Below are 57671 nucleotides of genomic sequence, written 5' to 3' on the forward strand. Positions count from 1 at the left end.
ATTTACTGAGGTTAGGTGACGATATTATTCGTTTGAATAATAGACCTGCGATTTTCATACTTCCAGCCTCGATTTCACCCAGGCAAGACAGAGGCTGCACGCAAGATGAAAAAAACACACATGCACAGGCAGGTCGGCATTCTGGCAAGTGCACAGGCCTTGTTCCAGACGGTTTCGGTTCTGGTGATGACCATCGGCGCACTGGCAGGCGCCCAGTTGACCCACCGCGCCGACATGGCCACATTGCCTATCGCCAGCATGTTCCTGGGCACCGCACTGGCGATGTTTCCGGCCTCGTCATTCATGGCAAACGCCGGGCGCAGGGCCGGCTTTGTACTTGGCGCGGCGCTGGGCGTGACCGGCGGCATGGTCGCTGCCGCCGGTATCTGGTTCGGCTCCCTGGCCCTGCTCGCACTGGGCACCTTCCTGGTCGGCACCTATCAGGCCTTTGCCCAGTTCTACCGTTTTGCCGCAAGCGAGGTCGCGGACGAGAGCTTGCGCCCCAAGGCCATCTCGCTGGTGCTGGCAGGTGGCATAGTCGCTGCACTGCTGGGGCCGGCGTTGGCGCGGTTCGGAGGCCAGTGGATAGGCCCGCAGTACTTCGGGTCATTTGTTCTGCTGACCGTCGTCGCCGTGTTGGGGCTGGGCGTGCTGCTGTTTCTGGACATGCCTGCCACCGAACCACCGGCGGCGGCCCTGGACAAGGGCCGGCCATGGGCCCGGATCGTCCTGCAGCCGACCTACCTGGTAGCCCTGTTCGGCGCGGTGACCGGCTATGGCGTGATGATACTGGCGATGACGGCGACTCCGCTGGCGATGCTCCACCATCACCATCCGCTGGCCACGGCCGCCACCGTCATCCAGTTGCACGTGATGGGCATGTTCCTGCCCTCGTTCTTCACCGGCGCCCTGATTTCCCGGCTGGGTGCGGCGTGGGTGATGCTGCTGGGCGTGATGCTGCTGGCCTTGCACGTTCTGACCACCTGGTCCGGCACGGGCTTCAATGCCTTTGCCAGTGCTCTGGTTCTGCTGGGTGTGGGCTGGAATTTCCTGTTCATCGGCGGCACGGCCTTGCTGACCACAACCTACAGCCCGGCGGAAAAGAGCCGGGCCCAGGCGACCAACGACATGGCGATCTTTGCGGTGGGATTGACGTGCTCGTTTGGCGCCGGCGGCCTGCTCGACGTGTTTGGCTGGCAGGTGCTGAATGCGCTGCTGCTGCCTTGGCTGGGGCTTGCCGGCCTGATGATCGTATGGCGGCTCGTGGCTGAAAACCGCACCCGAACGCTACCGCAGGGCTAGGGCCGCACGGGGTGTGGCACCCGGGATGATCCGGCAAGCACTCCAGCTCTTGTATAGACTGGGTCTGGACGCGCCTCATCACTGACGGGATTGCACGATGAATCACCGCTACACCCGCCTGGACAGGCTGGCCAGCAGTTCACTGCGCTTGAACATGGGGCTTGCCGTGCTCCTGGGCCTGGCGCTGCTGTTGACTGGCTTATGCTACTGGGGCGTGAATCGCGTGCTGCAGAAGCAGGAAGACACGGTGAAGTTTCACTTCGCCCGCCTGATGGAAAACATCCGCGAGCAGGAAGCCTTTCTCAGCGCCGTGTCGCGCAAAAGCGCCGAAGGCCAACTGCTGGGCGCCTCCAGTGTGCCGGTGGTGGTGCAACGGTCTTCGTCCGATGCCACCGGTGCGGTCTATGAAGAACTCGAATACGCCTTCTCCCTGCCGTTCAGCGTGAAGATCAACCCGGCCAGGATCGCAGCCTCGCAACACGCCAGCGTCTCTACCCTGGGGGCGAACCTGGCCAACTACTACAGTGCATTCTGGTCGGCTTCGCACTATCAATCGCCCCAGGTGCTGCTGTTCAACCTGCCGGACAACTTCGATATCAGCGTACCGGCCATGGGGCGCCTGCGCGGCACGGGTCGGCCCCGACAAGAGGACTTCGATCGTGTGGTGCGCCAGGTGGGCAAGAGCCTGCACGACCACGCGCCGCAGGACCACCAGGTGCAGTGGGTGCCCTATGACGCAGGCCCCGATGCCCCTGCCACTGTGCTGGGGTATGTCGACATCGACCTGTCGGCAACCCGGCTGCACATTTCAGGGGCCAGCCCCTCGGTGGTGGTGGCGTCCATGTTCACGCTGGATCAGGTCAACAACATCGAACGCATCATGCAGTGGTCGATCTACGATCACTTCAGCCTGATCGCCCCCACCCGCGAGGCATTGGTGGGCGAGTTCAAGCCCGATCGGGTGCTGCATGAAGGCCTGAACCTGAACGCTGACGGGCTGGTGTTCCGTGTGACAAGCCCGGGCGAGCAGCCCTGGACCGGCATCTATGTGATCGGTTTCAAAAGCTTTGTGGACTATGCCTTCTGGCCGCTGCTGGGGCTGGTTGCACTGATGCTGGCCGGATTGGGCGGCGGCTGGGCGTTCAATCACTGGTATCGCAAGCATGTGGTGTTGCCTGCCCACCGTGCACTTGAAGACATCGCCGAGAGCGAGGCTTTCAGTCGAGCCGTCATCGACACGGCGCCAGCCGGTCTGTGCGTGCTGCGTTGCAGCGACTACGCGGTGCTGCTGGAAAACCAGCACGCCCAGCAGTCCCACGGCAGCGCCACGCTGATCGGCGCCCTGCGTCGACAGCACGACCTGCCCGAGCGGGGCTCAACCGATCTGCAGGTTGAAGGCCGCCATTGGCACGTGAGCCTTGTGCCTACCCGCTACCACGGCGAAAACGCCTGGCTGTGTGCCTTTCATGACGTTACCCGGCTTGTCGAAGATGCCGCCAGCCTTGAACAGGCGCGCTTGGCCGCCGATTCCGCCAATGAAGCCAAGACACGTTTCCTGGCCACCATGAGCCATGAGATCCGCACACCGCTGTACGGCGTACTAGGCACCCTGGAGCTGATGGGGCTGACCGCGCTCGACCCGCGCCAGCAGCACTACCTGCAGACCATCCAGCGATCATCGGCCACCCTGTTCCAACTGATCAGCGACGTGCTGGATGTGTCGAAGATCGAATCCGGACAGATGACCATCGACGATCTGGACTTCTGCCCTCTGGAGATGATCGAGGCCACACTCGGCACCTACAGTGCATACGCCCAGGCCAAAGGCTTGCAACTGTATGCCTGCATCGATGCCGACCTGCCCGACCGGCTGCGCGGCGATCCGTTGCGCATTCGCCAGATCCTCAACAACCTGCTGAGCAATGCCATCAAGTTCACCGACAGCGGCCGGGTGGTGCTGCGGGCTCGGGTCGTGGAACAGGACAGCGAATACAGCCAGTTGCAGTGGCAGGTCAGCGATTCGGGACTGGGCATTTCCCAGGCCCAGCAGGTGCATCTGTTCGACCCGTTCTATCAGGTGCGCGACGCCAGCAGCGAGGCCGGTGCAGGCCTGGGCCTGTCCATCTGCCGCCGGCTCTGCGAACTGATGGACGGCCAGCTCGACGTGGTCAGTGCAATCGGGCTGGGCAGCAGTTTCACCCTGCAGTTGAAGCTGCCCCGCGCGCCCGGCGCACTCACCGACTGTCCTGAACTCGAGCCATCCACCGCCCCTGTGTACGTGCGCGCGCCCGTCCCGGAACTGGCCCGGCACCTTTGCGCCTGGCTCGTTCGGCTGGGGGTAGACGCCCGTCCGCTGGCCAGCGACATGGGTTCGGGCAACGACGCGACACTGTTGGTGGACATGCTCGCGTCCGGTCAAGCGTGGGCTGGCCCCCGGATCAACGCCGTACCGGGCGGGCCCAACCCACCCGACCACGGCGCTGATGGCTGGGAGGTCGATGCCTACGACGTTCGCGCGATCGCCAGGGCGGCGGGCCTGGCGCACGGCGGTCACGACACGCCGCACAGCGCCTGGCCAGCGGGCACCCGCCAGCCACTGGACCTGCGGATTCTGGTAGCCGAAGACAACCCCATCAATCAGGCGATCATCAAGGAGCAACTCGAAGCCCTGGGCTGCGTGGTCACGGTGGCGTTCAACGGTGAGCAGGCACTGGCACTCTGGGCGCCCGGGGCGTACGACCTGGTGCTCACCGACGTCAACATGCCGGTTATCAATGGCTATGAGCTGACCCAGGCATTGCGCCAGCAGGATGCCGACCTGCCCGTGATCGGCATCACAGCCAACGCCATGCGCGATGAAGGCGAGCGCTGCGCGGCCGTGGGCATGAACGCCTGGATGGTCAAGCCCCTGAACCTGCACACCTTGCGCACTCAGCTGTTGCAGCACTGCGAGCTGGTTCTGCCGCAGCCCTTCACCGAGGTCGACGACGCCGCCACCACACCATCGAGCGACGTCGACACCGTCCACGTTCCGCCTGCGATGCGAAAACTGTTCATCACCTCGATGCGCGACGACCTGCGCAAGATCCACGTCGCACTGGACAACGCCGATGCCGGCGTCCTGGCGCAGGTACTGCACAGCCTGGGCGGCGCCCTGTGCTCGGTTCAGGCGTTCGCCCTGGCCACCTTGTGCGCCGAACTGGAATGCCAGCTTGCGGGGTCGCACATCACGCCGCAGCTGGCCCGGAAGGTACGCCAGGTGCAAACGCGCCTGGAGACCGTGCTGAACACACAGCAGGCCCTGGACGGTTGAAGCCGTCCTGTCTTGCGTATTCGAAGAGGATTGTTGCGCAACGAAAAAAGGGCCACTTTTCAGTGGCCCTTCTTTCTGACGAATTACAGACCTTTCGATCTGTAGCTCCAAATACTGGAGCGGGAAACGAGACTCGAACTCGCGACCCCGACCTTGGCAAGGTCGTGCTCTACCAACTGAGCTATTCCCGCGTCGTGTTGATGGGGGCCATTCTAGCGATTTTAAAAACGCCGTCAACCCCTTGATTCAAAAAAGTTTATTTTATTTCAGAGCCTTCACGCAGGTGCGGCCAGGCTGCACGCAGGTAGTGCACCATCGACCACAGGGTCAGCCCCGCCGCCACCAGCAGCAGCGCATAACCCAGGCCTACCCAGAACCCCCACACCGGCGGATTGCCCAGCAGGATCACCAGCGCCAGCATCTGCGCCGCGGTCTTCCACTTGCCCAGGTTGGACACCGCCACATGGGCACGTGCGCCCATCTCGGCCATCCATTCACGCAGCGCCGACACCACGATCTCGCGACCGATGATGACCGCCGCCGGCAGCGTGAGCCACAGGTTGGCATGCACCTGCACCAGCAGCACCAGGGCCACGGCCACCATCAGCTTGTCCGCGACCGGGTCGAGGAAGGCGCCAAACGGAGTGCTCTGCTGCCACCGACGAGCCAGGTAACCGTCCAGCCAGTCGGTGGCGGCGGCAACGGCAAACACGCTGCTGGCGGCTATGTAGCTCCAGTGATACGGCACATAGAACAGCAGTATGAAGATCGGTATGAGCAGAACGCGTAGTACGGTAAGCAGATTCGGGATATTCATCGGCACAACTGGCTGCGAGGTGAGCGGGCATTCTACTCGCTATGCAGGCTGTCATAAATCGACTCGGCAAGCTTTTTACTGATTCCGGGTGCTTTGGCGATTTCTTCGACGCTGGCACGGCTCAGTTCCTGCAGCCCGCCAAAGTGTTTTAGCAGGTCGCGCCGGCGCTTGGGCCCTACCCCGGCGACGCCTTCCAGGGTCGAGGTGCGCCGCGTCTTGCCGCGCCGCGCGCGGTGACCGGTGATGGCGAAACGGTGCGCCTCGTCGCGGATCTGCTGGATCAGGTGCAGCGCCGGCGAGTCGCCCTTGAGGGTGAACTCGTGGGCCACGTCGTTGAGGTACAAGGTTTCGAAACCGGCCTTGCGCGTGGTGCCCTTGGCCACGCCCAGCAGAATCAGGTCGGGCACGGCCAGTTCCTGCAGCACGTCGCGGGCCATGTTCAACTGGCCCTTGCCGCCATCCACCAGCAGCACGTCCGGCAGTTTGCCCTCGCCGTCCTTGATCCGCGAGAAGCGCCGGGTCAGGGCCTGGTGCATGGCCGCGTAGTCATCGCCGGCGGTCACGCCCTCGATGTTGTAGCGCCGGTAGTCGGACTTGATCGGGCCCTCGGGGCCGAACACCACGCAGGAGGCCACGGTGGCCTCGCCGCTGGAGTGACTGATGTCGTAGCACTCCAGGCGCTGCGGGGTTTCATCCAGGTCCAGCACCTGGGCCAGCGCATCGAAGCGCGCGGCCATGTGCTGGCGGTTGGCAAGGCGCGCCATCAGCGCCTGCTCGGCGTTGGTCACGGCCAGTTGCTGCCAGCGCGCGCGGGTGCCGCGCACCCGATGGCTGATGGTCAGCTCGCGACCCCGCAGGGCCTCGACGGCGGCGCACAGGGCCTCGAAGTCTTCGTGCACCACGTTGACGATCAGCTCGGCAGGCAGTTCGCGCTCGGCGTTGCCCACGTAGTACTGGGCCAGGAACGCCGACAGCACCTCGGCCACGTCTTCCTCGATGCCCACCTGCGGAAAGAAGTTCTTGCTGCCCAGCACCCGCCCGCCGCGCACGCTGATAAGGTGCACGCACGCCCCGCCCGGGTTGACGAAGGCGGCCACCACATCCACGTCGCCGCTGCCGCCCTCCATGCTCTGCTGATCCTGCACGCGACGCAGCAAGGCGATCTGGTCGCGCAGCTCGGCGGCACGCTCGAACTCCAGGGCCATCGCGGCGCGCTCCATCTCTTCGTTGAGCTCGTTGGTCAACTGGTGGCTGCGCCCCTCCAGGAACATCACCGAGTGGCGCACGTCGGCGGCGTACTCCTGTGGCTCGACCAGGCCGACGCACGGCGCCTTGCAGCGCTTGATCTGGTACTGCAGGCACGGCCGGGTGCGGTTGGCGTAATAGCTGTCTTCGCACTGGCGCACGAAGAAGGTCTTCTGCAGCAGGCTCAGGCTTTCGCGAATGGCACCGGCACTGGGGTAAGGGCCGAAGTACCTGCCCTTGGCCTTCTTGGCCCCGCGATGGATGCCCAGGCGCGGGTAGTCGCCATCACTGAGGAACACATAGGGGTAGGACTTGTCGTCGCGCAACAGGATGTTGTACGGCGGGCGACATTCCTTGATCAGGGTCTGCTCGAGCAGCAGCGCCTCGGTCTCGTTGGCGGTAATGGTGGTCTCGACCTGGGCGATGCGCGCCACCAGCGCGGCTGTCTTGGGCGCCAGGCCCGCCTTGCGAAAATAGCTCGCCAGGCGCTTCTTGAGGTTTTTGGCCTTGCCTACATACAGCAGGCGCGCGCCTTCATCGAACATCCGGTAGACACCCGGACGTCCGCTGCAGGTCGCCAGAAAGGCACTTGAATCAAACGCTGGGGTCATATCAGAGGTTGGCGTCAACCATACCGTGGCGCACGGCCAGCAACGTCAGTTCCACGTCGCTGGTAACGGAAAGTTTCTCGAAGATCCGGTAACGGTACGTATTCACCGTCTTCGGCGACAAGCACAGCTTGTCGGAAATGATCTGCACCTTCTGGCAACCGACGATCATCAGGGCGATCTGGATCTCCCGCTCCGACAGGCTGTCGAACGGCGAGGCATTCTGCGGTTCGAACGACTTGAGTGCCAGCTGCTGGGCTATCTGCGGGCTGATGTAGCGCTGCCCGGCAAACACCAGGCGAATGGCCTGGACCATTTCACCCAGCCCGGCGCCCTTGGTCAGGTAGCCGGCCGCACCGGCCTGCAGCAGGCGGGTGGGAAACGGGTCTTCCTCGCACACGGTCACGGCCACCACCTTGATGTCGGGGTGGCTGCGCAGCAGCTTGCGGGTCGCCTCCAGGCCACCGATGCCGGGCATCTTGACGTCCATCAGGACCACGTCGGGCTTGTGTTCGCGGGTGAGTTTCAGTGCTGCCTCGCCGGAATCGGCTTCCCCTACCACCTGCAGGCCGTCGATGTCGGCCAGCATGCGGGTAATGCCCGTACGCACCAAATCGTGGTCATCGACCACCAGGACCCTGATCAAGCAGACACCTCGCGTTACGGTGTGAATTGTATCCGGCCACCTTAGCAAAAAATCGACCGGGTGAGCTAACTGTAAACGCCATCCGGCTGACGTCAATTTCCCAGCCTTCCTACGTGGCTTCCTACGCGGCTCATCGTCACTGCAGCTGGGCTTCTGCCTGGATGAGCAGACCTGCCTGTACAGGCACAGGCCATGCATGAAACTGAAACTATGCCCGGCTCGCCACGCGGAGCACAAGCGGTGGCGAATGCAAAAAAAAGCAACGCCAATAAAACAGGCTGTTCACGCTCGCGATGCACTCATCAACACAACTAACCCGTCGCCCGATTGCAACTTTCAAAACATTAAGCTGAAACGGTTTACCTAATTAAATGAAGGCGATTTGCCACTATTAGAAGTTATGTAAAACCCTCGTGGAAGCATTTTTTTGGCGCCATTAAAACGCACACAATACACATATCAATTTTTTGACGTCGAACTTTACACAAACTATAAGTCATTGTTTTTTAACGGTTTTTTAACTTTCACAAAACAAACTATATTTTTTTCTAGTTAATTTGATATGAAGTGTTGCCGTTCCAAAATTAAACGCTATAGGATGAAAAAAAGAGAGATAAGCCGCCGACGAACATCAACGTTCGCCGCGTTTCAGTTTGCGCCTGCCGCCTGAACATTTATCAACTACACAAGGGTTCGCTCAGGCGAACAGTGCTAAAGGGATCTCTATGAACATCAGTATTTTCGGGCTCGGATATGTAGGTGCCGTGTGCGCCGGGTGCCTCTCGGCACGTGGCCACAATGTGGTGGGGGTGGATATCTCCCCGGCCAAGATCGACATGATCAACCAGGGCAAGTCGCCCATCGTCGAGCCGGGGCTCGAGCAGCTGTTGCAACAGGCCGTGCAGCAAGGGCGCCTGTACGGCACCACCGACGTACAACGCGCCGTGCTCGACACCGAACTGTCGCTGCTGTGCGTGGGCACGCCCAGCAAGAAGAACGGCGACCTCGACCTGGTGTACATGGAGGCCGTATGCCGCCAGATCGGCGAAGCCCTGCGCGACAAGGCTGGCCGTCACACCGTGGTGGTGCGCAGCACCGTGCTGCCAGGCACGGTCAACAACGTGGTCATCCCGCTGCTCGAGCAAGCCTCGGGCAAGAAGGCCGGCGTCGATTTCGGCGTGGCGGTCAACCCCGAGTTCCTGCGTGAAAGCACGGCCATCAAGGACTACGACTTCCCGGCCATGACCGTGATCGGCGAACTCGACACCCAGTCGGGCGACATCCTGCAATCGCTGTACGAGGGCCTGGACGCCCCGGTGATCCGCAAGTCGATCGAAGTGGCCGAGATGATCAAGTACACCTGCAACGTGTGGCACGCCACCAAGGTGAGCTTCGCCAACGAGATCGGCAACATCGCCAAGGCCTCCGGGGTGGACGGACGCGAGGTGATGGACGTGGTATGCCAGGACCACAAGCTCAATCTGTCGCGCTACTACCTGCGCCCCGGCTTCGCCTTCGGCGGCTCGTGCCTGCCCAAGGACGTGCGCGCCCTCACCTACCGCGCCGGCCAGCTGGACGTCGAGCACCCGCTGCTGGCCTCGATCATGTCCAGCAACCGCAGCCAGGTGCAGAACGCCTTCGACCTGGTCAGCGGTTTCAACAAGCGCCGTATCGGCCTGCTGGGGCTGAGCTTCAAGGCCGGCAGCGACGACCTGCGCGAAAGCCCGCTGGTGGAGCTGGCCGAAATGCTGATCGGCAAGGGTTACGAGCTGCGCATCTTCGACGCCAACGTCGAGTATGCCCGGGTGTTCGGCGCCAACCGCGACTACATCGAGTCGAAGATCCCGCACGTGTCGTCGCTGCTGTGCAACGACCTCGACCAGGTGATCGACGGCGCCGAGATCATCGTGCTGGGCAACAACGACCCGCGTTTCGCCCAGGCCCTGGAAGGCAATGGCGACAAGCAGATCGTCGACCTGGTCGGTTTCATGCCCAACGCCAGCAACGCCACCCAGGAAGGGATCTGCTGGTAAGGCCACAGGCTCCGTCAAGAGAGCCCAAGGCGTTCGACTCCACGCGTCACCCGACTGTTTACCTGCCTGAGTGCCGCCTCCTTCGGAGCGCCGGCGAACCTCATGTGCGTGAACGGCCGGGTGCGCGCTGCCCGTACCAAGGAGAAACGGCACCATGAAACCACAGCAACAGCGGCCCGAGGGCCGACCCGGCTACCTGCAGGCAGGCGCCAGCTTCTGTGCCTGGGCCTGCCTGTTCGGCCTGGTCGCGCTGGCGTCGCAGATGATCGCGCCGCAGTACCTGGACCCCAGCCACCACACGTTCATCTTCATCATCGGTACCCTGGGCATGTGGCGCTACGGCAATGCCATCGTCCACTACATCCGCGGCATGTACTTCCTGCACTGGAAGTTCCCGCGCATCCGCAAGGCGGTCGAGCGGATGGGCGACGATGCCCTGCCCTCGCACATGTTCATGGTGGTGACCAGCTTTCGCATCCCCACCCACACCACCTTCAAGGTGTACCAGTCGGTATTCCAGGAAGTGCAGCGGCTGAACGTGCCGTGCACGGTGATCGCCTCGATCGTGGAAAAAGGCGACGAGCAGTTCATCAAGACCATCATGCGCAACGAGGTGGTCGATCGCGACGACATCAAGCTGGTGATCGTGCGCGCCCGTGGCACCGGCAAGCGTGACGGCCTGGCCCATGCCTTCCGTGCCCTGTCGCGGCAGATGCCGCTGCAGGACGCGGTGGTCGGCGTGGTCGACGGCGACACCATGATGCTGCCCGGCTGCGTCGAGCGCGCGGTCAAGCTGTTCGCCTACCTGCCCAATGTCGGTGGCCTGACCACCAACGAGTTCTGCGAGGCCGAAGGCAGCCCGCTGATGCGCCAGTGGCACTCGATGCGCTTCGTGCAGCGGCACATCAACATGTGCTCGATGGCCCTGTCGCACCGGGTGCTGACCCTGACCGGCCGGCTGTCGTTCTTTCGCGCCAGCGTGATGACCGACCCCGAATTCATCCGCGACGTGGAAGCCGACTTTCTCGAACACTGGCGCCTGGGCCGCTTCCAGTTTCTCACCGGCGACGACAAGTCTTCGTGGCTGAGCCTGATGCGCGCCGGCTGGGACACCTTCTACGTGCCCGACAGCAACACCCTGACCGTGGAGCATCCACCAGACAACAGCTTCTGGCGCGCCACCCGCCAGCTGATGTTCCGCTGGTACGGCAACTCGCTGCGCCAGAACTTTCGCGCCACCCACCTGCTGGGCCGCGCCCGCCTGGGCCTGTTCACCCTGTACGTGCTGCTCGACCAGCGCGTGTCGATGTGGACCTGCCTGATGGGCCTGACCGCCTCGGTAGTGGCCGGTGTGGTGTTCGGCATCGAGTACCTGCTGGTGTACCTGTTCTGGGTACTGCTCTCGCGCAGCCTGGTGACGGTGCTGTTCCTGTTCGCCGGTCACCCGGTCAGCCCGGTGTACCCGTTCGTTCTCTATTACAACCAGATCGTGGGCTCGCTGATGAAGGTGTACGCACTGTTCCACATGGACCAGCAGAGCTGGACCCGGCAAAAAACCACGCTAAGCAACGGCACTGTCGATTTCGACACGGCCCTGAACCGCTGGTCATCGAAGGCGATGCTGTTTTCATCCATCGCGATTTTCTTCGGTGCCATCTCGGTACTTCTCGAACTCACGCAACGTTAAGGAAAGGCGCCTGCCATGAGTAGCTCGAACATCCCAGCAGCCCCCGGCACCACTGCAGCCAACGTGGTCCACGAGGCCATCGACGAACGCCAGTACGTGCGCACCAAGCTCAATGCCCGGGTCAGGCTCAGCGCCCCCGGCCAGGCGCCCATCGACAGCACCCTGCAGGACATCTCCCTGGGCGGCCTGGGCCTGGTGCACAGCGCCCCGCTGAAGATCGGCAGCCTGTACACCGCCTCGATCCAGCTGCGCCTGAACCAGGTCGACCTGAACATCGACAGCCAGATCAAGATCGTCTCGCAGCGCGGCGCCGAAGTCGGCGCGCAGTTCGTCGACCTCGACGCCCAGAAGCGCGACATCCTGCGCTACATCATCAGCGCCTACCTGTCGGGCGAAATTGCCGACGTCAACGGCCTGTTCAACGTGATGCAGCGCGAGAACTACATCAAGGAGCGCAAGCACAAGTACGCCAGCGCACGCAATGCAGGCGATCGCCTGCGCGCCATCGGCGGCACCCTGCTGTTCACCGCCGCCGGCATCGCCGCGCTGAGCTTCGTGGCCTACAAGAGCTACCTGCTGTTCTTCCGCATTCCGGCCGTGCAGGCCCAGGTCAGTGCCGATGCGCAGATCATCAGCATGCCCGACAACGGCTACGTGAAGTTCCTGCTGCAGCCTGGGCAGAGCGAGGTCAAGGCCGGCGAGCCGCTGGCCAACATCTCCACCCAGCTGGCCACCAGCTTCACCAGCCCGGCCGACATGAAGGCGCTGGCCGACCTCGCGCCCGGCGACCTGCAGACCCTGCTGGGGCGCGCCACCATCGAGACCGTGATCAACAGCCCGTGCGACTGCCAGGTGTACTTCCCCAGCACGCCCATGAACGGCTACGGCTACAAGCAGGCGCCGCTGCTGCACCTGCTGCCCAAGGACCAGCCGCTGTACGTCAGCGCCAACGTGCCGTTCGACAAGCTGAGCGACATCAGCCGGGTCAGATCCGTGGACCTGCAGGTGTTCGGCCTGGACGAACGCTTCGGCGGCACCGTGGTGGACTCGCGGGTCGACGCACTGAACAAGAACCTCGCCCTGACCATCCGGCCGGACCGTCCGCTGCCACTGGCGGCCTACCAGAAACCGGTGGCGGTGGACCTGTACCTGGGCCTGCCGGCCTTGCCGTCGCTGTCGCGCTGAAGGGCCCCCAGATGAAACCGATGACGCCCGCCTGGCTGCTGTTCACTGCCCTCGCCTGCACCGGCCCTGCCCTTGCCGGGCAAAGCCTGGAGCAGATCCGCTACGCGCTGTACAAGGACCCGCAAGCCGATGTGAGCGCCGATTTGCGCGTGCTCGCCGAGCGCGGTGACCTGGCGTCCAAGCAGTTGCTGGGCGATGTGCTGGCCAGCAGCGACAGCGCCAACCGCCAGGAGGCGATCCGCCTGTACCAGGAAGCGTTTGCCGAGGGTCGCGGCCTGGTGCCGGCGCTGGCCTCGCTGGCCCGCCTGCTTGACCGCAGCCCCGGCCTGCGCCAGCAGCAGCGCGCCTGGGTGGCCCAGGCGCTGACCCGCTACCCGGCCACCCTGGACCCGCGCAACACCAATGCCACGCTGGAAGTGTTCCTGACCTACCCGGACCTGGTGCCCACCGCCGAGGCCGCGCAGCTGCTGGCGCTGTACGAGCAGTCCTGCCTGCTCGACTGCCACCCCGAGCTGTACCGCGCGGTGGTCGCCGAGCGCCAGGGCGACCGCGCCGCTGCCGAGCACTGGTACCAGCAGGCGGTACGCGTCGACCCGCGTGGCGTCGACCGCTACTACGCCTTCCTCGGCGAGCGCCAGGACACCGCGTTCCCCGCCTTCGCCCGCACCCTGGAGCCCCGGATGGCGCAGTTGCCGGTGGAGATCGTGCACCGTATCGGCTCGTTGCTCGACACCATCAGCACCGTGCAGCGTGCCGACCAGCAGGCCGAACAGGATGAGCAGCTGGGCAACGCCATGGGTGCCCCAAGGCCCGCGCCCACCCCCGAACAGCAGGCCCGTGCAAAGGCCCTGGCCGATGAATGGGCGGCCGCCATGGCCGAGGTCCAGCGCTGGTTCGACAACGCCGCGCAGCGCGGTTTCGTGCCGGCGCTGGTGTCCAAGGCCAACTTCATGATCTCCAACCCCACCGAGCACAACGCCGACCAGGTACAGGCGCTGATTGCCCAGGTGCAGGCCAAGGACCCGACCCGGGCCAAGGCGCTCAATGCCTCGCTGTACATGGTCACCAACTGGCTGACCCTGGACCCGCAAAAGGCCCAGGTGCTGATCGACGAACTGATCGCCAGCAACTTTCGCGACGCGCACCTGCTGCTGGCCGACCTGTACAGCAAGGGCGGCCTCGACCAGCCCGACCAGGAGCGTGCCCTGGCGATCTACCAGGAACAGGCCGAGCGCGGCGCCACTGCCGCCTGGTACCGCATGGCCACCATCTACGCGAGCGGCCGCGCCATCTGCCACGACCCGGTCAAGGCCTACACCTACGCGCGCCTTGCCCTGGACCTGGGCGAGCGCCGCGCCCGCGGGCTGCTCAAGCGCCTGGACAAAACCCTGAAAACGGCTGACATCGAGCGCGCCATGGCGGCACGCAATGACCTGCTCAAGGAGACCACCCTGTGAAAGCGCATCCGTCCCTGTTTGGCGCCCTGCTCATGCTCGCGCCGCTGTACACCGCGTTCGCCGCCGAAGAAATCACCGGCCCCGAGGCCGACAGCAGCGAGCCGGTGCGGGTAGACGCCGACGCCAGCACGCCGGTGATCACCTCCGAATTCTTCAACAAGCTCACCGTGCAGACCGGCTACGGCCCCGAAGATTCCCAGGTGGGGCGCAGCCGCGAGAGCTTCTACAGCCTGCGCTACGAACCCTCGTTCGCCTGGTACTCACCGGAAAAACGCTGGGCCAAGTGGATGGTCTACGGTCGCCTGTGGCTCAACTACGACTCCAGCCAGACGGCCAACAGCCAGAACGAAAGCACCAACGCCTTCGACCGCGAGCAGCCCGAAGGCTGGTACGCCGAGCTGCGCGAGCTGTACGTCAAGCGCAACCTGCTGGGCGACGACCCACGCTTCTCGCTGTCGGCCGGACGCCAGCGCTTTGCCGACGACTACGGCATCTGGTGGGACGACAGCATCGAATCGCTGCGTTTCGATTACAAGGACACCTTCGCCAAGGGCTTCTTCGCCGTGGCGCAGAAGTTCTACAACTACAACAGCGACGTCAACCGCCTGGCCGACAGCGAAGAACGCACCACCTACCTGATGGGCGAGTACGCCTACCGCTGGAGCGAGAACAACTGGGCCGGCACGCGCGTGATGTACGAAGACGACCACAGCGGGCACGACCCGCGTGACCGCTACGACTTCACCGGCATGCGCTACGGGCTGTTCTTCAAGGCCGACAACCTGCAGGTCAGCCCGTTGTTCAGCGACTACCACCTGGAGCTGGCCGCACTCGACGGCAAGGTCGACAACACCGACGGCAACGGCCTGACCACCACCGGCCACAACGCCAGCGGCTGGGCGGCGCTGGGCGAGATCGGCAAACGCTTCGACGAACTGCCCTGGACCCCGCGCCTGGCCTTGCGCGGCGGGCTGACCGACAAGCCAAGCAACGAGAACGACGGCTTTCGTCTCAACACCATCCAGTCCGACCGCATCACCCGCCAGGGCTCCTACAGCACCCGCCTGGCCAGCTCGTTCGTCAGCCTCGACCTGCGCAACCTGAGCTACTACGGCTTTGCCGTGGAAACCCGGCCCACGCCGCGCAGCGCCCTGGATTTTCGCCTCACCGAACTCAAGCTGCGCGATGCCAGTGGCACCCTGCCGATCCGCGTCGACGGCGACCAGCGCAGCGCGCGCAACCAGGCCATCGCCCAGGGCAGCAACGGCAACGGCAAGCACGTGGGGCAGATGCTCGACCTCAACTACTACTGGAAGATGTTTCCGGTCGCCCTCGACGGCAAGCACCTGGACGTCAACACCCTGGTCAGCGCCAGCTACCTCAATGCCGGCAACGCGCTGGATACCGGTGACGACTACCAGCTGACGGTCGGCGTCGTGATCAGTTACTAAGGGCGGGCCCCGCGATGATTTTCGCCTCAAACGTGTTCCTGTTCCTCTACCTGCCGCTGTTCCTGGCGGTGTACTTCCTGGCGCGTGCGCCGTGGCGCTCCACGGTGATCGTCGCCGCCAGCTACATCTTCTATGCCTGGTGGCGCCCGGACTTCCTGCTGCTGTTCGTCGGCATCACCTACTGGAACTACTGGTTCGGCCTGCGCATCAAGGCGCGCCTGGACGCCGGCGACAAGCGCTGGGCGTTCCGCCTGCTGTGGATCGGCATCATCGGCAACCTGTCGACCCTGGGCTATTTCAAGTACGCCAACTTCGGCGCCGAGGTGCTGGGCACACTGCTGGCGCCGCTGGGCATCAACACCTTCACCCTGGAGACGATCTTCCTGCCGCTGGGCATCTCGTTCTACGTGTTCCATGCCCTGAGCTATATCGTCGACATCTACCGCAAGGACGCCACGCCCACCAACAACTTCATCGACTTCGCCGCATTCGTCGCGCTGTTCCCGCACCTGGTGGCCGGCCCGATCCTGCGCTACAGCCAACTGGCCCCGCAGCTGCGCCAGCGTACCCACTCGCTGGAGATGTTCTCGCTGGGGGTATGCCGGTTCATGCTCGGTTTCATCATGAAGGTGCTGATCGCCGACCAGCTGGCGCCGATCAACGTGCTGTTCATCAGCGAGGGCAGCCTGCAGCTGAGCGATGCCTGGTTCGGCCTGGTGGTGTCGACCCTGCAGCTGTACTTCGACTTCGCCGGCTACAGCCACATGGCCCTGGGCCTGGCGCTGATGATGGGTTTTCGCTTCCCGGAGAACTTCAACCAGCCCTACGTCTCGCAGAGCATCACCGAGTTCTGGAGCCGCTGGCACATGACCCTGGCGCACTTTCTGCGCGACTACGTGTACATGCCGCTGGTGCGCAAGCGCATCGCCGGGGCCATGCCGGCGCTGGTGTACACCATGCTGCTGTCGGGGCTGTGGCACGGCGCAAGCTTCGCCTTCATCTGCTGGGGGCTGTTCTTCGGCCTGGGCATGGTGATCGAGCGCAAGTTCAACCTGGCCACCAAGGTCACCACGCCCTACCGCCTGGGGCGCAACCTGCGCACCGGGTTGCTGATCATCCTGAGCATGCCGCTGTTCTTCACCAACGACCTGCGCCACAGCCTGGACATCTACCAGGCGCTGTTCGGCTTCAACGGCCTGGGCTCGCTGGAGCTCTACGTGCTGGGCGCCTCGAAGATGGCCATGTCGTTCGTGGCGGTGGCGCTGTGCTGGCTGATCCTGGCCGGCAGCAACAACGTGCGCTACTACGCCGGCAACAAGCAGCACTTCTTCATGGCCCATGTCGGCGGGCTCAAGGCCGTGCTGCTGTGGGCCGGCTTCGCGCTGGCGCTGAGCAGCCTGGCTGCGCACTCGTTCTCCCCCTTCCTCTACTTCCAGTTCTAGGAGACTGTCATGTACCCGGTGATGAACTCGGCAAGCAAGGTCAACGGCATTCTGTTCTGCCTGGTGCTGGCGGGGATGTTCGTCTACTCCCTGCCGCCGGTTTTCAGTTTCGCGAAAAACCAGAGTGACGCCTGGAACCTGTTCGTCGACGGCAAGCTGCTGCGCAAGTTCGAGCAGGCCTACGACAAGCGCTTCTTCCTGCGTGAGCCCTCGGTGCAGCTGTGGGCCGACGCGCAGTACCTGCTGTTCAGGGAGGGCACCAAGGGCGTGGTACTGGGCAAGGACGGCTGGCTCTATACCTCCCAGGAATACCGTGTGCCCAATGACCTGGAGGCCAACCTGCAAGGCCAGCTGGCACAGATCGACGCCGTGCAGGCGCAACTGGCGCAGCACGGCAAGCGCCTGGTGCTGCTGCCGTTGCCGATGAAGCTGGACATCTATGCCGCGCATGCCGAGCACCCGTTCGATCCGCGCGCCATCAGCCTGTACGACCGCTTCGTGGCGCAGCTGCAGGCACGCAACGTCACGGTGACGCCGCTGCGCTCGGCGTTTCTGGACAACCTCGGCGGCCCACCGCTGTTTCTCAAGTCCGACACCCACTGGAGCCCCGATGGCGCACGCCTGGCCGCCTTCGAACTGGCGCGCCAGCACCCGGAGCTGCTGGGCCAGGAGCGCTATGTGTCGCACCAGGTCGCGCAAAAGACCGTCAAGGGCGACCTGATGAACTACATCCAGTTCGACCAGAGCCGGCTGATGCCGGACTTTGGCGCCAACCAGATCGCCGTGTACGAAACCCTGAAGGCCGAACAGAGCAGCGATGAGCTGTTCGCCGACCAGGCCCAAAGCCTGCTGCTGGTAGGTACCAGCTACAGCAAGATCGACGACTGGAACTTCGTCGGTTTTCTCAAGGAAGCCCTCAACCGTGACCTGCTGAGCATTGCCGTGGAGGCCCGCGGGCCGTTCGAGGCAATGAACCAGTTTCTGGCCAGCGATGAGCTGGGCAACCCTGACATCGACACCGTGGTCTGGGAATTCCCGCTGCGCACCCTGCTGGCCCATCGGGTCAGCGGCCAGCGTCAGATGAACCAGACCCAACACTTCTAAGGAGATACACCATGACCCGTTCGCCACGCCAACTGCTCGCCGCCACCGCCCTGCTGCTGGTCAGCACCGCCAGCCTCGCCAACGACGGCAATGCCGACCTCTACGATGCCGTGGCCCCGGCCGACTCGGCCTTCGTGCGCGTGCTCAACCTGAGCGATCGCAGCATCGACGTGACCCTGAGCGGCAAGGTCAACCCACAGAAGGTCGCCCCCGGCCAGCTCAGCGGCTACCGCTTCACCCCTGCCGGCAGCCACAAGATCGCGGTCGACAAGCAGGCCATCGAGCCGCAGCTCAAGGCCAACGCCGCCAGCACCGTGGTGTATGACGGCAAGGGCCTGACCCTGATCGCCGACAAATACGTCAACGAACCGAAAAAGGCCCAGATCGCCTTCTACAACCTGACCCCCGCGCAGGCCGCCCTCAAGACCTCCGACGGCAAGACCTCGGTCATCGACCCGCTGGGCAAGGACCAGACCGGCAGCCGCCTGGTCAACGAAATCAAGATCGGCTTCGCCGCCTATGTCGATCAGCGCAACGTCGCCCAGTTCGACGACCTGTTCCTCAAGAAAGGCCGCTCGTACAGCTACGTGCTGCTGCCCGCCGCCAATGGCTACAAGAGCATCAGCGTGGCCAACAGCATCGACCCCACGCTGTAACCGCAGGCTGGCCTTGAACACAGGATGATGAACCGCGCATGAAGATCCTTACCTCCCTCGGCCTGATGGCCGTACTCGCTGCCGCCAGCCAGGCCGGCCAGGCCGCCGAGGCGCCCAGCACCGGCTGCACCAGCCTTGAGTGCATGGTCTGCCCGGCCCTGAGCGATCCGCAGAAATACGCCGAAGGGCGGATGAAACTGATGCGCGAGATCGTCCCGGGCAAGGACCGCTGGCTGTTCCGTTCGGCCGTCGACCTGACCAACGACTTCGGCATCCCCGCGCCCATGCGCCCGGAGTTCGCGCGCCTGATGGCCGCGTTCCGCCAGCAGGGTATCCACGTGGCCATGGCCGTGCAGCCCACCCGTGGGCTGATGCACCGCGACAAGCTCTACCCCGGGCAGTTGCACGGGTTCGACTTCGAGCGCGCCAGCAACAACCTGGCCAGCTACCTGCAGCAGCTGCGCAGCGGCGGCGCGGTGGTGCCCGACCTGATGCAACTGGTGCGCACCCCGCCGGCGGGCGAGTACTTCTTTCGCCGCGACCACCACTGGACCCCCAGCGGTGCCGAGGCCACCGCACGCCTGGTGGCCGATGAGGTGCGCCGCCAGCCGTTCTATGCCGACCTGACCAAGAAGCATTACCGCACCGAGCCCGGCGTGATGGTACCCAAGGACGGCACCATGAACCTGGCGATGAGCAGCATCTGCGGCAACAACTACGGCTTCCAGTACGTGCGCGGCTACCAGACCATCCCGGTGGCCGACGATGCCGACGCACTGTTCGACGAAGCCCCCGACCCGCAGGTGATCCTGGTGGGCGACAGTAACGCCGCAGCCCGTGAGGACGAGAGCAAGCAGTTCAACTTCGACGGCTACCTCAAGCAGTACCTGGATGTCGACATCCTCAACTACGCCCTGCCCGGCGTTGGCCAGGACGGCTCGCTGCTCGAATACCTGCTGTCCGAGAACTACAAGCCCGACGCACCGCCCAGACTGATCATCTGGGAGCTGCCGGCCAACTACCAGCTGGAGTCCGACCAGATGTACCGCCAGCTGATTCCGGCGGTCAAGGGCGGTTGCAGCACCTCCACACCGGTGCTGGGCAACCGCCTGCAGCGCCCGGCGCTGCGCGTCAACGACCGCATCGAACTGCTGAGCAACGCCGGCGAAAGTCGCAAGGCACTGGGCAGCGGCCAGGGCTTTCTGGACATCCGCATCAGCGACAAGAACGTCAAGGACTTCTACGTGATCGTGTATTACGACAACGGTGCCCGCGACAAGGTGTGGTTTCGCCGCGAGGCGGCCGTCAGCGGTGGCCAGTACTACCTGGAGCTGAGCAAGGCCAAGGAGTTCGCCGGGGCCAACCTGCTCTCGGTGTTCCTCGAGCCGACCAAGCCGAGCCAGGCCGCCACCCAGGTGGAAACCCGTCTATGCCTCTGAAGCCCTGGCTGGTCGCCACCCTGGGCCTGTGCGCCGGGTTGCAGCTGGGCAGCAGCCTGGCCGCGCAATCGATCTGGCCGGCGCGGGCCACCGCCCAGTCGGCGATGATCGCCGACTACCGCACCCTGCAGTGCAGCAAACAGCCGCCGCCACCGTACACCGCCAGCCTGCGCATGCAGAGCAAGTACGACCAGCGCGATGCCAGCAAGTCGACCCTGCGCAGCCGCCCCGATGCCGACACCGAGGCGGCGAGCAAGCAGGTCAAGCAGTTCATCGCCGGGCTGATCTTCGCCAGCAAGCGCTTCCAGCGCGCCAAGACCCCGCAGCAGGCCAACATGGCCCTGGCCTGCCAGGACCAGTGGCTGGAGCACTGGGCGCAGGCCGGTGCCCTGCTCAACCCGGATGCCAGCAGCACCGGCATGGCGGCGCGCAAGTGGGCGGTGGCGGCCATGGCCTCGACGCTGCTGCTGACTCAGGCCGCCAGCAACGGCCAGGTGCAGCTGTCGCCGGCCCAGACGCGCTGGTTCGAACAGCTCGGCGAACTGATCATCCGCGAGTACCAGCCACGCCAGGCCGCCAGCTTCACCTGGTTCAACAACCACGACTACTGGGCCGCCTGGGCCGTGGCCGCCGGCGGCATGCTGGTGCAGCGCGACGACTTCATCCGCTGGGCCGACGGCAATCTGCGTCGCGGCCTGCAGCAGGCGGTGCGCAGCGGGGACGGCAGCTATGCCTACCTGCCGCTGGAAGTGGCGCGGGCCCGGCTTGCCGCCACCTACAGCCAGTACGCGCTGGTGCCGCTGGTGCTGCTGGCCGAGTCGGCGCGGGCCAATGGCCTGCCCTGGAGCGAACACGACCAGCAGACCCTGGAGCTGCTGGGCAACTTCGCCGCACGCACGGTGCTCGACCCCGGCCCGCTGCCCGAACTGATGGGCCAGGCCCAGACCGAGGTAGCCCCCTACAAGCTGGCCTGGCTGATCCCGTTCCTGTACCGCGCGCCCAACAACCGCCTGGCCCGCCAGCTGTACGAAAGCGAGGACGGCAACGTCGACAACTACAGTCAGATCGGCGGCCCGCTCAAGCCCTTCTACCCCCCTTTGCCGTAAACCAAGGACGAATCGCCATGGCCCAGCCTGCCCGCATTTTCCGCTTTACCCGACTGGCCGGCCTGCTGCTGGCCGGCCTCGCCGGCGTGGCCCACGCCGCCCCCCAGGGCCTGCCGATGCAGCAGGCACTGCGCGTGGTCAGCCCCAACGACTACCAGGCGCAGGTGCAACAGGTGCAGGCCAGCACCCGCGAAGCGGTGAGCTTCACCCTGCAGGAACGCCCGCGCCCCGGCGGGCGTGCCACTGTCAGCCTGCAACCGATGTTCTCGGCCCAGGGCGGCAGCTGGCCGTTCGAGCCGTTCGTCAACAACGGCCTGTTCCGCGCCGTGGCCGGCTACCAGGCGCACCACCCGCAGGCGGTGCTGATCCAGGGTGGCAGCATCACCCTGGCGCAGTTGGCCGACACCCTGAACAACCCGCAGGTACTCAAGCGCTACAAGGACGGCTACCTGCTCAGCTACCCGCTGATGATCGCCGCCGATGGCGGGCTGGTGCTGGAGGGCACCAGCCTGTACCTCTACAGCTATTCGGGCACGGCCCTGATCAACCAGGGCTGGCTGAGCCTGAACCAGTCACGCCTGGAAAGCGTGGCCGGCGACAAGGCCAGCAACACCGAGCGCGCCTGGCGACCGTTCGTGGTGGCCTGGGCCGGCAGCCATACCCAGCTGATCGGCGCCACCCTCAACCGCCTGGGCTACAACGCCAACCTGTCGCGGGGCCTGACCACTGCCCTGAGCAGCCAGCAATCGCCGGCCACCCGGCCGGCCAGCGTGCTGATACGCGACAGCCAGTTCAGCGAGCTGTCGGCGGTGGAGCTGCAGCACAGCCGTGGGGTGATCGAGGGCAGCCGCTTCGAAAGTGCCCAGCAGTATGGCGTGGACGTGCGCGACAGCCAGATGCGCATGGCGCACAACCAGATTCGCGGGGTCGACAACAACAGCGGCATCCGCCTGCGCGGGCAGACCCGCGCCTGGCTCGACGACAACCTGATCCTGGGCACGCACAAGGCCGCCATCGAGGTCAGCGACCAGCAAGGCGCCCTGCTGCTGAGCGGCAACCGCATCGGCGCCAGCCGCGGCAACGGCGTGCTGCTGCGCAACCTCAAGGGCGAGATGCCGGTGCTGATCGAAGGCAACTTCATCGGCAACAGCCAGGGCAGCGCGGTGGACGCCAGCGACGTGGCTGGCGCGGTCATGCTGGAAAACCACATCGGCAACACCCCCGAGTACGCCATCAGCCTGCGCAACACCCAGCCGCTGGCCGGGCCGCTGATTCTGGGCGGCAACACCCTGGGCCGGGTGGGCAAGGCGGTGGTTCGGGTGGAAGGCATGGACCAGGTGCTGCTGGGCAGCAACCGTTTCGAGGGCAAGCCATTGCTGCAGAACCTGCTGATCGGCGACCTGCTGCCGGTGCAGGGCCCCTTGCTCGACGCCACCGTGCGCCAGGGCTGCGTGGTGCAGGTACGCCGGGTGGCCGCCGGTACCCCGCAGCCGGGGCTGACCTGCGTGCAGAGTGCTAGCCGATAACCCGCTGCATGCGCACGAAGCATTCGTCCTCACCCTGCGCGACGAAGCCGTGGCGCAGGTACAGGGCCTGGGCCGGATTGCTCTTGAACACGGTCAGGCGCAGCAGCGGCAGATGGCGCCTGCCGGCCCATTCGGCCAGTTGCTCCAGCACCCAGCCACCGATACCCTTGCCGCGGGCGGCCTCGACCAGGTGCAGTTCGCGGATGTACAGCGCACGGCTGTCCTGGCTGAGGCTGCAGAAGCCCAGGGGCTGTCCGGCGTCGACAATCAGCCATTGCTCGCGCCAGCCCCAGGCCTGGTCGAAGGCTTCCTCCAGCCAGAGCAGATCGAATTCGCGGTAGTACGCCAGCATGGCGCGGCGCGTGAGGTCGCGGGCGAAGGTTCGGTGCAGGTCGGTGGCGGGGGTCAGGGTTGGGGTCATTTGGGTGCCCGTCAGGGGATTTTCGGCGCGGCCATCGCAGGTCAAGCCCGCTGCCACAGGTAAGGCGGGGGCCTTGTGGGAGCGGGCTTGACCCGCGATGGCCGTAACGCAGATTCAGAGAGTCACACTTTAGGCCCCAGCTCATCGGCATAGCAAACCGGCGAACTCCCGGGCCCCTGGCGATCCAGCTCATCCTCCAGCCACTGGGCCAGCACCCGCGCATTGTTGTGCTGTTCATCCTTGAACGCGTACACCAGGGTCAGGGTGCCGCCACGGGCCTTGTCCAGCAGCCCCCACCAATGCTGCGGCCGGTCGGCCAGCTCCTGGCGATACCGCTGGCAGAACCCGTCGTAGTCCACCTCACCGCGGTGAAAGGCCTGGCGCAACGCCGACGACGGCGCCACCTCCGGTAGCCAGGCACTCAGGTGCAACTGATCCTTGCGCCGGTTGCGCGGCCACATCCGATCCACCAGCACCCGCTCGCCATCCTGCGGCGCAGGCGCCTCATAGGCCCGTTTGCACTGAATCATCGGCACGTTCCTCCCACTGCCTGGGTACAAGCGTAGCTGGGCAACCCGCGTTTTTGTTGATCGAAGTCACTATGCCATCACTCAGGGTTTTTATCCTTGATGCGCCAGGCACGACTTCCACCCTACCGGACCCGTCTAATGACAACCCCGATCAGCACCACCCTTGACTCCGCGGGTGGCCGCCCCTCCCTTGCACAACTGGCCACCCGCCCCGGCCGCGCCTCCGTCACCCTGTTCGTCTGCCTGTTGCTGGGGGGCCTGGTGTACACCGCCTGGAGCCTGTTCCGCGACATCGATGCCGCCGGTACCGTGGTCACCACCTGGACGCCCTTCCTGCTACTGGGCCTGGCACTGCTGATTGCCCTGGGTTTCGAATTCGTCAACGGTTTCCACGACACCGCCAACGCCGTGGCCACCGTGATCTACACCAACTCGCTGCCGGCGCAGTTCGCCGTGGTGTGGTCGGGGTGCTGGAATTTCATCGGGGTGCTGCTGTCCAGCGGCGCGGTGGCCTTCGGCATCATTGCCCTGCTGCCGGTGGAGCTGATCCTGCAGGTGGGTTCGGCCACCGGCTTTGCCATGGTCTTCGCCCTGCTGCTGGCCGCGATCATCTGGAACCTGGGCACCTGGTGGCTGGGGCTGCCGGCCTCCTCCTCGCACACCCTGATCGGCTCGATCATCGGCGTGGGCGTGGCCAATGCGCTGATGAACGGGCGCGACGGCACCAGCGGCGTGGACTGGACCCAGGCCAGCAAGGTGGGCTACGCGCTGCTGTTCTCGCCCCTGGTGGGCTTTGCCTGTGCGGCGCTGCTGCTGGTGGGCCTGCGCATGCTGGTCAAGCGCCGCGAGCTGTACCAGGCGCCGGTCGGCGACGCCCCGCCGCCCTGGTGGATTCGCGGCCTGCTGATCGCCACCTGCACCGGGGTGTCGTTCGCCCACGGCTCCAACGACGGGCAGAAGGGCATGGGCCTGATCATGCTGATTCTGGTGGGTACCCTGCCGATGGCCTACGCGCTTAACCGCACCATGCCGGCCGACCAGTCGCTGCAGTTTGCCGCCGTGGCCCAGGCCACCCAGCAGCAGTTGCTCGGCCAGTCGGCGCAGCCTCATGTCGGCGACCCGCGCGCCACCCTCACCCTGTACCTGCGCGAGCGGCAACCGAGCGCCGAGCTGGTACCGGCCCTGGCGGCACTGGCCGGCCTGATCGGCGCGGAAGTCGCAGGCTACGGCTCGCTGACCCACGTACCGGCCGAGGCCATGGCCAACGTGCGCAACGACATGTACCTGACCAGCGAAGCCATCCGCCTGATGCAAAAGCACCAGCACGGCGGGCTCGACGCGGCCGCCACCGCGCAGGTGCAGTTGTTCAAGAGCCGCATCGACGACGCCACCCGGTTCATTCCGTTGTGGGTCAAGGTGGCGGTGGCGATTGCCCTGGGGCTGGGCACGATGGTCGGCTGGCGGCGCATCGTGGTCACGGTGGGCGAAAAGATCGGCAAGACCCACCTCACCTACGCCCAGGGGGCTTCGGCGGAGCTGGTGGCGATGTGCACCATCGGTGCGGCGGACATGTACGGGCTGCCGGTGTCGACCACCCACGTGCTGTCGTCCGGGGTGGCCGGCACCATGGTGGCCAACGGTTCGGGCCTGCAATTGCGCACCATCGCCAACCTGGCGATGGCCTGGGTACTGACCCTGCCCGCAGCGATCATGCTGTCGGGCGGGCTGTACTGGCTGCTGACCCGGCTGCTGTAGGCCTCAGCGCTGGCCGACGGCAGCATTGCCGTGGGAGATGATCACTTCGACGCGGCGGTTGAGCTGACGCGACTGCGCGTCGGCGTTGGAGGCCACCGGGTACTCCTTGCCATAGCCGGCACTGATGATGCGCCCGGCGTCCACCCCGTTGCGGCGCAGGGCGTTGGTCACAGCCGCTGCGCGACGCTCTGACAGCTGCTGGTTGAGGCTGTCGCTGCCGGTCGAGTCGGTGAAGCCCTCGACCCGCACCTTGCGCTCCGGGTTGGCACGCAGGTACTCGGCCAACTGGTCGATGTTGCGCTGGCTGCCAGCCTTGAGTTCGGCACGCCCGGTGTCGAACAGTACATCGCCGAAGGTCACCACGGTGCCACGCTCGGTCTGCTTGGCCTTGAGCTGCTGCAGGGCCTTGAGCTGCGCGGTACGCACGTCCAGGCGGGCCTGGGTGCGCTGCGCCTCGATGCCCTGCAGGCCGGCTTCGGCCTGGCGCAGGGCAATGGTCTGCTCGGCGACGGCGATCTTCTGGTTGGCCAGGTAGGCCAGCTGCTCGATCTGCGGGGCCTTGCGGTCCTTGATCGAAGCCAGCTCGGCCTTGCCCAGGGCATTGAACGCATCCTTGGTTTCCAGTGCCGCCAGGCGGCTGGACTCCGGCTTGCTCTGCAGCACGCTGAAGTGCTCGCGGGCTTGCAGCAGGCCAGGGTTTTCGGCGGTAGTGCTGCAACCGGCGAGCAACAGGCCCATCACGGAAACGGCAGGCAACAGGTATTTGACGGACATGACGGGCATCCTTACGGCGTGATCGTGGGGGTGATGGCGTCGGGCGACTGGAGCATTTCCTGCTTCAGCACTTCAATGCCCTGCTGCGCGCTGCGCAGTTGCTGCTGGGCCTTGGCGGCACGCGCCTTGCGCTCGGCCAGGTTGGCATCGGCCTCGGCCTGCTCGGCCAGGGTGCGGGCCGCGACAAGGTTCCGTTCGCCCAGGGCGCGTTCGACGGCGTACAGCTTGTCCTGGGCGGCCTTCATTTCGGCTGGCGCGTACTGGGTGGCGTCGGCGGTCACGGCGCGGCTGACCGCGTTGCGGGTCAGTTCGACCTGCTCGGTGGGCACGGGCACGCCGGCACAACCGGCCAGCACCATCAGCAGGCTGCTGGCGGCCAGGTAATTCGTGGTGCGTTTAGCAACCATTGAAAGACTCCATAACATGAGAAAGACAGACCGTTGTTGAAGCCGCGTAAGACTATTCCCGGTCATGCCCCGCCCCTATCAGGGGGCATCCTGCTGTCAGGTAGGAAACTTCTCCGGCATTGCCACGATTCGTGCCTGCCCTTCGTCAGTGCGCAGTGAACCTGACGGGCAAAAAATGGTCTGTGGGTTTCATTTTTTCCGTTTTCAAGAAGATCACCATGCCCCCATCTTTTCAGCTTCGCGCACGGCGCTCTCTTATCCCCGGCCTGCTCGGCAGCCTGGTCATCCTGTGTGGCCCGGCCCACGCCGAAGAAGGCAGCGGCAATGAACGCTGGGTCAGCGACAGCCTCAGCACCTACGTGCGCAGCGGCCCTACCGACGGGCACCGGATCGTCGGCAACCTCAAATCCGGCCAGAAGGTCACCCTGCTGACCAGCCAGGGCAACTACAGCCAGGTACGTGGCGAGTCGGGCGATACCGTGTGGATCAACAGCAGCGACCTGCAGACGGTGCCCGGCCAGGCAGAGCGCGTGCCGCAACTGAGCGAACAGGTGAGCCAGTTGAGCGAGCAGCTCAAGACCATCGACGACAGCTGGAAGACCCGGGTGCAGGGCATGCAGGAGACACTGGATTCACGCAAGGCCCTGATCGACGAACTGGAGGCGCGCAGCACCGCGCTCAATGCCGAGCTGGGCGATGCGCAATCGCAACTGCGCGCCACCCAGGCGCAGCTGGGCGACGAGAACAAGCAGGTGCTGATGCGCTACATGGTGTACGGCGGCGGCATTGCCGGGGCCGGCTTGCTGGCGGGGCTGATCCTGCCGATGCTCAGCCGCGGGCGCAAGCGCAGCGACCGCTGGTTCTGAGGCCCCGGCCTTCGCCCGCAGGGTGCAGGCGCCAGCCTTGCTGGCGAAGGCCGCCCCACTATTGCCCCGCCCTTCCCCCAGCCAGCGCATAGGGCCCCTGCGCCAGTTGCTCACGCAGAAACGCCACGCAACTGCGCACCTTGGCCGAGCTTGACGAGCGCACCGCCGTCACCGCCCAGATGTCCGCCGGCTGGTGATACCCCGGCAGCACCTGTACCAGCGCCCCGCTGGTCAGGCTGGCCGCCACGTCCCAGCGCGAAGCCATGATGATGCCGTGCCCGTCATGGGCCCACTGGCGCACGATGTCGCTGTGGTTGGAGGCCATCGGCCCGGTCACCTTCACCGTCTCGGCGCCATTGGGCCCCACCAGGCGCCATACCCCGAAACGGTCGTCGCGGCTGCGAAACAGCAGGCAGTCATGCTGCGCCAGGTCGGCCGGCACCCGCGGCTGGCCGCGCCGCGCCAGGTAGTCCGGGGCGGCCGCCAGCACCCGCGAGCTGCTGGCGATGCGGTGCGCGATCAGGTGTTTTTCCTGCACCTCGCCCACCCGCACATCGATATCGAAGTTGTCGGCAATCAGGTCCACGCGCCGGTCCAGCAGCTCCACCCACACCTCCAGCGCCGGGTACTGGCGCCGCAGCAGCGACAGGATCGGCGCCACGTGCTCGCGCCCCAGGCGCAGGCTGGTGCACACGCGCAAGGTGCCTTGCGGCTCGCGCTGCCCGCCGGACAACGCATCGAACATCGCGCCCACGTCCTCGAGGATCTTCTGCGCCCACACGAACGTCGCCTCGCCATCGCTGGTGATGTTGACCCGCCGCGTGGTGCGGTTGAACAGCTTGACCCCGAGTATCGTCTCCAGGGTGGCGATGCGCTTGCTCACATGCGCCGGCGACAGCCCGGTCTCGGTGGCTGCCGCAATGAAGCTGGAGCGCCGCGCCACCTCGCAGAACAACTGAAGGTCACGCAGCAACGGCTCATTATTCGCTATCAGCGCATTCTGATTCTTCATTTGGCCCGATTATCTCCTGGCGCTTTTTTATTAGCCTCTCACAAACGCGCTTCGACCCAGAACAAGAAAGTGAGAACCATGACTGCATTACGCCTTGCCGTGGCCGGGGCCGGCCTGATCGGCCGCCGCCATATCGAACTGATCCAGGCCAGCGCCGAGTGCCAGCTGGCCGCCATCGTCGACCCCTCGCCCGCCGCCGCCGAACTGGCCAACGCCTGCGGCGTACCGTTGTACCCGGGGCTGGCCGAACTGTTCGGCGCGCAGCGCCCGGACGGGGTGATCCTGGCCACGCCCAACCACCTGCATGTCGACGGCGCACTGGCCTGCGTGGAGCACGGCATACCGGCACTGATCGAAAAGCCGGTGGCGCATACCCTGGAAGACGGCAAGCGCCTGCTGGCCATCGCCGAGCAGCGTGATGCACGCCTGCTGGTGGGCCACCACCGCGCCCACAGTGCGATCCTGCACAAGGCCCGCGAAGTGATTGCCGAAGGGGTACTGGGCAACCTGGTGGCGGTGATGGGCAGCGCGCTGTTCTACAAGCCCGACGACTACTTCGACGCCGCCCCCTGGCGCCGCGAGGCCGGCGGCGGCCCGGTGCTGATCAACCTGATCCACGAGATCGGCAACCTGCGTTCGCTGTGCGGCGAGATCGTCGCGGTGCAGGCCCAGGCGTCCAACGCCACCCGCGGCTTTGCCGTGGAAGACAGCATCGCCATCAGCCTGCGCTTTGCCAGCGGCGCGCTGGGCACCTTCATGCTCTCCGACACCGCCGCCTGCGCGCGCAGCTGGGAGCAGACCGCCCGCGAGAACCTCGACTACCCCAGCTACGCCGACGAGGACTGCTACGTACTGGCCGGCACCCAGGGCTCGCTGTCGATACCGACCATGCGCCTCAAGTACTACGCCCACGACGAACAGCGCTCGTGGTGGCGGCCGTTCCAGTGCGCCACCGCCAGCCTCGACGAGGCCGACCCGCTGGCCCGCCAGCTGGCGCACTTCTGCCAGGTGATCCGTGGCCAGGCCCGGCCGCTGGTGAGCGTGCGCGACGGCCTGCGCAACCTGCAGGTCATCGACGCCATTGGCCAAGCCGCCCGCTGCGGCCACACGGTAATGATCGACAGCCTCTGAACATCGGTGCCCCGGCCCTGCGCCGGGACGCCTGCGTGCCCCCAATAAAAACAACAAACGGAGAATTGCGATGGCCACACATGACGCCGCGCACAGTGCGCGCCAAACCCGCAAAGCCACCGCCAGCGGTTGGGTGGGCTCTGCGCTGGAGTACTACGACTTCTTCATCTATGCCCAGGCCGCGGCGCTGATCTTCCCGCAGATCTTCTTCCCCAGCACCGACCCCAAGCTGGCCATCTTCGCCTCCCTGGCCACCTATGGCGTGGGCTACCTGGCGCGCCCGGTCGGGGCCTTCGTGCTCGGCCACTGGGGCGACACCCGCGGGCGCAAGAACGTGTTGCTGCTGTGCATGTTTCTGATGGGCATCGCGACCATGGCCGTGGGCCTGCTGCCGACCTTCGAGCAGATCGGCTACTGGGCGCCGGCACTGCTGGTGGTGCTGCGCCTGGTGCAGGGCTTTGCGGTGGCCGGCGAGATCGCCGGGGCCAGCTCGATGATTCTCGAACACGCACCGCCCGGGCGCCGCGGCTTCTTTGCCAGCTTCACCCTGCAGGGCGTACAGGCCGGCCAGGTGATGGCAGCGGCGGTGTTCCTGCCGCTGGCGTACTTCATGCCCAGCGACGCCTTCAACAGCTGGGGCTGGCGCATCCCGTTCCTGCTCAGCGCCGCGGTGCTGATCGCCGCCTACATCATTCGCCGCGAGGTCAAGGAGCCCGAGGCCTTCAAGGTGGCCGCCAAGCAGACCGCGCGCTCGCCGATCCGCGATGCCTTCACCTACAGCTGGCGCGGCATGCTGGTGGTGTTCGGCGTGTCGCTGATGAACGTGATCCCGGTGGTGACCACCATCTTCGGCGCCGCCTACGCGGTGCAGCCGGCCTATGGCGTGGGCTTCGACAAGAGCGTGTACCTGTGGATTCCGGTGGTGGGCAACATCGTCGCGGTGCTGGTGATCCCGTTCGTGGGCAACCTCTCCGACCGCATCGGGCGGCGCCCGCTGATCATCTGCAGCGCACTGGGCTGCGGGCTGATGTCGTTCGTCTACCTGTATGCCATCAGCCTGCACAACCTGCCGCTGGCGTTCGGCGCCTCGCTGCTGATGTGGGGCATGGTCTACCAGGGCTACAACGCGATCTTCCCCAGCTTCTTCCCCGAACAGTTCCAGACCCACTACCGCGTGTCGGCCATGGCCATCGCGCAGAACGTCGGCTACATGATCACCGCCCTGCTTCCGGCGCTGTTCACCGCCGTGGCCCCGCCCGGCTCGAACAACGTGCCGCTGCTGATCGGCGCCATCACCTGCGCGGTCACCGCCATTTCGGCCGTGGCTGCCTGGAGCGCTCCGGAAACCTACCGCACGCCCCTGGACCAGCTCGGCAAGCCGGACGCCGTGGCCCTCGACAAACCCGTGTATGACGCGCTGCGGGCCAAGGCCCTGCGCACCACCCCTGCTACGGAAACCGCCCAATGAAGACCCTGCTCGTGCTCAATGGCCCCAACCTCAACATGCTCGGCCTGCGCCAGCCCGAGGTGTACGGCCGCGAAACCCTGGCCGATGTGCAGGCGCTGTGCCACAGCGCCGGCCAACGCCTGGACCTGGACATCGAGTTCCACCAGACCAACCACGAGGGCCAGATGATCGACTGGATTCACCAGGCCCGTGGCCGCGTGGCCGGCATCGTGATCAACCCCGGTGCCTGGACCCATACCTCGGTGGCGATCCACGACGCGCTGATCGCCGCCGAGGTGCCGGTGATCGAGGTGCACATTTCCAACGTGCACAAGCGTGAAGCCTTCCGCCACCACTCCTATGTGTCGCTGGTGGCCCAGGCGGTACTGGCCGGGTTCGGCACCCATGGCTACGTGCTGGCCATCAACCACTTCGCCCACCTGCAGCGCACCGCGCAAGGAGCCGCGCAATGAAAACCGTAGCCAACCCCAGCCAGCGCCTGCGCCTGGGTTTTGTCGGCGGCGGCCTGGAGTCGTCGATCGGCGCCACCCACCGCTACGCCGCGCAACTGGACGGGCACTTCGAACTGGTGGCCGGGGTCTTCGCCCGCGACCCGGCACGCAACCGCGCCGCTGCCCAGGCCTACGGCGTAGCGCCGGAGCGGGTGTACCCGGACTTCCAGCGCATGGCCGTGGCCGAAGCCGCGCGCGCCGATGGCGTGCAGGCGGTGGCGATCATGGCGCCCAACGCGGTGCACGTGCCGGCCAGCCTGGCGTTTCTCGACCAGGGCATCGACGTGATCTGCGACAAGCCGCTGGCCTCGAGCCTGCCCGAGGCGCAGCAACTGCTTGAACGCGCACGCAAGGGCCCGGCGCTGCACCTGCTGACCCACAACTACAGTGGCTACCCATTGGTGCGCGAAGCCCGCGAGCTGATCGAGCGCGGCGCCATCGGCGAGGTGCGCCTGGTGCAGGTGGAACACGCCAGCGCCTTCGGCACCCACCCGCTGGAGCAGCAAGGGGTCAAGGCGCTGGCCTGGCGCACCGACCCGGCCCAGGCCGGGGCCTCATCGGTGCTGGCGGATGTGGGCGTGCATGCCCATCAGTTGCTGCGCTTTGTCACCGGGCAGGAGGTCAGCGAAGTGTCGGCCGAGCTGAGCACCCTGGTGCCGGGGCGCCAGTCGGACGACAACGCACACGTGAAGCTGCGCCTGCAGAATGGCGCGCGCGGCATGCTGTGGGCCAGCTTCGTGGCGGCCGGGCACCGGCATGGCCTGCAGTTGCGCGTGTTCGGCTCCACCGGATCGCTGTACTGGCATCAAGAGGAACCCGACCGGCTGGAACTGCGTCATCAGGACCAGCCGCACCAGGTCCTGCGCCGCGGCGAGGCCTGGCTGAGCGAGTCGGCCAGGTTGTCGACGCGAATCAAGGCGGGCCAGCCGGAGGGGCTGCTGGAGGCGTTCGCCAACATCTACAGCGAGGCGGCCGAGCGGATCATGGCGCGCCGCGAGCACCGTGCGCCGAGCGCGCAGTCGCTGCTGTGCCCGACGGCCGAGGATGGGGTACGCGGCATGCGCTTCATTGATGCCTGCGTGCGCTCGGATGCGGCGGATGGGCGCTGGACGCAGGCTTGAACGCCAGAAGCTGCACTTATGCAGGCCCAGCAGAATTGATTTTGCTGATCAACAATCGGCTGCCAGACTGGCGGCCGATTTCTTTTGCAGGGGCACGATCATGTCGGGTGAAACAAGTCTGGCCACGCTGTTGCGCAGCATGCGGCCGCAGTTGAATGAAGGCAGCTACGTGTTCTGCACGCTGGCCGACTGGTCGGGGCTGCAGCCTGGCGAGGTGATCGGCAGTTTTCGCGAGCAGGAGGGGCTGACGGTGATCGTGTCGCGTGCGCGGGCCGAGGCGCTGAAACTGCCTTTCAGCTACGAGGCCGCGTGGATCACCCTGACGGTGCATTCGTCGCTGGAGGCGGTGGGCCTGACCGCGGCGTTCGCCACGGCGCTGGGCCAGGCCGGCATCAGCTGCAACGTGGTGGCCGCGTTCTACCATGACCATATCTTCGTCGCGCAGGCCGATGCGCAGCGGGCGATGGCGGTGCTGGAAGGGTTGGCGGCGGGGGCCTGATGATAGCGGGGGCCTTCGCCGGCAAGGCCGGCTCCTACAGGTTCGGCGTTCTCTGCAGCAGCCAGCCTTGCCGGCGCCAGGGCCATCGGCCACGATGCACCTCCCCCCGCCCTACACGGAACGTCAGCATGGCCCAGATCAAGATCTATGGATTGCGCACCACCCTCGACCAGCACCGCCCTGCCCTTGCCGAAGCCATCCATGGCGCGGTGATGAGCGCCCTGCAGTACCCGCCGGAAAAACGCTTCCAGCGCTACCTGGCCCTGGACCCCGCCGACTTCCTCTACCCCGACGACCGCAGCGAACACTACCTGATCATCGAGATCAGCCTGTTCGAAGGCCGCTCCAGCGCCGCAAGGAAAGACCTCATCCGCCAACTGTTCCAGCGCATCGGCGAGCACACCGGCATCGGCGCCCAGGACATCGAGATCACCCTGTTCGAGACCCCCCGCGAAAACTGGGGCATACGCGGCCTGCCCGGCGACGAGCTGGGCCTGAACTACACCGTGGAGGTCTGAACACACGCGCCGACCGGTAGCAGCAGCCGTGCATTCTTCTGCTTAACTGGAAGAACCCGGGCCACAGGCTGCCCGCCTTTTGCACAGGTGAACGACCATGGCGCGCACCACCCCCATCGAGCTGTACCGCAATATCGGCATTGTCGCCCACGTCGACGCGGGCAAGACCACCACCACCGAACGCATCCTGTTCTACACCGGGGTCAACCACAAGATGGGTGAAGTGCACGACGGCGCCGCGACCATGGACTGGATGGCCCAGGAACAGGAACGCGGCATCACCATCACCTCCGCCGCCACCACCGCTTTCTGGCAGGGCTCGACCAAGCAGTTCCCCGAGAAATTCCGCTTCAACATCATCGATACCCCCGGCCACGTCGACTTCACCATCGAGGTGGAGCGCTCGCTGCGCGTGCTCGATGGCGCGGTGGTGGTGTTCAGCGGCGCCGACGGGGTCGAGCCGCAGTCCGAGACGGTGTGGCGCCAGGCCAACAAGTACCATGTGCCGCGCCTGGCCTACGTCAACAAGATGGACCGCCAGGGCGCGGACTTCCTGCGCGTGGTCAAACAGATCGACAAGCGCCTGGGCCACCACCCGGTGCCGATCCAGCTGGCCATCGGCGCCGAGGAACACTTCATCGGCCAGATCGACCTGGTGAAGATGAAGGCTATCTACTGGAACGAGGCCGACAACGGCACCAGCTACCGCGAAGAGGCGATACCGGCCGACATGCTGGAGCTGGCCACCGAGTGGCGTGCGCACATGATCGAGGCCGCCGCCGAGGCCAACGACGAGTTCATGGAGCTGTACCTCAACGGCACCGAACTCGACAACGAGCAGATCAAGGCCGGGCTGCGCCAGCGCACCCTCAACAACGAGATCGTGCCGGCCATCTGCGGGTCGTCGTTCAAGAACAAGGGCGTGCCGCTGATGCTCGACGCGGTGATCGACTACCTGCCCGCCCCGTCCGAGATCCCCTCCATCAACGGCACCGACCCGGATCATGAAGACCGGCACCTGGAGCGCCATGCCGACGACAGCGAGCCGTTCTCGGCGCTGGCCTTCAAGATTGCCACCGACCCCTTTGTCGGCACCCTGACCTTCGCCCGGGTGTACTCCGGGGTACTGAACTCGGGCGATGCGGTACTCAACTCGGTCAAGGGCAAGAAGGAGCGCGTGGGCCGCATGGTGCAGATGCACGCCAACCAGCGCGCCGAGATCAAGGCGGTGTGCGCCGGCGACATTGCCGCACTGATCGGCATGAAGGACGTGACCACCGGCGACACCCTGTGCGACATCAACCAGCCGATCATCCTCGAACGCATGGACTTCCCCGACCCGGTGATCTCGGTGGCCGTGGAACCCAGGACCAAGGCCGACCAGGAGAAGATGGGCATCGCCCTGAGCAAGCTGGCCCAGGAAGACCCGTCATTTCGCGTGCGCACCGATGAAGAAACCGCGCAGACGATCATCTCCGGCATGGGCGAGTTGCACCTGGACATCATCGTCGACCGCATGCGCCGCGAATTCGGCGTCGAGGCCAATGTGGGCAAGCCGCAGGTGGCCTACCGCGAGAAGATCCGCAACACCTGCGAGATCGAAGGCAAGTTCGTGCGCCAGTCTGGCGGGCGCGGCCAGTACGGGCACTGCTGGATCCGCTTCGCCCCGGCCGAGGAAGGCAAGGAAGGCCTGGAGTTCGTCAACGAGGTGGTCGGCGGCGTGATACCGCGCGAGTACATCCCGGCGATCCAGAAAGGCATCGAGGAGCAGATGAAGAACGGCGTGCTGGCCGGCTACCCGCTGATCGGCCTGAAGGCCACGGTGTTCGACGGCTCGTACCACGACGTCGACTCCAACGAGATGGCGTTCAAGGTGGCGGCGTCGATGGCCACCAAGCAACTGGCGCAGAAAGGCGGCGCGGTGCTGCTGGAGCCGGTGATGAAGGTCGAGGTGGTGACCCCCGAGGAGTACCAGGGCGACATCCTCGGCGACCTCAGCCGGCGCCGCGGGCTGATCCAGGAAGGCGAGGACACCCCGGCCGGCAAGGTGATCCGCGCCGACGTGCCGCTGGGCGAGATGTTCGGCTATTCGACGCAGATGCGCTCGATGACCCAGGGCCGCGCCAGCTACACCATGGAGTTCACCAAGTATGCCGAGGCGCCGGCGAGCGTGGCCGATGCCATCATCAAAAAGCAGGGCTAGGTCGTCGCGCGATTACTGCACGGTCGACGCCCCGCCGACCCGGTCGCTGGGTGCAGGGATGTGCTGATTGCTGACCACCAGCTGCAGCAGGTGTGCACTTGGCCGGTAAAAGGGGCGCCTGCTCAGTGTGTGGTCAAGCCAGGCATTGAGCTCGTACAGGCGCACCGGTGCTTCACCCGGGTAGTCCGCCAGTACGGCGAGGACCATGTTCCGCACCGCAGGGCTGGAACGCAGGCAACGGCTGTCGATGTACTGCCCTATGAACTGGCGAACATCCGCTGTCTCGCTGTGTGAAATGAAGATTGTCCGCACGCTGTCGGGGCATCGCTGCTCAAGATCGGGCGCCATGATTGCCTCCTGTGGAATGCTGCCGTCGCTTGACGCCATTGAACGATACAGCCGGGCCCCGTGCCATCAGGCAAACCTGAAAACGCGGGCACGCCTACTGGAACAGGTTGGCCTCCAGGCAGTACGAGATCAGCTCCTGGTCGCTGCGCACATCCAGCTTGCGCATGGCCGCGATCTTTTGCGTGCTGATGGTCTTGGGGCTGCGATTCTGATTGATCGCGATGTCGCGCAGGCTCATGCCCGCCACGAACAGACGCAGGATCTCCACTTCGCGGGTGGACAGCGAGGCCATGCGCTCGTCGATCTGATAGCCGTTGTCGATCACCGAGTTCCGGTTCGCCGGCGCCAGCTTGTAGATGCGGTTCTGGCTCAAGGCTTCCAGTGCGCGCAGCAACTCTTCGTTCACCGTGCGCTTGTCGATCACGCCCGCCACGCCCAGATTGTAAAGCCGCGTGAGGATGAGGCTGTTGGACACCATCGTCAGCACCAGCACGCGCAGCGCGGGGAAGTTGCGCGTCAGGTAGGTGATCAGCCGCAGGCCGTCGCCATACTGGGAACTCTCCGGCATGTTGTAGTCGGTGATCAGGATCTGGGGCTGCTTGTCGTGCAGCACGTTGATCAGTTCGGTGGAGCTGCCCGCTTCGCCAACCACCTCGAAGCGCGGGTCGGACTTGATGAGTTCGCGTACGCCAAACAGCACGATCGGGTGGTCATCGGCGATGACTACGGTGATTTTATGCATGATCGCTCCGGTGTGCACAAAGTGTGGCAAGTCTCGGCCCGGGTCATACCGACCTCATCAAGTCGCAGAGCCGGTCGAGCGCCTGGTGAATATCGTCAATCAAGGTGAGCTGCAGGCTGGGCGCGCGCAGGCGGTGCTCAAGCTCACCGAACAGCCTGGCCAGAGCGTGCGCCTGCACCACCGACAGTGCGCCACTGACACCATGCACTTTGTGCAGGACGTCGATTTGCTCGCCGGCCGCCAGGGCCAGGCGAATGGCGCGGATGTCCTTCTCCATGGTACTCAAAAACAGGTCGCGCATGGCCGGCGACAACACGATGCCCGCTGCCGATGACTCCGCCTCGGCCAACTGCACCGACAGCTCTAGCGACGGCTGGCGCCCGGCCTCCTCGTGCGCCAGCGCCGGGGTGACATTGAGCAGCAGGTTGCGCAAGGTGGTCAGGCTCAGCGGCTTGACCACCCAGCAGGTCATGCCCGCTGCCTGGCAACGCTCGCCCTCGTCGCGCATGGCATTGGCGGTAACGCCGATGATCGGCGCCTTGGCGTTCTGCAGGCGTATCGCGCGCGCCAGCTCGTAGCCGTTCATGACCGGCATGTTGACATCGGTCAGCAGCACGTCGAAGCGGTACTTGCGCCACTGCTGCAGCGCCTGCTGGCCATCGCTGGCCAGTTCCACGGTGCAGCCCAGGGCTTCGAGTTGTTCCTTGAGAATGGCCTGGTTGATCAGGTTGTCCTCGGCCACCAGCCCCTGCAGGCCAAGCGCCGGCAAGTCAGGGGCTGCGCCAGGCGGCGCGGGCTCGGTGACGCCGTTCTTTTCCATCAGCCCGGCGCCGGCAATCGCCCGCACATGATTGGCGCTGACGCGCCAGCCCGCCTCCATCGGCTCGGGAACCTGCGGGCCGTCGTAGTCGCACAACAGGCGCCGGCCGTTCCAGTCCGGCAGCCACTTGCCGTTGCCCAGTACCTCGACCAGCAGCGCCCCGCTGTGCACCTCGTGCTGCGCGGCGCTGAGCACCGTAACCGTGGCATGCCAGCGCAGCAGCCAGCTGCCGATGTTCTCGGCCAGCTCCAGCACGGGCGCACGCACGTACACCTGCACGCCGCCGAGGTCGATGCCAAGTTCTGCCGGCAACGGCGTGTCCGGCAGCACGAACGGCAGGCGCACCGTGAAACTGCTGCCCAACCCCTGTTCGCTGACCACCTTCACCTCGCCGCCCATCAACGCACTGAAGCGGCTGCAGATCGACAGGCCAAGCCCGGTGCCGCTGACAAGGTTGTTCGCGCGGGCCTGGTAGAACGGCTCGAACAGGTGCAACTGCTGCTCCGGGGAAATGCCGATGCCGGTGTCGGTGACCTGAAGCTCCAGCGTGATGTCTTGCCCTTCGCCCCTGGCCACGCGACAGCGCAGCACAACCCGCCCGATGTCGGTGAACTTGATCGCATTGCCCAGCAGGTTGTTGAGGATCTGCCAGATGCGCACCTCGTCCCCTACCAGCTGGTCGGGTATTTCCGGTGCCACGCAGGCATAGATCTGCAGGCCCTTGGCGCGCGCGTTGGCGATGTGCGCGGACATCACGTCCTCGATCAGGCCCAATGGCGAAAAGGCCACCGACTCAAGGGTGAGTTGACCCGACTCGATCCTGGACACATCCAGCACATCGCTGATCAGTTGCAACAATGTGGAGGACGAGCGCTGGATGATGCTGAGGTAATCCATCTGGCGCTGGTCGAGGCCGGTCAGGCCGAGCAGCTCCAGGGTGCCCAATACGCCGTACAGCGGGGTGCGGATCTCGTGGCTCATGGTCGCCAGGAAGAGGGTCTTGGCTTCACTGGCCTTGTCGGCCATGGACTTGGCCTGGCTCAAGGCCACCGCGCGTTCCAGGTGTTCGGTGACGTCGGTGAACGCGCACAGCAGAACCCGCTGGTCCTGGTAGCGGGTCGAGGAGAAACTGAGCCGGAAACAGCGACCCTGCAGCACCATGCTCGCCTCGCCGCACAGTTCGATGCCGGGTTGGCGCGCCATCTCGACGATGGACTGCGCCACTTCGCGACTGTCCTTGGCACGCTGATTCTCCACCACCACCTGGAGGTCGTGCAGGCGGATGACAATCAGCCCGGCAGGTGCACTTTCGATCACCGCCAGGCTGAACGCCTGGCTGTCGAGCAGCTCGCTCCGGGCCTGGCGAGCCGGCGCGATGACCTGCCGGCGATAGTGGTAGTACAGCCACCCCAGCAGGGCACTGAGCAACGCGAATGCCAGCACGATGCGCAGCAGCGGTAAATTCGCCCCACGGATGAAGCTGACGCAATCGACGCAGTACTGCGCTGCCCATTGCTCGTGGGTCATCGCCAGCAGGAAGATCAGGGCAATGCCAAGCAGCAAGCCGATACCGAGGCGTAGGGAGCTTCTGGCCAACGACGTCACTCTCGCCTCTCTTCACGCTGGCAGTGCTGCAGGCAGGTGAACAGCGCACCGAGGCCGAAGGGTTTGACCAGCAGCTGCTGCATGCCTACCGCCAGGCACCGATCGCCCTCGTCGCGCATGGCATTGGCCGTGGCACCGATGATGGGCACCACGCAGCCTTGACGACGAAGGGCCTTGGCCAGGTCATAGCCGTTCATGCGTGGCATGTTGATGTCGGTGAGCACCACGTCGAACACCTCGTTCTGCCACAGCGCCAGGGCCTCATGCCCATCGCGGGCCAGGCCCACGCTGCACCCCAGCTCTTCCAGCTGGTCCTTGACGATCAGCTGGTTGATCACATTGTCTTCGGCGACCAGTACCCTCAGGTCCAGTTGCCGGGTGATCTCGTGCTCGATCCGGCCAGGCGCCGGGGGGGCGATGCCCTGGGCCTGGCTGACGGCCGCCAGCAGCCCGTTCAGGTCGTTGAGCTTGACCCGCCAGTAGCGTTGCTGCGACGGCGGCTCGCACTCCTGCGGGCATATCACTACACGCGGCCCGCTCCACTCCAGCAGGACGGGGTGCGCGGTGTGCGGGTGGGCCTCCACCAGCAGCACGTCATGCGCGGCCTGGATCTCGGGTGGCAGCCCGATATGGGTCTGCGCGCCCCAGCGCCGCAGCCAGCCACTGACGTATTCGGCCATTTCCAGCACCGGGGAATGCACGTAGATCATCTCGTCGGCCAGGCGCGGCGTGTCGCTCGCCGGCATCGGGTACGAGCGCCCCAGCGGAATGCTCAAGGTAAAGCTGCTGCCCAGGCCCACGGCGCTGACCACGCGGATGCTGCCGTTCATCAAGGCGGCCAGGCGCTGGCAGATGGACAGGCCCAGGCCGGTGCCGGGCACCACGTTGGTCTTGGTCGAGGACTGGTAGAACGGCTCGAACAGCAAGGCCTGGTCATCCGGGGCAATGCCCGGGCCGCTGTCGCTGACCTGCCAGAGGATGTCGGCCCGTTCCTCGGTCATCGAGCCGACCTTGGCACGCAGTACGATCTGCCCGCTCTCGGTGAACTTCACCGCATTGTTGAGCAGGTTGTTCAGCACCTGGCGAATGCGCGTTATGTCGCCGCGCAACAGCGCCGGCATGTACGGGTCGACGAAGGCATACAGATACAACCCCTTGCTGCGCGCAGCACCGGCGTAGCTCTGGGTCACGTCGTGGATGAGCTCCAGCGGCGAGAACTCACTGGCCTCCAGGGCCAACTGACCGGCTTCGATCTTGGCCACATCGAGAACATCGCACACCAGGTTGAGCAGCGCTGCCGAGGAACTCTCGATGGCGTGCAGGTAGTCTTTCTGCGGCCCCCTCAGCTCGGTACGGGCCAGCAGCTCCAGGGTTCCGAGCACGCCATACAACGGCGTGCGTATCTCGTGACTCATGGTCGCCAGGAACAGTGTCTTGGCTTCGTTGGCGGCATCGGCCATCTGCTTGGCCATGGTCATCGCGGCCTCGGCCTGCTTGCGCGTACTGATATCGCTGAAGGCGCAGAACAGCACGTCCTCGCCGTTGTAGCGGGTGCGCACGAAACTCAGGTGCAGGTGGCGACCGTCGCCGGCCTGGAACTCGTCGGACTGGACAATTTCGCGGTCGCTGAAGGCTTGTTCGATCCAGCCGTGGCACAGGCGCTCGCGCTCCTTGCACTCGCCCAGCCACTGCTGCGACAAGGTGTTCTCCAGTACCACCTGGCCATCCGCGCGGCGCAGCACGCACAGCGCCACCGGGGCGGTCTGGATGATCGCGCGGTTGAACGCTTCACTTTCGATCAGTGCATCGATGCGCTGGGTTGCCGGGGTGATCAGGCGCCGTTCGACGCGCGTCACCAGGCGCCCCACCAGCACGCCGATCAGCAGGATGAGGGCGCTGGCAGCCAGCAACGGCCACCACAACACCTTGAGCAAGGCCTCCAGCCCGATGGCATAGAACAGTTTCCAATCCGAGTAGCCCAGCTTCTTGCGCATCACCAGCTGGTCGGGCCAAAAGCCTTCCCCGGAGAAGCCGAAGTCATGGCCTGTCTCCAGCTTCGGCAAGGGCAGCGACGGGTACACGCTCGACACGCTGCGCATCATCACATCGCCTCTGGGGTTGAGCATCATGAACTGCCCTGCCGCGTCATCGTGCAGCGTGCTGGCCACGTCGCTGGCATCCATCTCCATGCCGAGCCAGCCCGATCGGGGCTGGTGGAAATCCACCCGCACGAACAGATACAGCCGCAGCGTCGACGCCTGCTGATCGCTGAGCCAGACCGCCTGGTCCGCCTCGGGCAGGGTGGGATCAATACGCTGCAGGCGGCTCAGCACCGCGCCAGGGATCGGCGTATCGAAGCTGACCGTGCGGTTCAGGTACACCACGCGGGCCGCCACCTGATCGGCGACGTACAGCAGGTTGATGCGGTTTGTCGTGAGGAAATCCACCATGCGCCCGGACAACTGCAGGTCCCAGCGGAGATCGTCACCGGGCTGTCGGTGGCCGACCTGCTGCGCCACCGCGAACTGTTGCCCAGGTGGCTTCGCCACCGCCGACAGCGCGAGGCTCTTGAGCAGCGCCTCGCGCTGGGTGAAGAACACCCGTGCATTGGCGATGGCATCGCTCATGAGCCCCTGACGACGGGAAACTTCGTTCCTGAGAATCGAGCTCAGGGAAATGATCGCACCCACCACCATGCCCAGCACCAGCAACTGGGCGAACAATCGCAGCAGCCGGCGCACAGCCTTGGGGGTGGAGAAGAACGAGTCGGTGGGTTGCAGGAAATGCTTCAATTTCATGGCGCCAGCTTAAGTGCCCTTTGCTGCGCAGCACTATCAGGCAAGCCTTAAAAATGCGCCCCAGCACAGCCAGGGCGCTTGGCTCAGCTCGATGTACCGCCGCGAATGCGCATGCCGTGGCTGGGGCACGGGCGCGGTTTCACGTGGTGAAGCGCCGGGTCAGGTCGGCCATGGCAATCGCCAGCCTGGACAGCTCGTTGCTTGCAGTGGCCGTCTGGCTGGCGCCGTCGGAGGTCTGCACCGAGTGATCGCGAATGCTCACCAGGTTGTGGTCCACCGAACGTGCCACCTGCGCCTGCTCTTCGGAAGCGGTTGCAATCAGGAAGTTGCGGTCGTTGATCTCGGTGATCGAACGGGCAATCGCATCCAGTGCGGCGCCGGCTTCCTGCGCGATCCCCAGGGTGTCCTGGGCATTGACGCGGCTTTGCGACATCGCCGTTACCGCCTGCTCGGCCCCCGCCTGGATGTCGGCGATCATGGTCTCGATTTCCTTGGTGGACTCCTGGGTGCGGTGGGCCAGTGCCCTCACCTCGTCGGCCACCACGGCGAACCCGCGCCCCTGGTCACCGGCCCTGGCAGCCCGATGGCAGCATTGAGGGCCAACAGGTTGGTCTGCTCGGCAATCGCGCGAATCACGTCCAGCACCTTGCTGATGTTCTGTGCCCTGTTCGCAAGGCCTTCGACTTCCCCGCTGGTGGACTCGACAATCGTTGTCAGGTTCTGGATGGCGACAACCGCCTGGGTCACCCGCTCGGAACCGGTGCGGGTCGAACTGGCGGACTGCTGGGTGACTTCCGACGCGGAGGCTGCGTTGCGCGCCACCTCTTCGACCGCAACCGTCATCTCGTTCACGGCGGTGGCGGCCTGTTCGATTTCATCGCTCTGCTGCTGCAGCCCGCGGCTCGATTCCTCGGCCACCGAATGCATCTGTTCGGCCGCTGCGGCCAACTGGTTCGACGAGTCGCCCATCAGACGAATGGTGTCACGCAGGCTGGCCTGCATGCTCGCGGTCGAGGCCATCAGGTCGGTCAGCTCGTCCTTGCCGGACATCGGCACGACACTGCGCAGGTCGCCTTCGGCAATCCGCTGGTTGATCCCCAGCACCGCCAGCAACGGTACGGTGATGCTGCGCGCAAACAGAACCCCCATCAGGATGCTCAACACCACGACCACGCTGATGATCACGATCACGGTCTTCACCGAGCTCTGATAGATGGCCTCGGACTCGATCCCCGATTGGCGGGCACCTTCGCGGTTGATGTCCATCATCTTGCCGATAACGACCTGCAGGCTGTTCGCCAGCGGCCGAGTCGTCTGGTTTAGGTACTCGGTGGCTTCGGCGGCGTGGTCGGCCTGCACCCGCTCCAGAAAGCTGTCCAGCTGCCCTATGTAGTTGGCGATCCCTGTCTTGACATCGTCGTAGGCCGCTTGTTCGTCCGGGCTGGACACCTGGTGACGATAGTCGGTGACCGCCTTGTCGAGCTCGCTGCGTGCACCGGTGATGGTCTCGATGGACATCTTCCTGATCGCTGGGTCATCGGTACTGAGGAGGCGATAGCTTTCAAGCCGCAGGCGCAGCACCAGCGCGTCGATCGCGCCTCCCTGGCGCACACTTTCCATCCAGTTCTTCTCGATTTCCAGGGCAGCGGCACGCACCCGGCCCATTTGCATGATGGAAACCACACCCAGGACAATGACCAGCACGTTCAATACGAAAAACACCAGTATTGCTCGATGGCCCAGCCTGAAATTTCTAAGCAGCATGTTCAATCCCTCATAGAAACAAGCAGAAAATCGGAGGCACCCGACTCCGCGTCGTTGCTGGTGGGGACTTTAATGAGGGCGTTTGAAATAGCCTATCAGGCAAGCCTGAAAACGGGCCTGCACACCGCCCTCCGATGATCGGCGATCGAGGTACGCCCACACTCCGAGCGGCCAGGCTCCCTTGCGTGGCGGTGGCAGCCGCTAGTTGAACAGGCGTTGCAACTCCGTCGGCGGCAAGGGCCGGCTGAGCAGGTAACCCTGCGCGTAATGGCAGCCCTGGCCCACGATGAAGTCCAGGTGGTCAGCCTCCTCGACGCCTTCGGCAACCACTTCGAAGCCCAGCTCGCACCCCAGCCCGATGATTGCACGACAGATGGCGTGCAGCTTGCCGCTCTGGGGCTGGCCGCTGACGAAGCTCCTGTCGACCTTGAGGATGCTCAATGGAAAACGCAGCAGGCAACTCAGGGCTGAGTAGCCGGTGCCAAAGTCATCCAGCGCCAGCCGCACGCCCATGCTCACCAGTTCATCGAGGCAGGCCTTGACCTGGGCACTGTCGCTGACCCACTGGCTTTCGGTGATTTCCAGGATCAGGCTCGCCGGCGGCAGCCCGCAGGCCTGCAGAACGCGCCGCACCGAGGCGGCGAAGCCGACCTGCTCCAGCTGCAGGCTGGAGACGTTGACCGAACAGTGCAGCTGCCCCTGCCCGGCCAACTGCCAGTCGCGGACCTGTCGACAGGCGCGCTGCAGCACCCACTCGCCAACCGGTACGATCTGCCCGGTGGCTTCAAGGGTGGGGATGAACGACAGCGGCGGCACCAGTTGCCCGGCAGATCGCCAGCGCAGCAGCGCCTCGACACCCGCGATGTAGGGGCGGCCCTGATCGACGCGGTAGAGCGGTTGATAATGCAGTTCGAACTGATCCCGCTCCAGGGCCCTTCCGAGGTTCGACTGCAACGACGTACTCGCGACGGGCGTCGAGACCACGTAAAGCGCCGACTGATTCATCACTCACCCCTCCCACGCAGGCGTGCCATAGCCCATCCACCGCTTCGAAAGACTCCTCCAATCAACAGGCTTGCCGTCAGAGAACGTCACTCCCGTGACAGGCCAATGTTCAGGCACATGCCGCAGCGCGGACCATCAGCAGATCCTTAAAAATGCGCGTGGGCTCAGGCGGTGTGCTGCTCCCCCGCGCGCCTGAGCAGTTGCTTGCAGCGCTCGGTCAGGTGCACCACGCGCAGGTGCTTGCCGGCCTTGGCATAGCGCTCGCGCAGGGTCTTGATGGCAGCGATCGCCGAGTAGTCGACCACCCGCAGGTGGGCGCAGTCCAGGGTCACCTCGGCCGGGTCGTCGGCCGGGGTGAACTGGTTCAGAAAGGTGGTGACCGACGCAAAGAACAGGGTGCCGTGCACGCGGTACAGCTTGCTGCCATCGGCGTGCACGTCGCTGTCGGCGTACAGCTCGCGGGCCTGCTGCCAGGCAAAGTTCAGGGCGGCGATGATGATGCCGAACATCACGGCAGCCGCCAGGTCGGTGAACACCGTGACCACGGTGACCGCCACGATGGTCAGCACGTCGTTCACCGGCACCTTGTGCAGCACCCGCAGCGATGCCCAGGCGAAGGTCTGCTGCGCCACCACGAACATCACCCCCACCAGTGCCGCCAGCGGAATGCGCTCGATCAGCGGCGCGAGAAACAGCACGAACATCAGGATCATCACCCCGGCCACGACGCCCGACAGCCGGCCGCGCCCGCCGGAGCCGAGGTTGATCACGGTCTGCCCGATCATCGCGCAGCCGCCCATGCCGCCGCACAGGCCCGAGACCATGTTGGCCGCGCCCAGCGCCACGCATTCGCGGTCGGGGTGGCCGCGGCTCTCGGTGATTTCGTCGGTGAGGTTGAGGGTGAGCAGGGTTTCGAGCAGGCCGACCATGGCCATCAGTACTGCGTATGGCGCGATGATGCGCAGGGTGTCGAGGGTCCATGGCACCTCGGGCAGGGCCAGGCCCGGCAGGCCGCCGGCAATGTGCGCCATGTCGCCCAGGGTGCGGGTGGGCAGGTCGAACAGGTACACCAGCAGGCCCACGCCGAGAATCGCCACCAGCGCCGGCGGCACGGCGCGGGTCAGGCGTGGCAGCACGTAGACGATGGCCATGGTCAGTGCCACCAGGCCGAGCATCAGGTACAGCGCATTGCCGGCAAGCCAGGCCTGGCCGGACTTGAAGTGTTCGAGCTGGGCCAGGGCAATCACGATGGCCAGGCCGTTGACGAAGCCGAGCATCACCGGGTACGGCACCAGGCGCACCAGCTTGCCCAGGCGCAGCAGGCCGAACAGCAGCATCACCAGCCCGCCCAGCAGCACCGTGGCCAGCAGGTATTGCACGCCGTGCTGCACCACCAGCGCGACGATCACCACCGCCATCGAGCCGGCGGCGCCGGAAACCATGCCCGGGCGCCCACCGAACAGTGCGGTCAGGGTGCAGATGATGAAGGCGCCGTACAGGCCCATCAGCGGGTTGAGGTGCGCAACCAGGGCGAAGGCGATGCACTCGGGCACCAGGGCGAAGGCGGTGGTGAGGCCGGCGAGCACGTCGGCGCGCACGGGGGCGAGTCGGAAGGGTTTGCGTGTGGGCTGCATCGGGGTTCCAATCGGCAGGGCATCGCCTGCGGGGGTGACAGGGCATCGAGGGGGTGCAAAAGGTTGGCTAGCTTACCTCAAACACAAACGGCGTCGCAGCCATCGCGGGGCAAGCCCGCTCCCACAGGACTGTGCAGAGCCTGTGGGAGCGGGCTTGACCCGCGATGAAGGGGACACCCTCATCGCACCCGGTCGCGGCTCTGCACCGCCAGGTCCAGGGCCTTGTGCATGTCCAGCCGCGCCGAGCGGCCGACGTCCTTGTCATTGAGCTGGTAGTTGCGCTCGGACGGCAGGATCGGCGCGGTCAGGTCTTCGGCGTCCATCGGCTCGAAGTCGCCCTCGCCGCCCAGGGTCATGGCGCTGCGGCGCAGCAACAGGCGCAGTTGCTCGGGCTGCAGGCGCGGGTTGATCGAGAGCATGGCCGCCACCACCCCGGCCACCATCGGCGTGGCATAGGAGGTACCGCAGTGCACCTCGCCGCGCTGGTCGGCCTGCACAGTGGACGCCTGCACGCAGGCGGCGGCGGTGATGTCCACGCGCGCATCGATGTTGGAGGCGGCGCGCTTGACCACATAGGCCGGATCATCCACCGCCACCGGGCGCTCGCTGCGCTGGTGCCCGCCCACCACCAGCAACTGCTCGGTGACGAACGAGGACGGCAGGCGGTACTCGTCGGTACCCGAGTACGACGCGCCATTGCCCGCCGAGTTGATCACCACCACGTCCTGGTGCTCCTTGCGCAGCCACAGGAAGAACTCCTCCAGCAGCTCTTCATAGCCGCTCATGGCCAGGCCCGAGCGCACCAGCGAGTCGACCTCGTCGCCCTCGACGTTCTTCGCCCCCACCCGGTGGATGCCCCAGCTCCAGTTCAGCACCCGCACGCCGTCCTCCACCAGGTTGACCGAGGCGGCGATGTTGGCGGTGATGCCGGCGTCGGAATTGCGCTCCACGATCACCTCGAAGCCGGGGCTGGCCGGGTCGAGCCCGCGCAGAAAACCGGTATTGCCGCCCTGCTCCCAGCGCGCGGCGAGCACCCCGGCCACCGTGCTGCCATGCCCGTCGGGCTTGTCGGCGTCACGCGCGTACAGGCAGGTGCGTGGTCGCTCGCCGCGGCACGGGCCCAGGTAATCGGCGAAATCGGGGGCGTCGAAATCCACGTCGCGCTCGATCACGCCGATGCGAACCGGGCTGACCGGTACCGCCGCATCGCGGGCAGGGATGCGCCGCTGGTAGAAGTTGACCGCGTCCATGAAACGGTTGGCGGCCCACTCCTCGCCGCCGGGCCGGGCCTGCGCATCTGCGGATTCGCGCTCCTCGCCCTTTTCCGGCGCGGACTCCTCGATCACCACGGCGTCCACGCTGACCTCGCTGCCCAGGCGCAGCACCATGGCATCGCGCTGCACCAGGTCACTGACCGGCAGGCGCAGCTGGTAGACGTTCAGCGGCGCGATCGCCCCCACCACCTTGGCGCCGTACTTGTCGGCCAGGCGCCGGGCCTCCTGCAGGCCGTCGTGGCGCTCTTCGATCAGCAGGCTGACCAGGTCGACATAGGTGGTCAGGCCGTCCATGTTCTTCGCCACCTCGCCCGGCCCGGCGGGCACCACATGGCTGGCCTTGAGCGACAGCCACACCGGGTTGCTGGCCTGGCCGCCCGCGTCCTGCAGCCACAACGGGCCGCTGTCCAACCGGGCCGTATCGAGGTTCAGGCGCAGCGTATCGCCATCGCGGGTGACACAGGCGGCGGGCAGCACGTGCCCGTCCAGATGCACCCCGGGCGTGCCCTGCGCCAGGCCGCGGGTGCTCACGCACCACTGCTGCTGCACCGCGCTCAGCACATCGCCACAGCGCTGCAGGCCGGTGATGCGCAAGGGCTCGGCGGCGATGGCCAGGGTGCTGGCCAGGGCCAGCAGGGCGAAACCGGGTGCAATCAGGTGGGGCAGCATGGGCGACTCCGTTGCAGGGTGGCAGGCAATGACCATCCGACCGGCTGGCGCAGGTCATCGTTCAGCGGGGCAAGGCTTGACCCCGCGTTTGCGCGCCGCGCATGCTTCGGCCTCCACGACTTTCAAGGAACGACTGCATCATGAAGCTGGAAACCTTGGCGATCCATGCGGGCTTCAGCCCCGATCCGACCACCAAAGCGGTTGCGGTGCCGATCTACCAGACCACCTCGTTCGCCTTCGATGACACCCAGCATGGTGCCGACCTGTTCGACCTCAAGGTGGCCGGCAACATCTACAGCCGCATCATGAACCCCACCAACGATGTGCTGGAACAGCGCATGGCCGCGCTGGAAGGCGGCGTGGGCGCACTGGCGGTGGCCTCGGGCATGGCGGCGATCACCTACGCCATCCAGACCGTGGCAGAGGCCGGCGACAACATCGTCTCGGTGGCCAAGCTGTATGGCGGCACCTACAACCTGCTGGCCCATACCCTGCCGCGCTTCGGCATCCAGACCCGCTTCGCCGCCCATGACGACATCGCCGCCCTCGAGGCGCTGATCGACGACAAGACCAAGGCGGTGTTCTGCGAGTCGATCGGCAACCCGGCCGGCAACATCGTCGACCTGCGCGCGCTGGCCGATGCCGCGCACCGCCATGGCGTGCCGCTGATCGTCGACAACACCGTGGCCACGCCGATCCTGTGCCGCCCGTTCGAGCACGGCGCCGACGTGGTGGTGCACTCGCTGACCAAGTACATCGGCGGCCACGGCACCAGCATCGGCGGCATCGTGATCGACTCGGGCAACTTCCCGTGGGCCGACCACAAGCAGCGCTTCGCCCTGCTCAACACCCCCGACCCGTCCTACCACGGCGTGACCTACACCGAGGCCTTCGGCCCGGCGGCGTTCATCGGGCGCTGCCGCGTGGTGCCGCTGCGCAACACCGGCGCGGCGCTGTCGCCGTTCAACGCCTTCCTGATCCTGCAGGGGCTGGAGACCCTGGCCCTGCGCATGGAGCGTCACACCGAGAACGCCCTGAAGGTGGCCCACTACCTGCAGGGTCACGAGCAGGTGGCGTGGGTCAAGTACGCCGGCCTGCCGGACCACCCCGAGCACGCGCTGGCGCTGCGCTACACCGAGGGCAAGCCGGCGTCGATCCTGTCGTTCGGGATCAAGGGCGGCCAGGAGGCCGGTGCACGCTTCATCGACGCACTCAAGCTGGTGGTGCGCCTGGTGAACATCGGCGATGCCAAGTCGCTGGCCTGCCACCCGGCCTCCACCACCCATCGCCAGTTGAACGACGAAGAGCTGGAAAAGGCCGGCGTGCCGCGTGACATGGTGCGCCTGTCGATCGGCATCGAACACAGCGACGACATCCTGGCCGACCTGGCCCAGGCACTGGAAGCGTCGCGCGGCTGAGGCATCGGCGGGCAGGCAAGCGCTACACATTCATCTGTATATCCATACAGATAAACCTTGCCTGCATCGCCAATCCTGCGCATTCTAGGGCCCATCACAGCCCGACCAAGAGCTCACTCGGCCATGCGCCTGTACCTCTGCGAAAAACCCTCCCAGGCCAAGGACATCGCCAAGGTCCTTGGCGCCAGCCGCCGCGGCGACGGTTGCTGGGTCGGCACGGGTGTCACGGTGACCTGGTGCATCGGCCACCTGCTCGAAACCGCCCCGCCCGACGCCTACGATGCCCGCTACAAGCGCTGGTCGCTGGCCGACCTGCCGATCATCCCGGCGCAATGGAAAATGCTGGTAAAACCCAGGACGGCCGCCCAGTTCAAGGCGGTCAAGCGCCTGCTCGGCGAGGCGGCCGAACTGGTGATTGCCACCGACGCCGACCGCGAGGGCGAAATGATCGCCCGCGAGCTGGTGGAGCACTGCCGCTATCGCGGGCCGATCCAGCGCCTGTGGCTGTCGGCGCTGGACGACGCCTCGATCCGCAAGGCCCTGGCCGCCCTCAGGCCCGGCGCCGCCACCTTCAACCTGTACCACTCGGCCCTGGGCCGCTCGCGTGCCGACTGGCTGATCGGCATGAACATGAGCCGGCTGTTCACCCTGCTCGGCCGCCAGTCCGGCTATCAGGGCGTGTTGCCGGTGGGCCGGGTGCAAACCCCGACACTGCGCCTGGTGGTGGACCGCGACCGCAGCATCGCCGATTTCGTGCCGGTGCCGTTCTGGGCCATCGATGTGCAGTTGCGCAGCGCCGGCGAGGTGTTCAATGCCCAGTGGCGTGCGCCCGACGAGCTGTGCGACGACCAGGGCCGCTGCCTGAACCAGGCGTTCGCGCAGCAGGCGGCTGCGGCCATCCAGGCGACGTCCATGGCGCGCCTTTTGACGCTGACCACCGAGCGCGTGCGCGAGGCAGCGCCGCTGCCCTTCGACCTGGGCACCCTGCAGGAGCTGTGCTCGAAGAAATTCGGCCTGGGCGCCCAGGAAACCCTCGACATCGCCCAGGCGCTGTACGAAACCCACAAGGTCATCACCTACCCGCGCAGCGACTGTGGCTACCTGCCCCTGAGCCAGCACGCCGAGGCGCCGGCGATTCTTGCCGCGCTGGGGCGCGCCGACCCGAGCCTGGCGCCCTTGCAGCCGCACCTGCAGGCGCAACGCCGCTCACGCGCGTGGAACGACGCCAAGGTCAGCGCCCACCACGGCATCATCCCCACCGCCGCCGCGCGCGACCCGGCGCGCCTGCCGCCCAAGCACAAGTCGGTGTACGTGCTGATTCGGGCACGTTACCTGGCGCAGTTTCTGCCCAACCATGAATACGACCGCACCCAGGCCGACTTCGATTGCGCCGGGCAGGCGCTGCGTGCGGTGGGCAAGCAGATCGTCGAGCCGGGCTGGCGGCGCGCGCTGCCCGAAGCCCTGACCCCGCCCAAGGGCCGCGAGGCGCCGGTGGCGCAAGTGCTGCCGGCATTGCACGAGGGTCAGCTGTGCGAGGTGGCCGGGGTCAACCTCAAGGACCTGTGGACCCAACCGCCCAAGCCCTTCACCGAAGGCGACCTGATCAAGGCGATGAAGAACGTCGCCAAGCTGGTGGACGACCCGCGCCTTAAACAGAAGCTCAAGGACACCACCGGCATCGGCACCGAAGCGACCCGCGCCGGGATCATCCAGGGCCTGCTCGACCGGGGCTACCTGGTCAAGCAGGGCAAGGCGCTGTCGGCCACGCCGGCGGCGTTCAGCCTGATCGACGCGGTGCCAAGGGCGATTGCCGACCCTGGCACCACGGCGATCTGGGAGCAGGCGCTGGACATGGTGCAGAGCGGCGAAATGAGCCTGGAAGCGTTCGTGGCCAAGCAGTCGGCGTGGATGAGCAAGCAGGTGGAGCGCTGCTCGGGCATGAGCCTGCGCATTTCAGGGCCGCCGGTGCCGGCCGGGCGCGGCGGCGCGCCGTGGAAGAAGAAGCGCAAGAGCAGCGCCACGGCCGGCAAGCGACCCCGTGCCACCAAAGCGAAAAAAACCGGGGCTTAGGCCCGTGCCGGCTGCTTCGCCGGCAAGGCCGGCCCCTACAGAAACCACCGACAAGGAATGTGTATGAAACTGGGCTACACCATCGTTTATGTACCCGATGTCGAGGCATCGTTGAGCTTCTTCGAGAATGCCTTCGGCCTGAAGCGTCGTTTTCTGCATGAGTCCGGCGATTACGGCGAGCTGGACACCGGGCCAACCACCCTGGCCTTCGCGTCGCTGGAACTGGGCGAGTCGAATTTCCCGGAAGGTTTCGTTGCCGCCAGCAACAGCCACAAGCCCCTGGGCATGGAGATCGCGCTGGTGACCGAGAAGGTCGCGGCGGCCCACGCCAATGCCCTGGTCAACGGCGCCGAGGAAATCAGGGCGCCGCAGAGCAAGCCCTGGGGCCAGACGGTTTCCTACTTGCGCTGCCCGGCCGGGGTGCTGGTGGAGCTGTGCTCGCCGATGGGTTGAAAGCGCTTGGCCAGCAAGGCTGGCGCCTACAGGGGCCGTCCTTGGCAAAGCCTTTGGCTCACGCGCGAATCACTGCCTTGAGCACCGTCTTGAACGTCTCGATCTGCTCGTCGCTGAACGCGGCAAATACCGTGTCCTGCTGCTCGCGCGCAATCGTCCACAGGGCCTCGGTCTGGTCGATGCCGGCCACGCTCAGGCGCACATGCCCGGCCGCCTCGCTGTCGCACACCAGCCCCTTGCGCTTGAGGTTGGCCACCGCCTCGTCGATCTCTCGCGCCGGCATCGCCACCTCGCGCTGCAGGTCGGCCAGGTTCAACCCCGCATCGTTCTCCAGCACCATCAGCATGCGCGCCTCGCTGGTGCGCAAGCCACTGGACAGCTGGCGCGGCTGGTAACTGGCTTGGTAAGCACGCAGCGCCTGGGTCATCAGGTAGTACAGGTTGTGGCTCAGGCGCCCCTGAAAATGGCTGCTGGGGGCCTGCCCCTCTTCGCGTCGGGTCATGCGGGTGTGCGGCAGCACCATCGAGTACGCACCCTGGTGGTAGAGCAACGGCGAACGCCCGCCATCGTCGAACGCTACCACCTTGCCCAGCATGATCCAGTGGTCACCGCCGTCGAGCAGCTGATGGCGTTCGCACTGGAAGCACGCGGCGCAATCGGCCAGCAGCGGTGCGCCCCCCTCGCCCGCCCGGTGCTCGATGCCGGCAAAGCGGTCCTCCCGTGGCTTGGCGAAGTTGTTCGACAGCTCGATCTGGTCGGCGGCCAGGATATTCACCGCAAAGTGGCTGGCGGCCTCGAACACCGCGAGGCTGCTGGAGCGCTTGTCCAGGCTCCAGAGGATCAGCGGCGGGTCCAGCGAGACCGAATTGAAGCTGTTGGCCGTGACCCCGACCTTGTTGCCCGCGGCCTCGGCGGCGGTGACCACGGTGACGCCGGTGGCGAAGTTGCCCAGGGCGCGGCGGAACGCGCGGCTGTCGAAGGCCACGGCAGGTTCAGTAGACATGCAAGACTCCCCGGCTGCCGCCAGGGCAGCCGTACGTTGTTGTTATGGGCAGGGCGCGGTGTTCACACCATGCTCGGGTCAGGCTCCAGGCCCATCAGCTCGCGACCGAGGATCTGCGCGCAGACGTCGTAGTCGGTGTAGGCATGGGCGCCGGTCATGTGCGAGTCGCGCCACAGGCGCTGCATCTCGTTGGCCTCGAACCAGGCGGTGCCGCCCGCGGCTTCGAACAGGCGATCCACGGCCTGGATGCACATCTTCACCGCATAGCCCTGGTTGGTGCGCCAGAACGCCAGGGTCTCGCGGCTGGGGTACTGGTGGCGGGCGCTGTGGTCGGCGTGCTCCTGCCAGGTTTTTTCGAGAAAGGCCCGCGCGGCGGCCACCTGGTGGGTGGACTCGGCCAGGCGCATCAATGCGGGGGTGGCTGCGCCAACCGCGGCGCCGGTGTAGGCGCGCACGCGGTTGGCGGTCTTCTCGCGGAAGGCCTGGAGCATGCGCTCGGCCACCCCCAGGCTGACCGTGGAAAAGCCACTGGCGAAGTACGGCCGGTACGGCGAATAGAACACCTTGCTGTCCGGGTACAGGCCGAAGCCGGCGGACTTGCCTTCCATCATGTCCTTGGCTTTCTGGATGCGGTACTCGGGCACGAAGGCCTTGTCGATGAGCAGGGTCTTGGTGCCGCTGCCCTTCATGCCCGCAGCGTGCCAGTCGTCGCGGATCACGTAGTCGCTGCGCGGCAGCACGGCGAAGCAGTAGTCCTGGGTGCCTTCGGCGTTGGCGCGGCGACAGCCGACGATGGCCCATTCGGCATGGTCGCTGCCGCTGCTCCAGCCCATCTCGCCGCTGAACAGCAGGCCGCCCTCGACCTCCTCGATACGCCCGAACGGCGCGATGCTGCTGCTGGCAGTGGCGTCGCGGTCGGTGCCCCAGATCTCTTCCTGCAACCGGGCCGGGAACATCGCCAGCTGGTGGCTGTGGGTGCACAGCAGGCTCATGGCCCAGGCGGTACTGGCACAGGCACCGGCCAGCGCGGCGATGCAGTCGGCGAATTCGGGCAGGGAAATTTCCAGGCCGCCATACAGCTTGGGCTGGAAGGCGCGGTGCAGGCCGATGCCCTTGAGCAGCGCGATGTTTTCGGCGGGTACCTGGCGATCCTGCTCGGCACGGGCGGCGTTGGCAGCGATGGTCGGCAACAGTGGCTTGAGGTCTTCAAGCAGCGGGTTTGGCTTTTTCATGGAGGGCCCTGCTTATTATTGGATGTCCGGGCCGGGCTGCGAGGTGGGCAGCTGGCGGCGGATGCAGGGCCAGTATGGGATGGGTGTGACGGGGGGAAAATGCACCTTCCAGAGGCAAGGTTGTACTTTTCATGGGCCCCTTCGCCGGCAAGGCCGGCGCCTGCTATCGGTAGGAGCCGGCCTTGCCGGCGAAGGGGCCGCAGGGATCAGCCCTTGACCACCTGCTGCAACCCCTCCCAGAGCCTTGCCACATGCTCGCGCTCGGTGGGCAACGCGCCCACCGACACCCGCACCATCCACTGCCCGTTCAACGTCGCCGGGGTCACATACGCCGCGCCCGACGCATTGAGCCGGTCGGCCCAGGCGCGGGTGTGGCGGTCCAGTGCCTCGCCTTCCAGCCCGCCAGGCTGGTGACGAATGCACAGGGTCTGCAACTGCACCGGCGCCAGCACCTCCCAGCCCGGCGCCGCACCTACCTGCTGTTCAAGCCAGCGAGCATTGCCCAGGTCGCGGCGCAGGCGTTGCTGCAAGCCTTCCACGCCTTCGCTGCGCAACATGAACCACAGCTTCAACGCACGAAACCTGCGCCCCAGCGGGATGCCCCAGTCGCGCAGGTTCTTCACTTCGCCATCGACCGCCGACTGCAGGTAGCTGGGGTTGGTGCTCATCACACGGATCAGGTGCTGCGGGTCACGCACGAAATACAGCGAGCAGTCGAACGCCACCCCCAGCCATTTGTGCGCATTGACCACGATGGAGTCGGCCTGCTCGATGCCGGTCCACATCCAGCGGCATTCGGGCAGGATCATCGCCGAACCGGCCATGGCCGAGTCCACATGCAGCCACAGGCCATGGGCGCGGGCGATGCGGCCGATCGGTTCGAGCGGGTCGAGGGCGGTGGTGGCCGTGGTGCCGGTGGTGGCGACCACCGCGCATGGTTGCAGCCCTGCGGCAAGGTCCTGCTCGATGGCCGCTGCCAGCGCTTCAGGGCGCATGGCGAAGGCTTCGTCGACTTCGATGTAGCGGATGTTGTGCTTGCCGAAGCCGGCCAGCAGCGCGGCCTTGTCTACCGAGCTGTGGGCCTGGGCGCTGGTGTAGATCATCAGCGGCCGGGCCTGCGCTTGCAGGCCACCCTTGACCAGCGCGTAGTCGCTGGCGCGCTCGCGGGCGCAGATCAGCGCCACCAGCGTGCTGCTGGAGGCGGTGTCCTGGATCACCCCACTCCAGGCACCGGACAGGCCGATCATCTGGCGCAGCCAGTCGACCGTGGTCTCCTCCAGCTCGCTCAGCGCCGGGCTCGACTGCCACGACAGGCCGAGCACGCCCAGGCCGGTGCTGAGAAAGTCGCCCAGCACCGAAGACAGCGTGCCGTTGGAGGGGAAGTAGCCGAAGAAGTCCGGGTGCTGCCAGTGCGACAGGCCGGGCATCACCCGCTGGTCCACGTCGGCGAGGATCTGCTCGAAGGGTTCGCCCTGCTGCGGCGCGGCCTGGGGCAAGGCATTCTTCAGGTAGCCCGGCTCGACCTGGGCCATGACCGGCAGGCTGGCGACATTGGCACGGTAATCGGCGATGCGGTCGATCAGTTGGTGACCTTGCTGGCGAAATTCTTCTGGGCTCACGCGCTGGCTCCTGTGGGGGTGATTGCAGTGCCAGCGAGTCTAGGCGCTGGCTGGCCGCTGAAACACGCCGCGCCGCGCATAGCTGCTATGGCGAATCCACATAGCTGCCGGTGACGCCGAACTGCGACTGCTGCCACAGCTCGAACACCTGCGCACGAAACCAGCGGTGCTCGGCCGAAGCCTGCAGGCGCTGGTGCCACACCACCCAGTAGCGCTGGGTATGTTCGACGAACGCCAGCGGGCACCACACCACCGGGTGCAGGCGGCTGAGCTGGCGGGCGATGTGTTCGGGCACGGTGACCAGTGTCTGGCTGGCGCACACCACCTGCACCGCCGCCGAGAAGAACGGCACCTGCAGGGTGATGCGCCGGGCAAGGCCCTGGCCGCGCAGGTGGCGGTCGATGAAGCTGTCCTTGTCGCCGCCGCCACAGATGCGCACGTGCCCCCAGGCCAGGTAGTCGTCCTGGCTCAGCTCGGCGTGCCGGGCCAGCGGGTGTTCGCGGTGCATCAGGCACACCGCGCGATCCTCGCCGAGCATGCGCCCGTGCAGGTTGGCCGGGGCGCTGTCGAACAGCGTGGTGGCCAGGTCGATTTCACCGCTGGCCAGGCGTTCGAACTGGTCCGGCGACCAGCTGCGGTAGTCGATCGACACCCCCGGCGCCTGCTCGGCCAGGCGGCTGACCAGCAATGGCAGCATGTGTTCGGCGATGTAGTCGGAGGCGGCCAGGCAGAATCGCCGCTCGCAGCGCTGCGGGCTGAAGGCCTCGGGTTGGCGCAGGGCGTCGAGCTCGCCCAGTACCTGGCGCAGGGGCAGCACCAGCGCCTGGGCCCGTTCGCTGAGTACATAGCCGCGGCCCTGGCGAACCAGCAGCGGGTCGTCGAAGGCTTCGCGCATGTGCGCCAACTGGCGGCTGAGCACTGACTGGCTGCTGCCCAGGCGCTCGGCGGCAGGGCTGAGGTTCTTGAGCTGCAACAGCGTGTCGAGGGTACGCAGGTGCGCAAGG

44 protein-coding genes, 1 tRNA gene and 2 pseudogenes (1 of these 47 only partly in view) are annotated in these 57671 nt (G+C 65.8%); 25 read left to right on the top strand and 22 right to left on the bottom strand.

The window, feature by feature from the left end; translation table 11 throughout:
- The first annotated feature begins 105 nt into the window (after positions 1-105).
- Both MF6396_RS17085 and MF6396_RS17090 read left to right on the top strand, forming a co-directional pair.
- A complete protein-coding gene (locus MF6396_RS17085; RefSeq protein ID WP_078481056.1) occupies positions 106-1302 on the top strand; it encodes an MFS transporter in 1197 nt (398 codons plus the stop codon).
- Between the two features lie 97 nt (positions 1303-1399).
- Positions 1400-4615, top strand: a complete 3216-nt coding sequence (locus MF6396_RS17090; RefSeq protein WP_078481058.1) for a hybrid sensor histidine kinase/response regulator — start codon at positions 1400-1402, stop codon at positions 4613-4615.
- Between the two features lie 115 nt (positions 4616-4730).
- On the opposite strand, the gene MF6396_RS17095 is transcribed toward MF6396_RS17090, so the two are convergent.
- The 4 genes from MF6396_RS17095 to gacA form a co-directional block, all read right to left on the bottom strand.
- Positions 4731-4806 (bottom strand) — tRNA-Gly (locus MF6396_RS17095).
- A gap of 65 nt (positions 4807-4871) precedes the next feature.
- Positions 4872-5432, bottom strand: a complete 561-nt coding sequence (pgsA, locus tag MF6396_RS17100; RefSeq protein ID WP_043860267.1) for a CDP-diacylglycerol--glycerol-3-phosphate 3-phosphatidyltransferase — start codon at positions 5430-5432, stop codon at positions 4872-4874.
- Positions 5433-5464: 32 nt separating this feature from the next.
- Positions 5465-7288, bottom strand: coding sequence for an excinuclease ABC subunit UvrC (gene uvrC, locus MF6396_RS17105; RefSeq protein ID WP_078481059.1), 1824 nt, complete (start codon positions 7286-7288; stop codon positions 5465-5467).
- Between the two features lies 1 nt (position 7289).
- Positions 7290-7931: a response regulator transcription factor GacA gene (gene gacA, locus MF6396_RS17110; protein WP_078481060.1), complete on the bottom strand. Its 642-nt coding sequence runs from the start codon at positions 7929-7931 to the stop codon at positions 7290-7292.
- A gap of 725 nt (positions 7932-8656) precedes the next feature.
- On the opposite strand from gacA, the gene MF6396_RS17115 reads away from it, so the two are divergent.
- From MF6396_RS17115 to MF6396_RS17165, 11 genes are all read left to right on the top strand, one after another.
- Positions 8657-9964, top strand: coding sequence for a nucleotide sugar dehydrogenase (locus MF6396_RS17115; RefSeq protein WP_043860264.1), 1308 nt, complete (start codon positions 8657-8659; stop codon positions 9962-9964).
- Positions 9965-10118: 154 nt separating this feature from the next.
- Positions 10119-11651: a glycosyltransferase gene (locus MF6396_RS17120; RefSeq protein WP_177346331.1), complete on the top strand. Its 1533-nt coding sequence runs from the start codon at positions 10119-10121 to the stop codon at positions 11649-11651.
- Positions 11652-11666: 15 nt separating this feature from the next.
- Entirely contained in the window at positions 11667-12836 is a 1170-nt protein-coding gene (locus MF6396_RS17125; protein WP_054916489.1) for a PilZ domain-containing protein, read from the top strand.
- Positions 12837-12847: 11 nt separating this feature from the next.
- Positions 12848-14293 (top strand): sel1 repeat family protein, encoded by a 1446-nt coding sequence (locus tag MF6396_RS17130; protein ID WP_052504205.1) that lies wholly within the window; start codon positions 12848-12850, stop codon positions 14291-14293.
- The gene (locus tag MF6396_RS17135) at positions 14290-15744 is read left to right on the top strand and encodes an ion channel protein AlgE (protein ID WP_078481061.1); all 1455 of its coding nucleotides are present in this window, start codon (positions 14290-14292) and stop codon (positions 15742-15744) included. Before MF6396_RS17130 ends, MF6396_RS17135 begins: the two co-directional genes overlap by 4 nt.
- Before the next feature lie 14 nt (positions 15745-15758).
- Positions 15759-17186: an MBOAT family O-acyltransferase gene (locus MF6396_RS17140; protein ID WP_078481063.1), complete on the top strand. Its 1428-nt coding sequence runs from the start codon at positions 15759-15761 to the stop codon at positions 17184-17186.
- Positions 17187-17195: 9 nt separating this feature from the next.
- A complete protein-coding gene (locus MF6396_RS17145; RefSeq protein WP_043860259.1) occupies positions 17196-18290 on the top strand; it encodes an alginate O-acetyltransferase in 1095 nt (364 codons plus the stop codon).
- 11 nt (positions 18291-18301) lie between these two features.
- Positions 18302-18946: an alginate O-acetyltransferase AlgF gene (locus MF6396_RS17150; protein WP_043860258.1), complete on the top strand. Its 645-nt coding sequence runs from the start codon at positions 18302-18304 to the stop codon at positions 18944-18946.
- A gap of 38 nt (positions 18947-18984) precedes the next feature.
- On the top strand, positions 18985-20385 hold the full coding sequence (locus MF6396_RS17155; RefSeq protein WP_058540405.1) for an alginate O-acetyltransferase AlgX-related protein: 1401 nt from the start codon (positions 18985-18987) through the stop codon (positions 20383-20385).
- On the top strand, positions 20376-21491 hold the full coding sequence (locus MF6396_RS17160) for a polysaccharide lyase (protein WP_078481064.1): 1116 nt from the start codon (positions 20376-20378) through the stop codon (positions 21489-21491). Before MF6396_RS17155 ends, MF6396_RS17160 begins: the two co-directional genes overlap by 10 nt.
- 17 nt (positions 21492-21508) lie before the next feature.
- The gene (locus MF6396_RS17165) at positions 21509-23017 is read left to right on the top strand and encodes a right-handed parallel beta-helix repeat-containing protein (protein ID WP_078481066.1); all 1509 of its coding nucleotides are present in this window, start codon (positions 21509-21511) and stop codon (positions 23015-23017) included.
- Here MF6396_RS17165 and MF6396_RS17170 read toward each other — a convergent pair.
- Both MF6396_RS17170 and MF6396_RS17175 read right to left on the bottom strand, forming a co-directional pair.
- Positions 23007-23438: a GNAT family N-acetyltransferase gene (locus tag MF6396_RS17170; RefSeq protein ID WP_054916520.1), complete on the bottom strand. Its 432-nt coding sequence runs from the start codon at positions 23436-23438 to the stop codon at positions 23007-23009. The two genes, MF6396_RS17165 and MF6396_RS17170, sit on opposite strands and share 11 nt — an antisense overlap.
- A 122-nt stretch (positions 23439-23560) precedes the next feature.
- Positions 23561-23968: a DUF488 domain-containing protein gene (locus MF6396_RS17175; RefSeq protein WP_054916493.1), complete on the bottom strand. Its 408-nt coding sequence runs from the start codon at positions 23966-23968 to the stop codon at positions 23561-23563.
- A 138-nt stretch (positions 23969-24106) separates the two neighbouring features.
- On the opposite strand from MF6396_RS17175, the gene MF6396_RS17180 reads away from it, so the two are divergent.
- Complete coding sequence (locus MF6396_RS17180; RefSeq protein ID WP_078481067.1) at positions 24107-25723, top strand: inorganic phosphate transporter; 1617 nt, start codon at positions 24107-24109, stop codon at positions 25721-25723.
- A 3-nt stretch (positions 25724-25726) separates the two neighbouring features.
- Here the strand turns inward: MF6396_RS17180 and MF6396_RS17185 are convergent, their stop codons facing one another.
- Complete coding sequence (locus MF6396_RS17185; protein ID WP_043861092.1) at positions 25727-26497, bottom strand: OmpA family protein; 771 nt, start codon at positions 26495-26497, stop codon at positions 25727-25729.
- Positions 26498-26508: 11 nt separating this feature from the next.
- Positions 26509-26904 (bottom strand): DUF4398 domain-containing protein, encoded by a 396-nt coding sequence (locus MF6396_RS17190; protein WP_052504235.1) that lies wholly within the window; start codon positions 26902-26904, stop codon positions 26509-26511.
- Positions 26905-27122: 218 nt separating this feature from the next.
- On the opposite strand from MF6396_RS17190, the gene MF6396_RS17195 reads away from it, so the two are divergent.
- Complete coding sequence (locus MF6396_RS17195; protein ID WP_054916521.1) at positions 27123-27770, top strand: TIGR04211 family SH3 domain-containing protein; 648 nt, start codon at positions 27123-27125, stop codon at positions 27768-27770.
- A 58-nt stretch (positions 27771-27828) separates the two neighbouring features.
- On the opposite strand, the gene MF6396_RS17200 is transcribed toward MF6396_RS17195, so the two are convergent.
- Positions 27829-28782 (bottom strand): LysR family transcriptional regulator, encoded by a 954-nt coding sequence (locus MF6396_RS17200; RefSeq protein WP_078481069.1) that lies wholly within the window; start codon positions 28780-28782, stop codon positions 27829-27831.
- A gap of 78 nt (positions 28783-28860) precedes the next feature.
- Here MF6396_RS17200 and MF6396_RS17205 point away from each other — a divergent pair, with 78 nt between their 5' ends.
- The 7 genes from MF6396_RS17205 to fusA all read left to right on the top strand — a co-directional run bounded on the left by MF6396_RS17205 (position 28861) and on the right by fusA (position 36213).
- Positions 28861-29913: a Gfo/Idh/MocA family protein gene (locus tag MF6396_RS17205; protein ID WP_078481070.1), complete on the top strand. Its 1053-nt coding sequence runs from the start codon at positions 28861-28863 to the stop codon at positions 29911-29913.
- A 70-nt stretch (positions 29914-29983) separates the two neighbouring features.
- Entirely contained in the window at positions 29984-31381 is a 1398-nt protein-coding gene (locus MF6396_RS17210) for an MFS transporter (protein ID WP_078481072.1), read from the top strand.
- Positions 31378-31833 carry a type II 3-dehydroquinate dehydratase gene (gene aroQ, locus MF6396_RS17215; RefSeq protein WP_043861097.1) on the top strand — a complete coding sequence of 152 codons (456 nt, stop codon included), beginning with the start codon at positions 31378-31380 and terminating at the stop codon, positions 31831-31833. Before MF6396_RS17210 ends, aroQ begins: the two co-directional genes overlap by 4 nt.
- Positions 31830-32993, top strand: coding sequence for a Gfo/Idh/MocA family protein (locus MF6396_RS17220; RefSeq protein WP_078481073.1), 1164 nt, complete (start codon positions 31830-31832; stop codon positions 32991-32993). The genes aroQ and MF6396_RS17220 overlap by 4 nt, the downstream gene beginning before the upstream one ends.
- A gap of 100 nt (positions 32994-33093) precedes the next feature.
- A complete protein-coding gene (locus tag MF6396_RS17225; protein WP_078481075.1) occupies positions 33094-33492 on the top strand; it encodes an ACT domain-containing protein in 399 nt (132 codons plus the stop codon).
- Positions 33493-33620: 128 nt separating this feature from the next.
- Positions 33621-34010, top strand: coding sequence for a tautomerase family protein (locus MF6396_RS17230; RefSeq protein WP_078481076.1), 390 nt, complete (start codon positions 33621-33623; stop codon positions 34008-34010).
- 97 nt (positions 34011-34107) lie between these two features.
- Positions 34108-36213 carry an elongation factor G gene (gene fusA / locus MF6396_RS17235; RefSeq protein WP_078481078.1) on the top strand — a complete coding sequence of 702 codons (2106 nt, stop codon included), beginning with the start codon at positions 34108-34110 and terminating at the stop codon, positions 36211-36213.
- Positions 36214-36225: 12 nt separating this feature from the next.
- Here the strand turns inward: fusA and MF6396_RS17240 are convergent, their stop codons facing one another.
- From MF6396_RS17240 to MF6396_RS17275, 9 genes and pseudogenes are all read right to left on the bottom strand, one after another.
- Complete coding sequence (locus MF6396_RS17240; protein ID WP_078481079.1) at positions 36226-36561, bottom strand: hypothetical protein; 336 nt, start codon at positions 36559-36561, stop codon at positions 36226-36228.
- A gap of 94 nt (positions 36562-36655) precedes the next feature.
- Entirely contained in the window at positions 36656-37303 is a 648-nt protein-coding gene (locus MF6396_RS17245; RefSeq protein ID WP_043861102.1) for a response regulator, read from the bottom strand.
- A 43-nt stretch (positions 37304-37346) separates the two neighbouring features.
- Positions 37347-39719, bottom strand: a complete 2373-nt coding sequence (locus MF6396_RS17250; RefSeq protein WP_153046101.1) for an ATP-binding protein — start codon at positions 39717-39719, stop codon at positions 37347-37349.
- A gap of 5 nt (positions 39720-39724) precedes the next feature.
- Positions 39725-42526, bottom strand: coding sequence for an ATP-binding protein (locus MF6396_RS17255; protein WP_078481082.1), 2802 nt, complete (start codon positions 42524-42526; stop codon positions 39725-39727).
- Positions 42527-42665: 139 nt separating this feature from the next.
- Positions 42666-43795: pseudogene (locus MF6396_RS29530) on the bottom strand (methyl-accepting chemotaxis protein).
- Positions 43796-44290 (bottom strand): annotated as a pseudogene (locus MF6396_RS29535) (MCP four helix bundle domain-containing protein); the annotation flags it as partial.
- A gap of 201 nt (positions 44291-44491) precedes the next feature.
- Positions 44492-45295: a putative bifunctional diguanylate cyclase/phosphodiesterase gene (locus MF6396_RS17265; RefSeq protein ID WP_078481084.1), complete on the bottom strand. Its 804-nt coding sequence runs from the start codon at positions 45293-45295 to the stop codon at positions 44492-44494.
- Between the two features lie 164 nt (positions 45296-45459).
- Positions 45460-46929 (bottom strand): SulP family inorganic anion transporter, encoded by a 1470-nt coding sequence (locus MF6396_RS17270; protein ID WP_043861106.1) that lies wholly within the window; start codon positions 46927-46929, stop codon positions 45460-45462.
- A 179-nt stretch (positions 46930-47108) separates the two neighbouring features.
- Positions 47109-48872 carry a S8/S53 family peptidase gene (locus MF6396_RS17275; RefSeq protein ID WP_078481085.1) on the bottom strand — a complete coding sequence of 588 codons (1764 nt, stop codon included), beginning with the start codon at positions 48870-48872 and terminating at the stop codon, positions 47109-47111.
- Positions 48873-49012: 140 nt separating this feature from the next.
- Between MF6396_RS17275 and MF6396_RS17280 the strand changes: the two genes are divergently transcribed.
- From MF6396_RS17280 to MF6396_RS17290, 3 genes are all read left to right on the top strand, one after another.
- Positions 49013-50290 (top strand): bifunctional O-acetylhomoserine aminocarboxypropyltransferase/cysteine synthase, encoded by a 1278-nt coding sequence (locus MF6396_RS17280; protein WP_054916502.1) that lies wholly within the window; start codon positions 49013-49015, stop codon positions 50288-50290.
- A gap of 123 nt (positions 50291-50413) precedes the next feature.
- The gene (locus tag MF6396_RS17285) at positions 50414-52360 is read left to right on the top strand and encodes a DNA topoisomerase III (RefSeq protein ID WP_078481087.1); all 1947 of its coding nucleotides are present in this window, start codon (positions 50414-50416) and stop codon (positions 52358-52360) included.
- 63 nt (positions 52361-52423) lie between these two features.
- Positions 52424-52813, top strand: a complete 390-nt coding sequence (locus MF6396_RS17290; protein WP_054916504.1) for a VOC family protein — start codon at positions 52424-52426, stop codon at positions 52811-52813.
- A 58-nt stretch (positions 52814-52871) separates the two neighbouring features.
- Here MF6396_RS17290 and MF6396_RS17295 read toward each other — a convergent pair whose 3' ends face one another.
- The 4 genes from MF6396_RS17295 to MF6396_RS17310 form a co-directional block, all read right to left on the bottom strand.
- The gene (locus MF6396_RS17295; RefSeq protein ID WP_078481088.1) at positions 52872-53816 is read right to left on the bottom strand and encodes a p-hydroxyphenylacetate 3-hydroxylase reductase component; all 945 of its coding nucleotides are present in this window, start codon (positions 53814-53816) and stop codon (positions 52872-52874) included.
- Positions 53817-53878: 62 nt separating this feature from the next.
- Positions 53879-55048, bottom strand: coding sequence for a p-hydroxyphenylacetate 3-hydroxylase oxygenase component (locus MF6396_RS17300; RefSeq protein ID WP_043861112.1), 1170 nt, complete (start codon positions 55046-55048; stop codon positions 53879-53881).
- Between the two features lie 206 nt (positions 55049-55254).
- On the bottom strand, positions 55255-56667 hold the full coding sequence (locus MF6396_RS17305; RefSeq protein ID WP_078481089.1) for a DOPA decarboxylase: 1413 nt from the start codon (positions 56665-56667) through the stop codon (positions 55255-55257).
- An 85-nt stretch (positions 56668-56752) separates the two neighbouring features.
- Positions 56753-57671: the 3' portion of a LysR family transcriptional regulator gene (locus tag MF6396_RS17310; protein ID WP_078481090.1), read on the bottom strand. The gene runs 26 nt beyond the window's last position; 919 of the gene's 945 nt are visible here — the last part of the coding sequence; its start codon lies beyond the right edge, outside the window; it ends in the stop codon at positions 56753-56755.

It is taken from the genome of Pseudomonas sp. MF6396 (assembly GCF_002018915.1).
GTDB lineage: Bacteria > Pseudomonadota > Gammaproteobacteria > Pseudomonadales > Pseudomonadaceae > Aquipseudomonas > Aquipseudomonas palmensis.

What these genes read in the sequence shown, in the direction of transcription:
- MF6396_RS17085 (WP_078481056.1), top strand. Translation starts at nt 106, where the DNA reads ATGAAAAAAACACACATGCACAGGCAGGTCGGCATTCTGGCAAGTGCA.
- MF6396_RS17090 (WP_078481058.1), top strand. Translation starts at nt 1,400, where the DNA reads ATGAATCACCGCTACACCCGCCTGGACAGGCTGGCCAGCAGTTCACTG.
- pgsA (WP_043860267.1), bottom strand. Translation starts at nt 5,432, where the DNA reads ATGAATATCCCGAATCTGCTTACCGTACTACGCGTTCTGCTCATACCG.
- uvrC (WP_078481059.1), bottom strand. Translation starts at nt 7,288, where the DNA reads ATGACCCCAGCGTTTGATTCAAGTGCCTTTCTGGCGACCTGCAGCGGA.
- MF6396_RS17115 (WP_043860264.1), top strand. Translation starts at nt 8,657, where the DNA reads ATGAACATCAGTATTTTCGGGCTCGGATATGTAGGTGCCGTGTGCGCC.
- MF6396_RS17120 (WP_177346331.1), top strand. Translation starts at nt 10,119, where the DNA reads ATGAAACCACAGCAACAGCGGCCCGAGGGCCGACCCGGCTACCTGCAG.
- MF6396_RS17125 (WP_054916489.1), top strand. Translation starts at nt 11,667, where the DNA reads ATGAGTAGCTCGAACATCCCAGCAGCCCCCGGCACCACTGCAGCCAAC.
- MF6396_RS17130 (WP_052504205.1), top strand. Translation starts at nt 12,848, where the DNA reads ATGAAACCGATGACGCCCGCCTGGCTGCTGTTCACTGCCCTCGCCTGC.
- MF6396_RS17140 (WP_078481063.1), top strand. Translation starts at nt 15,759, where the DNA reads ATGATTTTCGCCTCAAACGTGTTCCTGTTCCTCTACCTGCCGCTGTTC.
- MF6396_RS17145 (WP_043860259.1), top strand. Translation starts at nt 17,196, where the DNA reads ATGTACCCGGTGATGAACTCGGCAAGCAAGGTCAACGGCATTCTGTTC.
- MF6396_RS17150 (WP_043860258.1), top strand. Translation starts at nt 18,302, where the DNA reads ATGACCCGTTCGCCACGCCAACTGCTCGCCGCCACCGCCCTGCTGCTG.
- MF6396_RS17155 (WP_058540405.1), top strand. Translation starts at nt 18,985, where the DNA reads ATGAAGATCCTTACCTCCCTCGGCCTGATGGCCGTACTCGCTGCCGCC.
- MF6396_RS17160 (WP_078481064.1), top strand. Translation starts at nt 20,376, where the DNA reads ATGCCTCTGAAGCCCTGGCTGGTCGCCACCCTGGGCCTGTGCGCCGGG.
- MF6396_RS17165 (WP_078481066.1), top strand. Translation starts at nt 21,509, where the DNA reads ATGGCCCAGCCTGCCCGCATTTTCCGCTTTACCCGACTGGCCGGCCTG.
- MF6396_RS17170 (WP_054916520.1), bottom strand. Translation starts at nt 23,438, where the DNA reads ATGACCCCAACCCTGACCCCCGCCACCGACCTGCACCGAACCTTCGCC.
- MF6396_RS17175 (WP_054916493.1), bottom strand. Translation starts at nt 23,968, where the DNA reads ATGATTCAGTGCAAACGGGCCTATGAGGCGCCTGCGCCGCAGGATGGC.
- MF6396_RS17180 (WP_078481067.1), top strand. Translation starts at nt 24,107, where the DNA reads ATGACAACCCCGATCAGCACCACCCTTGACTCCGCGGGTGGCCGCCCC.
- MF6396_RS17185 (WP_043861092.1), bottom strand. Translation starts at nt 26,497, where the DNA reads ATGTCCGTCAAATACCTGTTGCCTGCCGTTTCCGTGATGGGCCTGTTG.
- MF6396_RS17190 (WP_052504235.1), bottom strand. Translation starts at nt 26,904, where the DNA reads ATGGTTGCTAAACGCACCACGAATTACCTGGCCGCCAGCAGCCTGCTG.
- MF6396_RS17195 (WP_054916521.1), top strand. Translation starts at nt 27,123, where the DNA reads ATGCCCCCATCTTTTCAGCTTCGCGCACGGCGCTCTCTTATCCCCGGC.
- MF6396_RS17200 (WP_078481069.1), bottom strand. Translation starts at nt 28,782, where the DNA reads ATGAAGAATCAGAATGCGCTGATAGCGAATAATGAGCCGTTGCTGCGT.
- MF6396_RS17205 (WP_078481070.1), top strand. Translation starts at nt 28,861, where the DNA reads ATGACTGCATTACGCCTTGCCGTGGCCGGGGCCGGCCTGATCGGCCGC.
- MF6396_RS17210 (WP_078481072.1), top strand. Translation starts at nt 29,984, where the DNA reads ATGGCCACACATGACGCCGCGCACAGTGCGCGCCAAACCCGCAAAGCC.
- aroQ (WP_043861097.1), top strand. Translation starts at nt 31,378, where the DNA reads ATGAAGACCCTGCTCGTGCTCAATGGCCCCAACCTCAACATGCTCGGC.
- MF6396_RS17220 (WP_078481073.1), top strand. Translation starts at nt 31,830, where the DNA reads ATGAAAACCGTAGCCAACCCCAGCCAGCGCCTGCGCCTGGGTTTTGTC.
- MF6396_RS17225 (WP_078481075.1), top strand. Translation starts at nt 33,094, where the DNA reads ATGTCGGGTGAAACAAGTCTGGCCACGCTGTTGCGCAGCATGCGGCCG.
- MF6396_RS17230 (WP_078481076.1), top strand. Translation starts at nt 33,621, where the DNA reads ATGGCCCAGATCAAGATCTATGGATTGCGCACCACCCTCGACCAGCAC.
- fusA (WP_078481078.1), top strand. Translation starts at nt 34,108, where the DNA reads ATGGCGCGCACCACCCCCATCGAGCTGTACCGCAATATCGGCATTGTC.
- MF6396_RS17240 (WP_078481079.1), bottom strand. Translation starts at nt 36,561, where the DNA reads ATGGCGCCCGATCTTGAGCAGCGATGCCCCGACAGCGTGCGGACAATC.
- MF6396_RS17245 (WP_043861102.1), bottom strand. Translation starts at nt 37,303, where the DNA reads ATGCATAAAATCACCGTAGTCATCGCCGATGACCACCCGATCGTGCTG.
- MF6396_RS17255 (WP_078481082.1), bottom strand. Translation starts at nt 42,526, where the DNA reads ATGAAATTGAAGCATTTCCTGCAACCCACCGACTCGTTCTTCTCCACC.
- MF6396_RS17265 (WP_078481084.1), bottom strand. Translation starts at nt 45,295, where the DNA reads ATGAATCAGTCGGCGCTTTACGTGGTCTCGACGCCCGTCGCGAGTACG.
- MF6396_RS17270 (WP_043861106.1), bottom strand. Translation starts at nt 46,929, where the DNA reads ATGCAGCCCACACGCAAACCCTTCCGACTCGCCCCCGTGCGCGCCGAC.
- MF6396_RS17275 (WP_078481085.1), bottom strand. Translation starts at nt 48,872, where the DNA reads ATGCTGCCCCACCTGATTGCACCCGGTTTCGCCCTGCTGGCCCTGGCC.
- MF6396_RS17280 (WP_054916502.1), top strand. Translation starts at nt 49,013, where the DNA reads ATGAAGCTGGAAACCTTGGCGATCCATGCGGGCTTCAGCCCCGATCCG.
- MF6396_RS17285 (WP_078481087.1), top strand. Translation starts at nt 50,414, where the DNA reads ATGCGCCTGTACCTCTGCGAAAAACCCTCCCAGGCCAAGGACATCGCC.
- MF6396_RS17290 (WP_054916504.1), top strand. Translation starts at nt 52,424, where the DNA reads ATGAAACTGGGCTACACCATCGTTTATGTACCCGATGTCGAGGCATCG.
- MF6396_RS17295 (WP_078481088.1), bottom strand. Translation starts at nt 53,816, where the DNA reads ATGTCTACTGAACCTGCCGTGGCCTTCGACAGCCGCGCGTTCCGCCGC.
- MF6396_RS17300 (WP_043861112.1), bottom strand. Translation starts at nt 55,048, where the DNA reads ATGAAAAAGCCAAACCCGCTGCTTGAAGACCTCAAGCCACTGTTGCCG.